The sequence below is a fragment of the Desulfovibrio intestinivivus genome, from assembly GCF_053570665.1.
Genome location: NZ_JBRBQT010000001.1, coordinates 1,479,074 through 1,535,403 on the forward strand (window position 1 = coordinate 1,479,074; position 56,330 = coordinate 1,535,403).

Consider the following 56,330-nt stretch of genomic DNA (forward strand, 5'->3'; position numbering starts at 1 on the left):
CTTGAGGTCCTGCATCATTTCGCGCACTTCCATCACGTGCATGAACAGCGACTTGAAGCCGATGATATGCGCCTGAATGGCGGTGTTGAAGAGATGCGAGGCAATACGCTTGATTTCTTCGGCCACCACGCGCAGGTAGCAGGCGCGCTCGGGAATGGTGATGCCGAGCACGTTTTCCACCACCATGCTGTAGGTGAAGGAGTGGCTGTTGGAGCACAACGAGCACACGCGTTCTGTAAGGGTGACGTTCTTGACGAGGTTGCGCTGGGTAGCCATGGCTTCCATGCCGCGGTGCACGTGACCGGAGGTCAGCTCCACGTGGCGAACCGTTTCACCCTCCACCGTGAGGTGGAAATATACCGGTTCCTCGAGGGCCACGTGTACGGGGCCCAGAGGCATGGTGAAGGTGTTACTCATGGTTGCGCTCCTTGTCATTGAGAATGCGTTCCCAGAGGTCGGTGGTGCAGGCCCCGTTCATCATGATGGACAGGGGCACGGCCTCGTTGAGAATGCCTGCGTCAAGCTCTTCATCCAGAAACAGGCGCGTGGGATTGGGGTGGCCTGTAACCTGAATGCCGTAAAGTTCCATCATTTCCCGTTCGTGCCAGTCGGCATTGGCAAATAGGGGGGTAATGGAGGGCACGGTGGGCCATTCGCCGTTAAGGGTCACAGTCATGTTGTAGACCACGCCGTCCAGCTCAAAGTGGTAGCAAACTTCCTGCATGGGTTCGCTGAGCTGGCGGCGGTTGTAAGCGGTGGTCATGCACAGGCGCGCCTTGGCTTCGCTCATGATGGCGGCGGCATCCTGCAACATGCGGGGCGTACCCAGCCTGAACCAGTGAAAAGCGTTGCCGAAGCTATCCGTGCTGTGGTGTACGGCGTCGTCTTCGGTGCACAGGGCTGAAAGCCCCTCGATGACTTTGGCGTTGCCGTTAATTGTCTCTTGCATATGTTCTCCGCGGGTATGAACCGCTAATCCTTGGTGGGAGCGGCAGAAGTGACGCTGGTCGCCGCTGCCTCGCCGCTTGCGGCAGGCAGAACGCAGGCATTGCGTTTGGCGTCCTCAAGCTGGCGGCATTTGGGGCAGAGCCTGCGCGTCAGATCCCTGTCGATTTCATCATTATAGGCATAGAGCTTTTCGGCCAGCTTTTTGGGCAGGGGGCGCATAAGCTCGCCGCAACCGGCGCAGGGTTCGTAGCGAATCGTCTGCTGTTCGATGCGGTTGAATTTTTCCGATTCCGGATGCGCGGTGTGCCAGTCTGTCGTGATGCTCATGGCCCCGGTGGGGCAGTAATGGCGGCACGAGGCGCACAGGCAGCAGGAGTTTTGCCATATGGTGATGGTAAAACCCTTGCGGTCAGGCAGCGGCGAGATGTTGATGGCCCCTGCCGCGCACGAGTGACGGCAGATGCCGCAGCCCATGCACAGATCGGGATCAACAACAGCCTTGCCGCGCAACCTTTCCGGGGTGAAGGTTTCGCCCAAGGGGAAGGGGTCGGTGCTTGGACCTTCCAGCAAATTGCGGAACAGAACTTTTAGAAAGCCCGCCATATCACTCCTCCACGCCCAGTTTTTTCAGCCAGATGGAACGCGCCAGCACTACAGCCTCAAGAATGGCCTGCGGGCGAGGCGGGCAACCGGGCACGTTGACGTCTACCGGGATGTAACGGTCCAGCGGGCCTTCAATGGAATAGCCTTCGCGGAACACGCCACCCGAGATGGGGCAGATGCCCACCGCCACAGTGACCTTGGGTTCGGGAATTTCGTTCCACACTTTAAGCACGCGGTCGCGCACCCTGGTGGTCAGAGGGCCTGTTACAAGCACAATGTCGGCATGGCGGGGGCTGCCGCAATAGCGGCAACCCAGGCGTTCCACGTCATAGCGCGGAATACAGGCCGTGGTTGCCAGTTCCACGTCGCAACCGTTGCACGAGCCAGCGTTGATGCGGAAAAGCCACGGCGACCGCACGGAGAGTTTTTTAAGCATGTTATCCAGCGACACGTCGGCCTCCTTACATCACCCAGACCAGTATAAGGCTGCACAGCGCAAGCGCCGTGGGCACAGTTATGTAGAAACGGAAGGCCTGGTCAATGCGGAAGCGCCCTGTGGCCGACTTGACCAGCGTGAGCGAAACCAGCATGAGGCCAAGGCACTTGAGCAGAAACCAGACCAGATTCACCAGCCATATGTCAGATATGGTGCCGGGGAAGAAAAGCGCAACCCCCAGACCCAAAACTACAAAGGTCTTGAGCGCGGACGTGATCTGGAACAGGGCCAGCAGGGGACCGCCGTATTCCAGCAGCGGGCCTTCAATCAGTTCAGTTTCCGCCTCGGGGATATCAAAGGGCACAACGCCCATGGTGCCGGGCAGGAAGATCAGATAGGCCAGCAATGCGGGGATCATGGTCGGGTTGAACCCGAAGGAACCCACCTGCTGCTGCATGGCGACGATCTTGAGCAGCGAGAATTCCGCGCCCCAGGCACCGCCGCTCAGCACCTTGCCCGTAAGCATGGCGACAGAGAGCAGAATCATGAGCAGCGGCGTTTCATAGGCCAGCATCAGCATCATTTCGCGCGAGAAGCCCACAGCGCCGTATGGCGAACTGGAGGCGGAGCCGCCCAGCATGATGGCCATGGCCGGGATGGGCAGCAGGTAGAAGATCACCAGCAGGTCGCCCATGTTGAACAGGCCGTTGAACACGCCGGGGATCGGTATGAAGGCCGCGCACACGGCCATACCCGTGAAACCGAACACCGGGGCCATCAAAAAGGCCGAGCGGCAGGCGGTTTTGGGGATAAGGGTTTCCTTGGTCAGCAGCTTGGCTATGTCGAGCCAGGGCTGGATCAGCGGGGGGCCGACGCGGCGTTGCAGCCGCGCTTCGACCCGGCGGTCAAGCCCTTTGAAGAACATGGCCACCAGCAGGGCAAAGGCCCCGCCGGGGAAGATGCACATGTGCAGTATGGCAAGCAGGGTGTCGCTCATCAGCGGTTCTCCTTGGCGGGCTTATTGCCGCCCATAAGGCCGAGGATTTCCCCGAAAATGCTGGAGGGCTTCATGCGGCTGGTGGACGTTTCGACCGGCAGACCGCAGGTATGGACGTCAATTTCGCGCAGGCGGGTAAAGCGCAGCACGAACCAGCGTCCGCCAGCAAATGCAAGAACCATCATGACGAACATGCCTGTGGCGTTCCATGCGCCGGGGCCGGAAAGCACGCCGGACAGGCCCACATTGAGCGGCATAAAGCCGTATTCAGCCAACACGTTGTTGATGGGCCCAAGAGCCAGGCCGGGGAACACGCCCGTGAGCACGCAACCGGCAGCCAGAATGCCCATGGGCACGCGCATGATCAGCGGGGCCTCATGCACATCGTGCAGGTTGGGCGAGGGCTGGCCCAGGAATGCCGCATGCATGAACTTGGCGATGTAGGCCATGGTCAGCACGCTGCCGATCAGGGAGAGCAGCGCCAGGAAGGGCTGGCCCGCTTCCATGAGGGCATGGTAGATAAGCCATTTGGACGAGAATCCGCTGGTGGGCGGCACGCCCACAACCGAAAGCCCGGCAATGGCGAACATGGCAAGGGTAAAGGGCATCTGGCGGCCAATGCCGCCAAGGTCTTCCAGCGTTTCCCTGTGGGTGGCAAACATGACTGCGCCGCACACAAGGAACAGCAGGTCTTTGAAGAACACGTGGTTGATCACGTGCAGCATGCCGCCCGCGTAACCCAGCGCGCCGCCAGCGGCAACCGCCAGCACCATGTACCCAAGCTGGCTCACCGTGGAATAGATGAACACAAGCTTGATGACGTTGGTTCGCAGGGCCTGCACGGCAGCCATGATGATGGTGATGCCGCCGATCCACATGGCAACGGTGCTGATGATGTTCTGCTCCATGCCGCCCAGCACGCCAGCCAGCATAAAGCCGCCGCCCATGAGCATGAACAGCTTGATGAGGCCGAGGATGGCACTCTTAAGCAGCACGGACGAGATGTAGCCGGAAACAGGCGTGGGGGCCAGGGCCGGGTGCATCTGCCAGTCAATGCGGAAGGGCAGCTGGGCCGCCTTCATCAGAAAACCGGCAGCCAGCAGTGCCATGCCGAGCCATGCCGCGCCGTGGGGAATGTAGGGTGCGGCACCCGTGAGCAGTGTGGCGTTGAAAGGCGTTAACGGCCCCACAACGCACAGGCCCAGGAAGATGAAGCCCGCGCCGAACACGTTGAAGATAAAGTACTTGAAGGCCTCGCGGAGCGAGTCTTTGTCGCCCTCATGGGCAATGGCCAGATACAGCGTCCACGAGCTCATGATTTCCCAGAACAGGAAGAAGCTCAGCATGTACTGGCTGGCGGCCATGCCGACCAGGCCGCCGCACATGGCGGTAAAGGCGCAGTAGAAGCGCCACTGGCGGTGGCTGTGTTCCATGTAGCCGAGGGCGTAGGCCATGTTGACCGCGCCAAGCACAGGAACCAGCAGGGCAAAGCAGAAGGAAAGCGTATCCAGATCGCGGCCAAACAGGATGACCAGCAGCGCGGTAAACAGCATCACGCCCACGCTGGCCCATCCGGCCTTTTTGCGGTCACGGTAGAACAGGGCGGGCAGCACGGCGCCAAACACGGGAACAACCACGAAGATGGGCCAGGACACATTCATGGCCAGGAGCACATCGGGGTCGTTGAGGTTGGGCGTAAAGCACATGGAGGCCACCGGCACCACAAGGTTCATGGCGAGCTGCGGGGCAAGACCCATGATGACGCAAATGCCCGCCAGAATGATCAGGCCGATCTGCATGCTGCGCGGCGCTTCGGTCACGGCGGGCAGGTCGGCGGGGCGTTCTTCGAACACAAGGGTTTTCAGAATGCGCGTGTAGTAGATCAGGCCCACCAGCGAGCCGCCCAGAATCAGGGCCGCCAGCCAGATGTGCCCGGCGGTGGTGGCCGCCTGAATCATCAGGAACTTGCTGTAGAAAGCGCCAAAAGGCGGCAGGCCCATGATGCTCACAAGGCCGATGCCCATGCAGGCAACGGTCACGGGCATCTGGCGGCCAAGGCCGCGCAGATCTGCAAGCTTGCGGCTGCCCGCGCGCATGATGAGAGCGCCGGCTCCAAGGAAGAGCAGGTCTTTCATGATGGCGTGGTTGAGCATGTGCCACAGCGCGCCAGTGGTCGAAAGCCACGTGCCTACGCCGAGCACCAGAGCGATTTCACCAATCTGCCCGAGGGTCGAATAGGCCAGCATGCGTTTGATGTCGTCCTGGCGCAGAGCCATGATCTCGCCAAAGATCAGGGTTGCCGCGCCCATGGCCACAAGGCCGGTGCCCAGCCAGGAAAGGCCGAACAGGCCGGGCATGCCCATGATCATGGGCCGCATGAGCAGCACTGCCACTATGCCGAACACGCCCATCTTGGTGATGATACCCGAAAGGGGACCAGACACCGAGGAAGGCGCGGCGGGGTGGGCGTCAGGCAGCCAGGAGTGCAGGGGCACAAGACCCATCTTCACGCCAAAGCCAGCCAGGCAGAGCACAAACGCGCCCTGCATCAGCCCGAACGAAAGCGAAGGATCGCCCAGCAGCAGAAGGCCGGGCAGCATGAACAGCGCACCGCCCGCGCACATCACATAATATTTGAGGCCAGCATTGTAGGCGCTACGGTTGTTCTCATGTACCACCAGAAAGTAGGAGGCGAAGGTCATGAGTTCCCAGTAGCCGTACATGCTCGCCGAGTCGGCGGCGGAAACAATGCCCGCCAGCGATGCGAATGTCAGCAGCAGGAAGAACCAGTAGCGGCCCTGGCGTTCGTGGATGTAGCTCAGCGAGTATATGCTGACCACCAGACCCACAACGGCGATCATAACCAGGAAGAGTTTGGCCGTGGGGCCCGCCGGGGTGGCGATGGTGGTCGCCAGCGCTAGGGCGGAAAAGGCCACGCCCACCAGGGGCGCGCGGTCGAACTTTGCCAGGAATGCGATGCCGGTCAGGAACGCACCGGCGTAATAACACCAATATGCCGGGTGCGTTGCCGAATGCGGAACTGCCACATTGTAGGAAGAAGCGAACAGTTCGGTGATGGGGCCTCTGAACAGGCCCAGCAGCGCCACAACTACCGCGAGGCCCAGCATCACAACGACATTGCCGGAAGGCGCTGCCCATGAAGCCGGGGTTTCTTCGCCTGTGGTGTCCAGCACGGCAATGCGTACTGCTTCCACATGCAGCCAGATTAGAACTGTGGTGGCGAGGGCCATGCACAGGAGCGCCGCCATGGCGCCGGGCATGCTGTCCAGAATGCCAGAACTGATGAACATGCGGGCTTCAGGCACCAGGAAGGGCGAACCGCCCACCGCAGCCAGCATGCCAAGGCCGAAGCAGGCTGCTGTCCAGGGTTGACGTTTGCCCGTGGCGCGCAAATCCTGCAGCTGCACCGGTGCGTTGAGCGCCGGGGGGGTCAGCCGTGAAAGGGCGGTCCAGGCTAGCAGCCGTGCGGCTGCCTGGAACAGCACAAAAAGCCACAGGCCCGTACTGTTGATGCCGCCGCTTGCTCCAAGACCCAGGCAGAAAATGCCTGCATCATGCAGCGAACCCCATAGGATCAGGCTGCGGGGATTGTTGCGCTGTCGCACGGACTGCGCCGCGCCATACAGCATAAGGGCCATGCCCACGAGAAGCGGCACAAGAAAGCCGCCTGCCGAAAACAGTGATTCCGTCATAGTTTGCCCCGTGGTTTGCGGGTCTCTCGGATGTACCCGGCGGATCAACCCGGTCAAGTCCGGGCCGCACTTCCTAAATGGCATCGTGGTATCACCACAATACCATGTCGTGAAAAAATGATCTTAAAAAGTTTTTTTGGCTTAGCCCACTTTGCAAACCGTTGCAAGCAACAACTCTTCCAAGAAGAACAGGTAGATTGCAAAAAATGGTATCAAAATGGGTAATGTGAGGGTGGGAGCAATAAACGGTTTGCTATTTGCGCGATTTTGAGAGGCTGTGAAATCGGTATGTTAGTCTTGATTTAATTGGTTACACAAACAAATTGTGCAAAAAAGCGCTAATGCATTGTGCAACGTTGTGAAATTCAATGACAACGCCACGTTAAAATGTGATTTTTTGAACTATCGTTAAAAGGGGGTGATCGCGCAAAAAATGAAGTAATACAAATTTTAAAAACGTGTTAAAATTGCGCCGAAATTGATAACAATTCCATTGCGCGCAGTCACCTTTTTTGTGATTTATTTTACCAGTGTGTGCGCAGCACAAGAAATGTGAAATAAAATTTTGAACCCGTGAAAAAAAAGAAAAAAATTTTCTGAAGAGGAAAAAAGGGGGGGGTAGAGCGGGCAAAAGCAGCGCTCTTCGGGCCGGGCTTGCGGCTGCCGAAAAGCTCCAGAACTTGCTGCATCAGAGAAAAGGAAAACAGCATTTTGCACTGCAAAATGCATGTTATATGGAATGGTGCAATGCTGATGTGGAGTGTACTGCGCTATTCGTCACGCAGGCGGCGGGACATAAGATTATGCAGCACCTCTTGAGGGTCGCTGTCTTCATACAGGATGCTGTACACAGCGTCTGTAAGAGGCGCGTCAACTTCAAGCCTGCGGGCAAGCTCGTGAATGGCGGCTGTGGTTTTAACACCTTCGGCCACCATGCCAAGGCTGGTCGTGATATGTTCAAGCTTTTCACCGCGCCCAAGCCGCAGGCCTACCTGACGATTACGCGAAAGGTCGCCAGTGCAGGTGAGGGTGAGGTCGCCAAGGCCGGAAAGCCCCATGAAGGTATGCGGCTGCGCCCCGCGGGCAACACCCAGCCGGCTCATTTCTGCAAGCCCACGGGTAATGAGCGCCGCGCGGCTGTTGTGCCCAAGGCCGAGGCCGTCGCAAACGCCAGCAGCTATGGCCATGACATTTTTGACCGCGCCGCCCATTTCAACGCCCATCACATCGGTGCTGGAGTAGCAGCGAAAGGAGTTGCCGGAAAATATCTGTCGCAGCAGGTGCCCCAGGGCTTCGTCCGACGTAGCCAGAACCACAGCCGTGGGCAGACCGCGCAGAACGTCCGCCGCAAATGACGGCCCGGAAAGCGCCGCGTAGCGGGGTGCAAGATGCCCAAGGCTCTGCTCCGTCACCTCCGCGCACGTGGCGAGGTTTGCGGTTTCAATGCCCTTGGCGGCGTTTACCAGCACCACGTTTTTGCGAAAAAAGGAGGCGTTGGCGGCAAGCCAGCCCCGCAACTGTTGGCAGGGAACTGCCAGCACAACGATTTCCCGGCCCATGACAGCAGGGTCAGTGGTTGCGCCAAGGTTGGGATGCAGGGCAAAGCCCGGCAGGTAGCGCGGGTTTTCGTGGCGCTTGCACACAGCCTCGGCCACTGCGGCATCGCGCAGCCAGAGGCTGGTCTTGTAGCCGTTTGTTGCCAGCAGGTGGGCCAGGGCTGTGCCCCAGCTTCCGCCGCCAGCAACGCAGATTTCAGGATTGGACATGGTCGGTTCAGAACCCCAGATTTGATTCCTGCCCCGGTTTGTCGGGCAGTCTGTCCTTTGGAATGGACGGAGCGTCGTTGCTTGTCAGTCGGTTGCTGCCTGAACCAAAACGCACCAGAAACATGCCACTGAAGCGCTGATCTTTGTACACTTCAACGCGATACAGCCTGCCCTGGCGGTCAACGGAAAAGCGTGTTTGAAAATCCTTGAGGGTCATGACCTCGCCGCTTTCGTCCTTGCGGCCGCTGTCATAACCAATGGCGTTGACGCGGTAGCCTTCCGCTGGCTGTACGAGCAGGCTTTTTGTCACTTCCAGCACCTGCCCGAAGGGGGCCTCGGTCTCCCGCCCGTCCACCAGCACCCGCATGCCCGTTATGCTGTGATCCATTTCGCGCCAGTCAGGGCGGATAAGCGTGATCATGCGGTTGCCATAGTGCACGCAGTACTGGCCTTCCTCGCCCTTGGCGCAGGGCAGCACTGCCATGATGGGCTTGGATGTGACGGCCTGCGCGGGAGCATCCTTGGAAAGCGGCAGCAGATTGATGGCCGGGCGCACGTCTTCCAGCGGCAAAAAGACTTTGTTTTCTGCAAAAGTAACGTCCAGCTTGTCCAGCAGGGCGTCGCGCACTCCCTCGGGCGTAAGCGCAAAGCCGCGCGTAAATTCCACTCCAGCCTGCGCAAGGAACGATTCCACCATCAGCAGATGGTAATATGCCCGTACTTCAACAGGAAATTCCTTGCTGGCTTCCAGCCCAAAGGCTGCCTTTCCCTGCCGCACGGCGTAATAGGAAAGGCTTCTGTCCATCTCGTGATCGCCTTCGGCGGTTTTGGTATTATGCACGTGCAGGGCATGTTGCGGGGAGAGCAGCTTGCTGTTGGCTGATTCTGCGGCCTGCCGGGCCTCGGCGCCCAAATCCCCCATGAACACGCCGTCAAGCGCTTCCTGGTCAATGATCACAGACTGCCCCCAGCGGTTGGGGTTGCGCAGCTTGTCCTCAAAGGAGGGGCGGTAATACCCGCTGCCATCGTGCAGGTTGAGCACCAGCGCCACGCGGGGGTGGCTTATGAGCTCCTGAATGCGGCGTACAGTGCCAAATTCGGGGTCGCGGTCGTCAAGTTTGGCAAACTTGCGGTTCATGTCGCCGTGCAGCCCGCGCGACCTCTTGATAATGCTGGGAAAATTGAGATTCGGCACCACCCACAATACGCCCTTGCGGATGGTGTAGTGCGTGGTCAGCAGGGTCGCGGCAGAAAATCCGCCCGGTTCGTCACCCTGAATGCCGCCAACCACCAGCACCACTGCCGAAGCCGGAGCCGCCATTTGCGCGGTGGCATTAGTATCGGCGTTTGCAGCACCACTGTCGTCAGTGCGCACAATTGCGGGGATGGCCTGCGTCAGTTCCGGCGCTTCGTCGCCCAATCGGACGGTTGTAAAGTCCAGCGTAAAGTTGCCGGGTGCCGCCACTGACGGAGCAGCCACAAAAAAACAGCACAGGAAAAAGAACAGAAGGGTTTGAAAACGGCTCTTTCCGCCGCAAAATATGCTGATGATGCGTGTGGTTTGTGTTTGCATGCCTGTGGTGTTTCGCGCTGAAGGTGCAGAGGATCAGTGACCGTATTTGCCTGCCAAGAAGTACGCTATTCGGCAGAAAACGGCAAGATGAACGGGGTCTGAACGGGCAAGGCTGAGGCAACTGGCAACGTGATGTCATAAGGAATTTTGTGCGGCCGTGCCTGCGCGGCGTCTGCACAAAATGTCATAGGCGGCAGCATGAAGCAAAGGCGCGCTGCCGTGCCTGGTCTGAAAACCAGCAATCGGGCAGCGCGCCGCGAAAGGTGCAGCTCTGTGATGGCTATCACAGATTCATACGCTTATTCCGGGTCAAAACCAATGTTGCTGATGGCGGTTTTTAGGGCCTGCATATCTACTGGCCCTGTTTCTTCAAAGCGCAGCTCTTTATCCTCAAGGTTGACCTGGGGATTGGCAACGCCAGATATTTTTGTCGCAGCTTCTTCTACAGCGGCCTTGCAGTGGCCGCAACGCATGCCATTGACTTTCAGGGTTTTCATCATATCCTCCATGCAGGAAAGAGTTTTCATTTTCATCTACAGCTTACTCGCCGCCATACGGAATGACAAGTGGAGAACCCATGAGCATAACTACGGATAAAGCCTGCCCTTTGCGTTTTGACATCAGCGGCATGCACTGCGCTGCCTGCTCCTCGCGCATTGAGCGGGTAGTGGGACGTATGGAAGGGGTGGAAAAAATCAGCGTGAACCTTGCTGCCGCCAGTGCGGAAGTGTGGCCCGGCGATGGGCAGGACAGCGACTTGCAGCAAAGGATAATGGAGCGCGTGGCCACCCTTGGGTTCAGCGCGGCTCCCGCTGCGGATGATGACGCCCCCCGCCAATTTGAAGAAGGCAAAGCCAGAGCTGCGGCAGACATTCAGGCCCGTTTGCGCCGTCTGCTGCCCATGGTTGCGTTTGCCGCACCTCTGCTGGTTATCTCCATGGGCCACATGCTCGGCCTGCCATTGCCGCAGGCGCTTGATCCGCACCTTTCGCCACGCGCCTTCATGCTGGCGCAGCTTGTACTCACCTTGCCCGTGGTGTGGCTGGGCCGCCACTTCTATGTGGACGGCATCAAGGCCCTCCTGCGCAAGGCCCCGGCCATGGATAGCCTTGTGGCCGTGGGCACGGGCGCGGCCTTTTTGTTCAGCCTTGGCAACACCCTGCTGGGGCTTGCCGGCAGCGAACCTATGACACGCGCCATGAACCTGTATTATGAATCCTGCGCCGTACTGCTGACCATGATTGAATTCGGGCAGTATCTGGAGGCCGTTGCCAAGCGGCGCGCCGGTGACGCCATGGGCGCGCTCATGAGCCTGACGCCGGAAACCGCTTTGCGGCTCAACCCTGCCGATGCCGCCGCAGCGCCGGAAGAAATGCCTTTGGCCCAGGTGCGAGTGGGAGATCATCTGCTGCTGCGTCCTGGGGGGCGCGTGCCCGTTGACGGCACCGTGCTGACCGGCAAAAGCGCTGTTGATCTGTCGCTGCTCACAGGCGAATCCATCCCGGTGCCCATCGGGCCGGGGGACAAGCTGGCGGCGGGCAGTGTAAACGGCGAAGGTTCGCTGACTTTTGTGGCTGACGCTGTGGGCGGCAACACCCGCCTTGCCCGCATCATAAAACTGGTGCGCGAGGCTCAGGGAAGCAAGGCTCCCATCGCCCGGCTGGCCGACAGGGTAAGTTTTTATTTTGTGCCCGCCGTTATGGTCATTGCCCTTGTGGCGGCCCTTGCATGGCTTGTGTTCAGCTCTGAACCCATTACAACGCCGCTGACGATTTTTGTGGCTGTGCTGGTCATGGCCTGCCCCTGCGCCATGGGCCTTGCCACGCCCATGTCCATCATGGTGGGCACGGGGCGGGGCGCGCAGCTTGGCGTGCTGATCAAGAACGGCGCTGCTCTGGAGCAGGCCGGGCACATCAGCGTGCTGGCCGTGGACAAAACAGGCACCCTCACCACGGGCAAACCCGTGCTGACAGGCGTGACCCTGCTGAGTGCTCCTGCGGGTATGGACGAAAATAGGCTGCTGAGCATGGCCGCCTCGCTGGAGGCGCGTTCCGAGCATCCTCTGGCTTTGGCCCTTGTGGGGGCGGCCAGGGAGCGCAATCTGGCATCCCTCCCGGTGGATGATGTGCAGGTAGCGCCCGGCATGGGTATTTCGGGCCGGGTGAAGCTGGATGGCGTGGACTACGGCCTTGCCGTGGGCAACAGAACATTCATGACTGAGCGTGGGCTCTCCGTGTCGGAACAAGCGCAGCAAAGGCTGGCTCTGTTGGCCGAGGCCGGGCAGACGCCCTTGCTGCTGGCTCTTGAAAACAATGGCAGCACAAGCCTTGCGGGTATTCTGGCCCTTGCGGACGCCTTGCGCCCCGAATCCGCCTCTGTGGTGGCGGCCCTGCGCGGCATGGGCGTGCGCGTGGTCATGTTGACGGGCGACAATGAGCGCACAGCAAAAGCCGTGGCGGCGCTGGCTGGCGTGGAGGAAATTGCCGCTGGGCTGTTGCCCGCGGACAAGGCCGCCTATGTGCGGCGGATGCAGGATGAAGGTCACGTGGTGGGCATGGTAGGCGACGGCATCAATGATGCCCCTGCCCTGGCTGCCGCCAATGTGGGCATGGCAGTGGGAACTGGCGTGGACGTGAGCGCCGAGGCGGGCGATATCGTGCTCATGCGGGACGGTATGGAGGCCGTGCTCACGGCTCTGGCGCTCTCGCGCGCGACCATGCGCAACATCCGCCAGAATCTTTTTTGGGCCTTTGGCTACAACGTGCTCGGCCTGCCTGTGGCGGCAGGGCTGCTGCATGCTTTTGGAGGCCCCATGCTTTCGCCCATGCTGGCGGGCACGGCCATGGCGCTGTCTTCCGTTTCTGTAGTTACCAACGCCCTGAGGTTGCGTTTTTTCAAAATCATACGCTAGCCGGGTGCCTGTTTCAGACATTGCGGATCAGCGTCCAGAAGTATACATCCACACGGTTGCGTTCCATTGGGGCGCAACCTTTTTTTTAGAACTGTTACCGCCTGAAATAGCTGTTTGACTGCGGGCAAAACCCGCCTGCACCTGTTTCGCGGCAAGGACGCTGCATGGTTCCCGTTTATTACTGGCTTCCTGCTCTGGGCTGCCTGGGCATGGGCTTTATGTTTCTGAACGTATCTGCCGTGGCGGAGCAGTTCAGGAGTCTTTTCAGCCTCAATTACGCAGGGCTTGGTGTTTTTCTCAGCGCGCCCTTTTGGGCGCACACGCTGGTGCAGGTCCCTGCGGGCCTTGTGGTGGACAGGCTCGGCACACTGCGCACACTGGCTCTCTCAGCTCTTTTGTGCGCCGTTGGCGGCTTTGTGCCATTGCTCCTGCCGCATAGCATGGTTCTGGCCGTGTGTATGCGCATGCTCATCGGGCTGGCTACGGGCTTGCTGTTTCTTTCAATGGTTTCCGCCGTCAAGACCCTGTGCCCCCCGGCCTTCATGAGCCGGGCGCAAGGCTTGCAGGGCGCGGCATTCAGCCTGGGAACAATGGTTCCCTTTATCGTGCTCCCATATTTTGGCGAAAACGGCTGGGCGGCGGCCTATATTCTGGGTGGCCTTATGTCCGTGGCCTTGCTGGCTTCGCTCCTGTGCCCGCCCCTTGCGCCGCTGCGCCGCGAAACCGGAACAAAACCAAGCTCTGCGGGCAATGTGCTGCGCGTGCTGGGGCAGGTGGCGCGCAACAGGCGGCTGTGGTTTATCGGCTGCTGCCACGGATTTTCTTTCGGCACCATCACGGCTCTGGGCAACTGGCTTTCCATGATGCTGGCAGACAGTGCCAGTTCTGGGGCCGTTGCAGGCAGCAGTGGCGCAGAAGCCTGGGCATTGCCTACAAGCCTTGTGCTGTTGGCGGGTACAATGGCGCGGATTGCTGGCGGCGAACTTGGCCGCGCCTTGCCCAAGCAGAAACTGCTTGTGGGTCTTGTGCTCGGCATCGGGCTTTTTTATCTGCTTCTGGCTCTGGCGGGCAGCACATGGATGCTGCTGGCCTGCGCCTTTGCACTGGCCGTGTGCTGCGGCGGCACCTATGCCTCGGTTTTTACCCTGACCATTGAGGCCGCTGGGGCCAGCCATACGGCAACAGGCATTGGCTTCATGTCCATGCTTGCCAACTGCGTGAATGTGGGCCTGATTCTGCTGCTGGGCGTGGTGCGCGAATACTTGGGCGGCTTTGCTCCGGCTCTGGCGCTTTGCAGCGTGTGCGTGCTGCTCCTGCTTTTGTGGGGGCGCTCCATCAAGTGGCAATGCCGGGAAGAGTAAAAACGAAGGCCCGCCAATTGGCGGGCCTTCATTATATGCACTACGTGCGGGATCAGGGCGTCATTGCTTTCAGCACAACAACGCCGCCGATAATCATGGCAACGCCCAGTGCGTGCCTGAAGAAAATGGTCGACTCTTGCCCGGAGGGTGTTAGGTGTGCTGCCCTGAGTCCGAGGGGCCAGCCGATCTCGCACAAGCCCGCTGCAATGAGCGCTACCCAGGGATTCATTCCATATCGCCTTCAAGAGCTTCAGGGGCTTCGTCAGTCAGGCCAAGGCGGGCCTGACGGGCGGCTTCCTGCTTGCGCTCACGCGTGCCCATGGGCTTGCGCGAATCAAAATCCGCGCTGCGATTCTGCTGGCGGGCAAAAACCAGAAAACCCGTGTGGGCTGTCATGCGGTCTTCGGGGCGCAGGCGGTCAGCCACGGGCTTCCAGCGGCGAATAAGAATCTCGCACACTTCCACATCGGCAAAGGGGCCACGCTCAAGGCCCAGCAGCAGCTTGCTCACCTGATCCACCGTGGGCAGCAAAAAGCCGAAGCTTGCACCGGGGCGCACAGCGGCCAGGGCGTGGTCGAGGTATTCCCAGGGAGTGCGCACATCAAGGAACAGCGCGTCCGCGCCAGTTACGGCAAAGCCTTCGGCCACATCGCGGTTGTGCAGCTCCACATTTTCGCCTACGCCCGCCCACTCAAGGTTGCGGCGCGCCAGCTTCATGAATTCCTCGCGGGCCTCGTGGCTCACCACGTGTCCGGTAGGGCCGCAAAACCACGAAAGCCCCGTGGTCAGGCCGCCGGAACCGCAGCCCGCCTCAATGATGGTACGGCCAGGCCCGGCACCGAGGCGCAGGCAGATATAGGCGATATCCTTGGGGTAGATAATCTGCGTCTGACGCTTGAGGCCCTTGAGTCGGTCATACAGGGTGGCTTCCATCACCTGAATGGGCACATTCTGGTTGGTGTAGACCACAGAGCCAAGATCGGCCTGCGCCACATCGGCGGAAACAAGGGTGCCATCGTTGCTGTGCCAGTCCTGGCCTTCAACGAGGCGTTTGACATAGCGGCGGCCCTTGGGGGTTACATAGACGACAAGCGTACCGAAGGGAATCATGAGGTTCCTTTATTAGCTGCTTCAGGGCCGCGCAAGGGGCGCTTCCCTCAGGTGTCAGAAAAAAATGCCTCAGTGCCGCGCTGCCGCGTCTACCGAAACAAAGCGCCAGTCGGCAACGGAAAAAAGACCGCGCGCGGTCAGCTTGAGTGAGGGAATCACGGGCAGGGCCATGAAGCTCAGAGCCATGAGCGGAGCCACATTGGCCGGAATTCCGTGCCCGTGCAGCAGACCGTGGATGGCATCCAGCGCGCGTACAACGGTTTCCGGGGCTTCGTGGGTCATCAGCCCGGCCACGGGCAGGGGCAGCTCCTCCAGAATCCGGCCCTCGCTTGCAACGGCGATGCCGCCGCCCATGGCAGCCACGCGGCGCACGGCGGCCAGCATGTCTGCATCGTTATCGCCGCAGACCACAATATTGTGCGAGTCGTGGCTGACAGAGGTTGCCACTGCCGCGTTGCGCAGGCCGTATCCAGCCAGGATGCCCACGCCCACCTTGCCCGTGGCCTTGTGGCGTTCCACAACGGCCAGCTTGCACAGGCCATCGGTCTGGCGGGCGTCAAAAAGTCCATTGGTGCAGGAGACATCGTGCTCTTCGGCATCCGTCACCAGCGAGCCGGGGTGCAGACGGATTACCCGCGCACGGCCCGATGGCAGGGGCAGCGCAAACACATCATCCGGCAGGGGAGCAAGCCGCACCGTATTGGTCAGGTCGTTCAGTGGCGGATCTGCCAGCAAGGTGAGTATGCGGCCTTCAGCGGCGATCTGCCTCCCGCCCGCAAAGGTCATGCGCACATTGAAGGACGCCAGATCGTCAACCAGCACACAGTCGGCGTCATAGCCGGGGGCAATGGCGCCCTTGCCTTGCAGCCCCTCGGCCTCGGCGGCGTTGAGGGTGCACAGGCGTACGGCGGTGACGGGATCCATGCCCAGAGCCACGGCCTTGCGCAGCACTTCATCCATATGGCCCGCCGTCAGCAGCTCGGAGGCGTGGCGGTCGTCGCAGCAGAAGGCGCAGCGGTGGCAGTTGCCGGGCGTGACCAGCGGGGCCAGCGCAGGCAGGTTGCGCGCTGCGGAGCCGTCACGCAAAAAGATGCGGCAACCGCGCATGAGGTTCTGGTGAAATTCTTCAGCCGTAGTGCATTCGTGCGTATTGGCAATGCCCGTGCACAGGTAGGCGTCGAGTTCCCTGCCCAGCAGGGCCGGGGCATGTCCGTCAACGGGCTTGCGCCGCGAACGGCTCAGGGCCAGTTTTTCCAGCACTTCCGGGTCGCCGCTGAGCACGCCGGGGTAGTTCATCATCTCGCCCAGCGAGGCAACGTGCGGGTCGTCCATGAAGGGTGCCAGGTCTTTGGCTTGCAGCACAGCGCCGCTGTCTTCAAAAGGCGTGGCCGGAACGCATGAAGGCAGGGCCAGAAAGATGCTCAGGGGCAGGGTTTGGGCGCTGGCAAGCAAGAAGCGCAAGGCCGCGGCGCCGCATACGTTTGCCAGTTCGTGCGGGTCGGCCACCACGGATGTGGTGCCGTGGGGCAGGGCCATTTCGGCAAAGCGCGCCGGAGTGACCATGCTGGATTCCAGATGAATGTGGGCATCGATGAAACCGGGCAGCAGATAGGCCCCCTGGGCATCCACCACTTCGCGGGCTTCGCGCTGGCCGAACCCCAGAAAAACGCCGTCTCCGATGGCTACGGAATCCTGCCGCACCAGACCGGAAAAAACATCAACAACTCTGGCGTTTGTGATGAGTATATCCGCCGGTTCGCTTCCGGCGGCCATGTTGATGCGGTGCTTCATGGCGGTCTCCGCCCAGCAGGGCAGGCTGCACCACGCCGGGGCGTTTGCAGGATGGAAATTTCGGCTTTTGCCGGGTTGTTTTGTCTGCGCCGCGTCACACACGGGAATTGCATCGCCTTTCTAGCTGATGCAATTCCCGTGTGTGACGGTGGCTTTAAATGTCTGGCTTCTGAGTTCTGCGCTTAGAACATCTGGCGCATCAGGTCTTCGCCGCCTTCCGAGGTATCCACTGCCGTCCCATCGGCTGTGGTGGGGGAGGTGGCTGATGCGCCCTGCATGGGCTGGTCGGCCTTGAAGGCCAGGCCATCGGCCATCACAATGCCCTCGGGCATTACAAAGTCGTCCTTGGGATACCGGTCTTCTACTTCACTGCGGTAGTAGCGGAAGATGGGGGCGGCAGTGCGCCCGCCCTGCTCAAGACGGCCAAGGCTTTGCACCTGATCGTAGCCCACGTAGACGCCGGTCACGAGATAGGGCGAAAAACCCATGAACCACGCATCGCGTTCATCGTTGGTGGTGCCGGTTTTACCCGCTATGATGCGCCCTTCGATCTTGGCGCGTCCGCCCGTGCCGGAATTGACAACTTCCTTGAGCAGGGTGTCCATAATATAGGCGTTCTGTGGGCTGACGGCCTGCCAGTGTTCCACTTCCTGCCTGTAGAGCACCCGGCCCTGCGGGTCGCTGATGGAGGTGATGATGCGCGGGCGCACCCCCAACCCCTGGTTGGCAAAGGCTGCGTAGGCCTGGGTAAGGTTAAGCGGCGACACGGCCACAGCGCCGAGGCTGATGGCCAGCTCCTGCGGAAAGTGCGGTTCAAGCCCCAGAGCCTTGGCGCGCTGCACCACATTGGCTATGCCGACCTGCTGTGCCACGCGCACGGTGCAGGTATTGCGCGAAAGGGCCAGAGCCGTGTGCAGGGGCAATTCGCCCTTGTAGTTATGCTCGTAGTTTGAGGGCCGCCACACTTCATTGGTGTAAGGGTTCACATACACAAAGGGGGCGTCCAGCACCGTGGAGGCGGGCGTAAAGCCAAAGTCCATGGCCGTGGAATAGACCACGGGCTTGAAGCTGGAGCCGGGCTGACGGCGTGCCTGGGTTGCGCGGTTAAAGTGGCTGTCGCCAAACTGGTAGCCGCCGATAAGGGCCACAACGTCGCCGCTCTGCGGTTCCACGGAGGCAATGGCCCCCTGCACCAGCGGGTCTTGCTGCAAGCGCAGATGGATGGGGGTATTCTTTTTGACCGCAGAGGAATCAAAAGGAATGGTTTTCTGCTCTTTACGACCCTTGGCATTGGTTTCCGTAACCGTGATTTCTTCGGCGGAAACCCATATCACATCGCCAACCGCCACCACCTGTCGGGGGTCTTTGATGGCTGGCGCGTTGGCAGCCGCAACCTTGGGGTTGGGCTTGCGCGCCCAGGACATGGCCGAAACCGGCACAATACCCGTATAGCCCTGGCCCAGAGCCACTTTGACTTCCTTGGTGTCCACGGCGGTCACAAGGGCTTTCACCCAGTCGCCGCCAGCGAGATCAAGGGGAGAAAACTGGTTCTTCGCCAGAAATTCTTTTTGTTTGGCAGAATCAAGCTGCTCCACAGGGCCGCGCCAGCCCTGGCGTTTATCCAGATCTTCCAGCCCACGGCGCAAGGCCGCGCCAGCCGCGGTCTGATGTGCAGGATCCATGGCGGTTTGCACGGTCAGGCCCGCTTCATACACGTAATCCGCACCGTACTTGGTGGTTTCCACCCCCAGAGCGCGGAGGTTGGATTCCGTAAAAAATTCCACCAGCAGGCGGCGGGCTTCTTCAAGATACCACTGCGCCGCACCGCCCATGCCCTCGGGCATGCTCCAGTAGACCAGCGGTTCAGCCACGGCCTGATCATACTCGGCCTGGGTGATCCATTTGAGGTCGCGCAGACGGCCCAGCACGTACATCTGCCGGTTCTTGGCTTCTTCCGGCCTGCGGAAGGGATTGTAAGAACTGGGGGCCTTGGGCAGGCCGGCGATGACGGCGCTTTCGGCCAGGGTGATGTCAGAGGCGTGCTTGCCAAAATAGGTACGTGCAGCCGACTCCACGCCAAAGGCGTGTTCACCGAGGTATATCTGGTTCAGATATATGGTAAGGATCTGATCCTTGGTGAAGTTTCTTTCAAGCTGATAGGCCAGAATGGCCTCTTTCATCTTGCGGGTATAGCTGCGCTCGGATGTGAGCAGCAATTGCTTGATGAGCTGCTGTGTAATGGTGCTGCCGCCCTCGCCCTGACGCCCCTTGCGGAAGTTGTTGATGGCGGCGCGCGCGATGGCTACGGGGTCAATACCCATGTGCCTGTAGAACGCGTCGTCTTCCGCAGCCAGAAAAGACATGGGCAGATAGCGCGACATGTCCTTGAGTCCAATGACAAAGCGCTTTTCGTGATAGAGGGTACCAAGGGTTGAACCGTCGCGCGCCAGAACGACAGTAGCCTGCGGCTGCTTGTACTCGGCGATACGGTTCAGGTCGGGCAGGTCGCGCGAGGCCCAGTAAAAAAGCATGGTCACCGCACCGCCGCCCAGAAGGCCGCAGACTATAACGATGCCCATAAACCAGAGGGCGCATTTTTTCAGGGACAGACGAATTTTCATGGCAGGGCGATACCGTTTTTTTGGCCCGGCGTAAAGGGAGGGGAGAGTAGCGCGGGCTGATGAGAAGATATGAAATGTTGCCAGAAAGGCAAGCCCCGGCGGGCGCGCCGCACGGTATGGGCGGCGCATGCCCGTGCAGGGCGGTGTGGGCAAAAAAAAGCGGAAGGTTTCCCTTCCGCTTTTTTCCAAAATGTTGCGGCTGGACTACACGCAGCCAGTGGGCTTGGGCAGGCCGGCCATTTTGCAGGCGCCTTTGCCGGGGCCGGAGGGGAAGAGTTCGTACACTTCCTTCAGCTTGTAGCCGGTGTTCTTGGAAAGAATACGGACCATGGGGGCGATGCCGTTCTTCTTGTAGTAGTCCTGCAGGAAGTCAAGGATCTTCTGGTGATCAGCATTGATCTCAGAGATGCCTTCGGATTCCTTCACATAGTCCATCCATTCGGGGCACCAGTCGTCAAAACGCAGAAGGAAACCGTCTTCGTCAACTTCAAAGCTTTTACCTTTATAGGTGATCTCAGCCATGCGTGTGTCCTCCTTGGACAGCTATTGCTCAACCTCGCCGGGGCGGACGCCCAGGCGTTGCACAACCGGATATTTCCGGCCGAATTCCTCCGTTGGGCGCGAAAGCATACCGCAATCACAACGAGAGTCCTTATGACACAAATAATTTTTGATGGCAAGTCCTGTGCATCTTTTTTGCTCTTGCCCCACTTTTTTTGTTGCGGCTTTTGTTGAGTAATTCAGATGTCATAGGATAAATATGATTAAATTGTAGGGATTTAGTGCTGGCAATAGAGCACTTTGCCGAGCTTGCCTACTCCGTCCATAAGCTCCTGCTCGGCCTTGGAATTTTCAAGGTCGCGCACACGGATGAACAGGTGGCGATTGCCATCGGCATTGGAGACGGTCAGCACCGAGAGCAAACGGGCATTGTGCGCGCGCAGCAGGTCAAACAGGGGGCGCGCCGTGCCGGGCTGGTCGGGCAATTCTATGGCAAATTGCAAGCCGCCCATGCGTGCGCCGGTGATGTCGACCAGAGCCTTGAAAACATCGTGGTCGGAAATGATGCCCACAAGCTTGCTGCTGTCGTCCACCACGGGCAAGCCGCCAACCTTGTTGTCCAGCATGATCAGGGCTGCCTGCTCGACAGTGTCGGTCGGTTTGACGGTGATGGGCTTGGCCGTCATAATGTTTTTGGCCTTCAGCTCGGCCAGCAGATAGTGCATTTCGTACATGTCGAGCGTGGTGGCCTTGGAGGGGGAGGCGTCGCGCACGTCGCGGTCAGAAATAATGCCAACGACCTGACCGTTTTCATCAACAACCGGGATGCGGCGGATGTGGTGATCCTTCATGAGCTTGCCCACTTTGAGCAGCGATGTATCGGGGCCAACGCTGACAACATCGGTGGTCATCCAATTCTGTACAGGCATGCTTCCCTCCGGGGGGATATGTTTCAGGTTATAACGGCGTGGTCGCAGCGACCCGCACGATCCTTTTATACACCAATGTGCCGAGGCTGCACAAGTGCGCGTGCTCAGTTTGCGCGCGCAGACACATTTGGAAGGGGCCGATATGCTTTTATATCTTGATTGCTCTGGCGGCATCAGCGGGGATATGACCCTTGCGGCCCTTGCGCACCTTGGGGTGGATTATGCCCCGCTGGCTGCTGTTCTGGCCCGCGCTGGCGTGGATTGCCGCATTGACGCCAGGGGCGAAACACGGACCGGCGGGCCGGGGCAAATGGTTGCCGTAAGCTGGAATGCCGAGGGGCAGCCACTGCGGCATCCGGCGGATATCGCCGCCATATTTGAAAGGGTTGACGTTTCGCCCGGTGTGCGCAGCCGCGCGCTGGCAGCCCTGAACGCGCTGACCGAGGCCGAGGCGCACGCGCACCAGATTGCCCCGGCTGAGGTGCACTTTCACGAGGTGGGGGCCATCGATACCCTTGTGGATATTCTGGGCGCGGCCTATGCCGTGGAGGCCTTGGGCGTGAGCCGGATATGCGCCTCGCCGCTGCCGTGGTTTACCGGAATCGTTGAGTGCGCCCACGGGCGCATCCCGCTGCCAGCGCCCGCAACGGCCCACCTTATGCGCGGTAAGCCGGTTTTTGCCACAGATGCGCGCGAGGAGCTTGTTACGCCCACGGGCGCAGCCCTGGTGCACACCCTGGTAGACCAGTTTGTTCCCGGCCCGGAGGGTGTGCCCCTTGCGCTTGGCACAGGCTACGGCTCCCGCCCCGCGCCCATGGGCCTGCGGGCGTGGCTTGTGGAAGACGGCGCAGGCGGCGCTGACCATGTGCTTGGCGGGCGCGAGAAGGTTATGCAGTTCGAGAGCCATATTGATCACCTCAACGGCGAAGACCTGGGTATGGCGCTGGAGGCGCTCTCCGCCATGCCGGAGGTTCTTGACGTGCTGTGGCTGCCGGGTGTGGGCAAGAAGAACCGCCCAGCCGGATTGCTGCGTGTGCTGTGCCTGCCCGGGCAGAGAGATTGTGTGGAAAATGCCGTGTTGCGCCACACCCATACGCTGGGTCTGCGCGAACAGACGCTTGATCGCGTGGTTGCGCCGCGTCGCGCCGTTTCAGTGGACATGGCGGGGCAATCTTTTGCCGCCAAGGAGTATTCTATTGAAGGGCAAACGTATGTGCGCCCCGAGGCAGACGCGCTCAAGGCCGCAGCCCGGCTTAGCGGCGTGGGCGTCCCGGCCCTGCGCAATGCGTGCGCCAAAAATTGATGGGCCTTTTTGCGGTGCAAGTTCTGCTCCTTGTATCCTGCGGGTTGGCGCGCTAACGGCTTTTTAACATAAAGTTCCATAACATGGCTGCCATCTTGCGCACAGGCTCGAGCTGGCGTAAGGAGGCAATGGGCGAAATGCCCACCCAAGGAGGAACTTTATGCGTATGAAATATGTGTTGAAACCGTTGGCGCTGAGCGCCCTTGCCGTGGGCCTGCTTTTTGTGGGCACCCCTGCCGTGCAGGCGGGCCAGAATGGAGATGCCCCGCAAGGCTACAAACAGAAGGGCGACCGTGACGGGCGTCAGGACGCTGATCGTGGCGGGCGACATGATGACCGCAAGGACAGCAAGAACCACCCCAATGGGCGCATGGACGGACGCCACGACAACCGCAGCGCACAGGGCGAAAAAATGGGCAAGCCCCGCTACGACAACGACAAGGGCGACCGCCGCAGCTCCCGTGGCGACGAGATGGGCCGCCCGCGCGATGACCGCCGTCCCCCGCGCGACATGCAGCAGCGCGACTCCCAGAAGGGGCAGCGCCCCGCTGCGCGCCCTGCCGACAATGACGACGACGTGCGCAATTAGTTCCGGGGTGCTCCCCCGCTGATAAGGGGCCGTGCGCTCTGCACGCCGCCCGATTATGATAAAAGCCTTCCGCTTCGGAGGGCTTTTTTGTTTGGTTTGCGCTCCCGTCTTCTGGTGCGCGTCCGACACTCCTTTTCCGCATGGACATGCATGCTGTTAGCGTTGGCAGAAAGATCATTTTTATTGTCATTGTTGCCAGCCGCTGCCATGCCCTAGGATGCGTGCATAACTTCAACGCCGGGGTGTTCCATTACCCGGAAAACAAGGAGATGTGTATGCACCAGAATATTCAGCGCCGTCTGCAACTTTTGGCCCTTTTGCTGGCGCTGCTTGCAACGTTCTGGCCCATTGGAGTACAGGCGCAAGCCGGGCAAACATCCGTTCAGGTGGAAAATGGCGATATGTATGATGCCGTTCCCAAGCCTGCCTCAAGACATCTGACACTTGGCGTTTTGCTCTTCCCCGGATTTGAAATGCTGGATGCCTACGGCCCCATGGAAATGTGGGGCAGCCTCAAAAACGCCCCTACCAGGTTTTGGGGAGAAGAATCAGACCGTGTGGACATCAGGCTCGTGACTGTGGCAGCGCAGAAGGGGGCGGTGGCTTCCAATCAGGGGCCAAAAACACTGGCGGAGTACAGCTATGCTGACGCCCCTGCGCTGGACTATCTGCTTGTCCCTGGCGGCATAGGCGTCATCCCCTTGTTGCAGGACAAAGCAACCCTGAGCTGGATACGGGCGCAGGCCAAAAACACCAAGCTCGTCATGTCTGTGTGCAACGGGGCTTCGCTGCTTGCCGCCGCAGGGCTGTTGGACGGCAGACTCGCCACCACCAACAAGATGGCGTTCAAGGCTTCCATTGCCCCGGGGCCCAAGGTGCGATGGGTCGCCAAAGCCCGTTGGGTTGACGGCGGTTCTGTTGTGACGTCGTCGGGAGTTTCTGCCGGTATGGACATGACCATTGCGGTCATAGCCCGCCTGTTCGGTCAGCCGCTGAGCGACTGGGTGGCGCTTGTGACGGAGTACGAGCCCCACCGTGACCCTTCCTGGGATCCTTTTGCCGCAAAGGCTGGGCTAGCAGAGTAATATGGCCTGATTGGAGCGTGCCGCAGGCAGGGCTTGTGGCAGCCTGATTGCACAACACGCCGCTACAGGTGTGCACATCATAAAAAAACAGCAGCGCCCGCATATGCGGGCGCTGCTGTTTTCAGTCAGGGGCAGTCTGGGCTTAACCCTGGCATTTCTTTTTGAGGGCCTCGGCAATGGTGACGCCCATCTGGTGGCAGGCCTTGAGGGCCTCGTGATCAGGCCGCCAGGTGCACTTCACGGGTTCAGCGGGCATTTCCATGTTCATGGAGGCAAGCTGTTCGTGCAGATACTTGGGGCCTTCGCCCGACCAGCCGTAGGAGCCGAACGCCCCGCCAATGCGGTTCAGGGGGCGCAGGCCCTTCATGTAGGTAAGCTGGGCGGCTACGAGAGGCAGCACGGTGTTGTTGTGGGTGGGCGAACCGGCAATGACCGCGCCGCAGTCGGCCAGTTCGGTCATGACGGCGCTGTGGTGGTTCTGCTTCACGCTCATGATGCGCGTGGGAACGCCGTTTTCTTCCAGGCCGCTGCAAATGGCGTAGGCCATGGTTTCTGTGGACTGCCACATGGTGTCGTAAAAAACGAGCGCGCGCTGCTGGGGCTTCTGCTCGGCCATGGCGCGGTACATGTCGATGATGCCGCGCACGGCCTTTTCACCCCTGTGGATGAGGCCGTGGTCAGGGGCGATCATGTCGATATCAAGTTTTTCCACCACGGGCAGGGTCTTGAGAACCATGGGGGAATAGGGCAGCACGATGTTGAAGTAGTATTCCTTGACGCGGCGCGTGTACTCGCCGTCGTCGCCGAATTCGTCAACAAAGCGGGCGGAGCTGGCGATGTTCTGGCCAAAAATGTCGTTGCTGACCAGCAGCTTGTCTTCAGGAATGTAAGAAACCATGCTGTCGGGCCAGTGCAGCATGCGGGTTTCCTGAAATACGATGGTGCGCTTGCCGATGTTGATGCTGTCGCCGCTTTTCACGGCCTGCACGGGCCAGTTTTTGCAGTCAAAGTAGCCAGCCATGGATTTGAGGCCGGTCTGCGACACAAAAATCTTTTCCGGCTTGCAGCGCTCAATAATGGCTTCCAGCGCGCCTGCGTGGTCCAGTTCCATGTGGTTGCAGATGATGTAGTCGACTTTTTCCGGCTCAAGCACCTGGGCCATGCGGCACAGCAGGGTGCCCTCGCAGCCCGAGGCGACGGTATCAAGCAGGACGTTTTTTTCGTCCTTGATCAGGTAGGCGTTGTAGGTCGAACCGTCAGGCGAACGGGAATAACCGTGAAAATCCCTGTGATCGTAGTCGACAAAGCCGACCCAGAAAATATCTTTTTTTATTTCTACTGGCTGCATGATGTGTCTCCGCAGTGTTGGGGAATCCCCTTCTATAAAAATCCCCGCCCTGCCTTAGGGCAAGGCAAAGCGGGGGAAAGAACGGGGAAAGGAAAAAATTAGGCAGGGGTGAACTGGTCTTTACCCACGCCGCAAACGGGGCAGGTCCAGTCATCGGGCAGATCTTCAAAAGGCACGTTGTCGTTTTCAGCGGGGTCGTATTCGTAGCCGCAAACGCCGCAAACATACTTTTGCATGGCATGTCTCCTGAATATATAATTGTGGCTTGATGCCGTTGTAACAAATGGGAACCGCTCGGCTCCTGCATCAGAAAGAACTAGTTTTCCGCCTTCCAGTGACCGTGCAGATTGCAGTATTCACGGGCGGTAACCTTGGCAGCGTCAATGGCAAAGAAGGCTTCGGGCGCATCGCCGGGCTTCAGGAACTTGGTGTAGCTCCTGCCGTCGGCCAGCAGCTCGATCCATTCAATGTAGTGCTTTTCTTCCATGGGGTGGGCAACGCTGCCGACCTTGACCATGTAGCCGCCTTCAACCTTTTCGATAACAGGCACGTGCTTTTCAAGCGCGCCGTCTGTTGCGCCTTCGACCATCAGCTTCATGGGATCGCCACAGCAGACGATGTCTGCGCCGCCGCCGTGGAGAACTTCAACGATATTGCCGCAGTGGGTACACTTATACACTTCGAGTTGCGTGGGCATGAGTCCCTCACTTGTTTTGACAGGTTAGCCTGGGGGGAGGCGGCTGAGCATGCCGCAATCAGCGCGTTCAGCCCCTTACCAAGAAATATTGTGAAAGAAGTGGCCCCCGATGTAAAGTCTTTTTTTTAGCATTGATAATTATTATCAACAAGAAGGCGGGAGCGGTGAGTCCGTGAAAAGCGCATGAAAGGCCACTTTTCTGGAGTCGAAACTGATCGAAAAACTACTTGTTCTGCCCTTTGGGCAAGCTTGCGCCTTCCGGGCCGGATGCCGGAGGGGCAAGGGACGTTCCCGGTACTGTGAGCGGGGCATCAGGGGGAGCCGATTCTAGCGGGGAAACCTTGGGTGCTTCAGGCGCGGCAGGGGCGCTTGTTGCTGCGCCCTGGGCTTGCGCAGGCTGTGTTGCGTTTGCCGGAGCAGCCACCGCATCAGAGGCGGCTTCTGGCTTGGTGGGTGCAGCCACATCGGGTGTTGTGTCTGAAGGAGCTTGCCCGGAGGGATTGGTCTGTGACGGTTGCGCAGGCGTGTCAGTTGCGGGCTGGGCCTGATCCGCATTTGCTGCGGGTGCAGGAGTAGAGGCTGATGGCGCTGGCGTTTCCACAGATGCTGCGGGCTTTGTGTCCGCGCCGCCGGAATTTCCCTCAGCATTTTTGCGGCGCGCTCCAAGCACATTGGGCAGCACCGCCCGCAGATCGCCAGTCACCAGTAGGCCGCTGGGGCTCAGGCCCACAAGCTCGCGGGTCAGCGCTGCGGAACGGACCAGCAGGCCAGCCTGACCCCCGCCTTCCACATACATGACGGTGCGCACGTTGAGGGGCAGGTGCAAGACCTGCTGCGCAAAGGAATAGGCCTCCACGGGCTGGCGGCAGTGCATGAAGAGAATCTGCCCGTCTCCGTCCTGCGCCACTGCGGAAATGGAGTAGTGCGGACCGCCGGGCGACCAGAGGATGCGCCTGTCGGCATTGATCATGCGGTAGTTTTGAATCACAAGATCATAATGATCCATCTGCTGCCGCCACAAGGGGCTATCGCGGTCAAGAATGGCTGCCTTGGGCAGCGTAGGTTCGTCCGGCCCGGCCACAAAAAAAGCGCCGAAACGCTGCACCACGCGCCCGTTGTTCACATGCGAACCCTGACGCATGTAGCCTGTGCTGGTGGCAGCGTCGGGCAGGTACATGCTGGCATTGATGGCCGCAACAAGGTTGTACTGTTCTCCCCACTGGTTCAGCTGGCGGGAGGGGCCGCCATCCTGCGAGCGGGAGCAGAGGGTAAAGTCAAATGCGGCAGGGTCAATACGCAGGACGGTGAGGCGGGCATCGCCTTCGTCGAGCTGAAATTCGCCAAACAGAAGGCCCGGTTCAAGCTCCCGCCAGTCAGCCCGGCCCTGAGCGTCCACGCCGCCTTTGGCGGCTGCGGCGTCAGCGGGCTGCATGGCGTGGGAGTCAGCGGCAAGCAATGCCGGGGCGGCAGGCAGCACAGACGCGTGCCCCTCGGCGGGCAATACTGCGCCGGGGGACTGATTGCCCTGCTGGTCTGGCGCGGCAAGGCCGGGCCGGGGCATGGCTACTGTGCAACAGACAATCAGGGCCGCCAGCCATGTGGTCGGCAGACTGCGGATTACCCGCCATGCGGGCCGGATTGCGTCCGTTGCTATAAAGAAAAACTGCCGGGTATTCATGTCTTGCCGTCTATTTTTATTGTCCGTAACCTGCATTACGACCGCTTTTGCCATTTGGCAAGGTGCGATGGCACATTTTTATTGACATATCAACTTATCTTGATATAAACATAAATAGTCACGCCGCAGTAATTTATCAGGCTGCGGGCATATCGCGCCAAGGAGTCTTTCCATGCATATCGGCAAAATGATCAGGGAACTTTCGGTCCCTTTTTACTCTTTGGAGTTTTTTCCTCCTTCTGACACGGCCCAGTTGCCTGATTTTTATGCCACGGTGGACCGCCTGCGCGCACTCAACCCCCTGTTTGCGTCAGTAACCTACGGTGCGGGCGGCGCGCGGCAGCAGAATACACTTGCCGTCACGGCGGAGCTGGCGCGGCGGGGCATTACTGCCATGGCGCATCTCACATGCGTGGGCGCGGATCCCCAGTCCATCGCCACATTTTTGCACGATCTGCATGCTTCTGGCGTCAACAATGTGCTGGCCCTGCGCGGCGATCCGCCCGCCGACAAACCGTGGGACTGGAACAAAGCCCACTTTCACAATGCCTCTGACCTGGTGGCCTTTGCCCGCGAGCAGCAGCCCGGCCTGGGCATAGGCGTAGCTGCCTATCCCGCCCCGCACCCCGAATCGCCCACCTTTGCGGAAGACAGGCGCTGCACGGCCGAAAAAATGCGCGCCGGGGCGGATTTTGCCCTGACCCAGTTGTTTTTTGACGCCCGCGAATATGAAGACCTGGTGAGTCATTTGCGCGGGAAGGGCATTACCACGCCGATCATCCCCGGTATTCTGCCCATTCAGAGTTTTGACTCGCTGCGGCGGGTGCTCTCGCTGTGCGGGGCCAATATTCCGGGCAAGCTCTACCTTGCCCTTGAGAAGGCCAATAACGATGGCGGGGCGGAAGCCGTGCGGCAGGTGGGCCTTGATTACGCGGTGCGGCAGATACGCAGCCTGCTTGATGCTGGCGCGCCGGGCATCCACCTGTATACATTGAACAAGGCTGATATGTGCCTGCGGCTGGCCGAAGCCGTTGGTACGCTTTAGACCTGTTGCCTTTGAGAATGTGCGTTTTCAAAGGTTCAGGGTGTCCGCTCTGGTTCTGAAAAGTTCAAATTGACCGGGCATGCGGGGCGTATTGACCACCCCGCGTGCTCAAGGCTACTCTGCCGCCATGAGTTCATCCATCGAAAAAGGACACGGCTGGCTGCTTGTGGCAGTGTGTACCTCCCTGTTTTTTATGCCGTTCATGATGGCCGGAGTGAACGCCGTGCTGCCGCCGCTGGGGCAAAGCCTCCATGCCAGCGCGCGCGAACTGGGTCTCATGGGGGCCTTTTATTCCATGGGGCTGGCTGTGTTTCAGCTGGCCAGCGGCAGCATGGGCGACATCTGGGGGTATCGGCGCATATTCTTGTGGGGCATCGCCCTGTTTGCGCTGGCCGGAGCCTTGCTGGGTTTTGTCAATTCTGTGCCGCTGTTTCTGCTGCTGCGTTTTGTGCAGGGGGTGGGCGGGGCCATGTTCAACGCCTGCGGTCTGGCCCTGCTGGCCTCGGCGGCTCCTGAGGGACGGCGCGCTTCCTATCTTGGCTACAGCGGATCGTCAGTTTACGCAGGCATTGCCTGCGGGCCGCCTGTTGCGGGCTTTGTGGCCGGGTGGCTTGGCTGGCAATGGCTGTTCTGGGGTAGCGCTCTGGCGTCCGTGGGTGTGCTGCTGCTGATGAAATACCGCGTCAAGCTTGAATGGCGCATGGCCAAGGGCAAGCCTTTTGACTGGAAGGGCTGCTGCATCTATGCGGGAGCAATGACGGCCCTGACTTTTGGCTCGTCCGAGCTGGCCGATGCTCCGGCCCTGGCTGGCGGCCTGCTGGTGGCTTTTGTGGGGCTTATGGCGGCTTTCTGCGTCAAGGAACTCAAGAGCGACTATCCCCTGCTTGATCTCCGGTTGCTTGCCCGCAACAGGGTTTTTGCCCTGTCGTCATTGGCTGCCTTCATCAACTACAGTTCGTTTTTCGGCATCGTGTTTTTTTTCAGCCTGTATCTCCAGTTCGGGCGCGGTATGACCGTGCAGCAGGCCGGGCTTTTTCTTGCGCTCCAGTCTGTAATGCAGGTCATGACCACCCCTGTTGCCGCGCGGTTGTGCGGCAGGTTTGAGCCGGGCAAGGTCAGTGCGGCGGGCATTGCCCTGTGCGGGCTGGGCCTTGTTGTGTGCGGGCTTTTGCGGGTGGATTCGCCCATGTACGTGCTTGTTCTGGCCCAATGTCTGCTCGGCGTTGGCATCAGCCTGTTTGCGCTGCCCAATACCACCATTATTCTTGAGAGCGCGGGGCGCGATCGGGTGGGGCAGGCCGCAGGGCTCACGGGCGCTGTGCGTACGGGCGGCCAGTTATTCAATATGGCGCTCATAACCCTGACCCTCGGGCTTTTTCTTGGCAGCGAACCAGCTGGAACGCATAATATTGATGCCTTTATGGGGGCCATGCGCGTTGACCTGATAATCTTTGGCGTGCTCAACCTCCTGGCTGTGGGCTGCGCATTGGCCCGCAACCGCCGTTGATCGCCATTTTTATCGCCCGTTGATATCGCTGATCACCTGCCCCCTCGCGGACAGTCATGCCGCACCTTTTACAAAATGAGGCAGGTCCGCAGAGAAAAATGCCTCGGGGGAAATCTAAAGTTTTTATCGGTTCCGCCGAAAAAGGTTGAAGGACGGATAACGCAATGGCCGACGCAACCTCCGCACAACTGCGCATGATGCTACAGGGGTATGAACAGCAGCTGCTGGCAGCCCGGCGTCTTGCAAGGCTCAGAATGCGGCGCAGAGTTGCCGAAGGCGATGACCCCAGCGACCCTGATCCTTCTGCCAGCCGTCACATGATGGTTGAGAAGGTCGCCCGCGAGCTCTACGAAACCCTGCTCTATACCGGAAGCGACAATCCTGTGGTGGAGGAAATCCGCCAGGAACTTGGCCGTGAAGTGGGGCAAGAAGTGCAGTTTACCTATCCGCCTGGCGGCAGACTGCGTATAGTGGGGCAGGGGCCGGAAGGCCTGGAACCTTTATCGGATGAAAAACTGCGTGCGACCCGTAACGCCCTGTGGCGCGTCACACGAAAAAAAGTTGACGAAAGCATGCTTGACGAACCGCCTGCCATTTAGGTCGGCAGCAGGTTGAGCAAGCGGAGAGAACTATGGAAATTCAGGGAAAGATCAATACGTTTCTCGACCCCTACAGCAACACGGCCAACCTTGAAAAAAGCGGCGAAGCCAGACTGAAGGGCAGAGCCAGCGCCACACCTTCTGAAAGCCCGCAAGGGGACACCGTCAGCGTATCGCAGGAAGCCCAGCTGCTGACGGAAGCACGGCGCACAGCTCAGAATACGCCCGATGTGCGCGCCGAAAAGGTGGAAGCATTGCGCATTCAGGTCTCCAACGGCACCTACAAGCCTGACAGCAAGCTTATTGCCGCCAATCTTGTGCGTGAGGAGCCGGGTTTGTTCAGGTAGGGCAGCAGCCGAAAATAATCACTAAAAAATACTCGAAAAGAGCGGTCAGGGAGCAGAATCCCTGACCGCTCTTTTCTGTTGGGCGGAGGGGCAGGCGGAAAACTGTTTTACGGGGCAGGCAAGAGGGAGGGGGCTGGGCTGGCGCTCAGGATCAGGCCGCCCGGTGTGCCCAGCAGTACGTCGGCATGTTCGGCATGGTTTCTGCAATTCCCTGTGTGCCGGTATTCCGGCAAGGAGTCAGCGCCATGAAATTGACAATACTGCGCCATCCGGCCTTCTGGATAACCACCGCTGCCCTGCTTGTGTGCTGGGCCTTGCCTGCGCATGCCGTGCGCATCAAGGACATCGCCACGTTTTCGGGCGTGCGCGACAACCAGCTCATCGGTTACGGGCTGGTGGTTGGTCTGGCCGGAACCGGCGATAAGAAGGACTCCGTCTTTACGCTCAGTTCCATGAAAAACATGATGGACAGAATGGGCGTGGGCGTGGACGCCTCCGCACTTAAAATCAAAAACGTGGCCTCGGTCATGGTTACTGCGCGCATGCCGGTGTCGGCCAAGCCCGGTACCCGTCTGGACGTGACGGTGTCCTCCGTGGGTGACGCTACCTCCCTCATGGGTGGGGTGTTGCTGCAAACGGCCCTCAAGGGCGTGGACGGCAAGATATACACCCTGGCTCAGGGCGCGTTGACCGTGGGCGGTTTTTCGGCTTCGGGCAAAGCCGCCAGCACCACAAAGAATATCGCCACCGTGGGCATCATCCCCGGCGGCGGCATTGTGGAACGGGGCATTCCCTTTGAGTTCAACCAGCAGGACAAACTCACGCTCAATCTGCGCGTGGGTGATTTCTCTACAGCGCAGCAGATTGCGGAACGCCTCAATGGAGCCATGGGCGGGCACTATGCCCGCGCTGTGGACGCCACCAGCGTGACCATGGACGTACCTCCCCAGTACCGCAACAACCTTGTGCCGCTCATGGCCTCGGTGGAAAATCTGGATGTCAGCCCCGACACCTCCGCCAAGGTGGTGGTGGACGAAAAGACAGGCACGGTTGTGCTTGGGCGTGATGTGCGCATCTCCCGCGCTGCTGTGGCCCACGGCAACCTGCAAATCACTGTGCAGGAAAGCGAACAGGTTTCGCAGCCCGGCCCCTTCTCGCAAGGGCAGACCGTGGTGACGCCGCAGACGGAAACCAACGTGCGCGAAGAAAACCGACATCTTATGATGGTGGAAGGCGCGACCCTTCAGGAATTAGTAGACGGCCTCAATGCCATTGGCGCAACCCCCCGCGACCTCATCTCCATTTTACGGACAATGCAGGCCTCGGGCTCCTTGCACGCGGATCTGGAGGTAATTTAAATGACCACGCCCATGTCAACCGCTCTCATTCCTCCTGATGCCGGAGCGGGCGAAATTGCCCGCAAGGAAGTTCAGTCGCGCCTGGCGGGCATTGGCAATCTGGGCGGAAAAAATATTGACCCTGCGCAAAAGGAAAAGAAGCTGCGCGAATCCTGCGAGGGCTTCGAGTCCATCTTCATCCAGAAAATGTGGGAAGAAATGCGCAAAACCCTGCCCAAGTCCACCTTGCTGCACGGCAAGGAGGAGCAGTTCTGGCAGGGCATGTACGATCAGGAACTGGCCAAAAAAATGACATCGGCTGGCGGCATAGGTCTGGCCGATATGATGTACGCCCAGCTTTCGCGCAGCCTGACATCCGCAAGCCGCGCCACGGCAACGGATGCTTCCGCCATTCAGCGACCCTTTACGCCTGAGGCCGCCCCCATGCTTCCACCAACGCCGGATGCAGATAGCCCGCACAACGAGAGTGACAAGGACGCAGCTAAGGGCAAGTCTGCAACATCAAGCGCTGCTGCGTCCGTGTACGGAGGGGTTGCTCCCATGCAGGACGCCGGACATGCGGAAAATGGTTCCGCTGCAGCGCGCACGCTGACCGGAGCTCAGGCCGCAGCAGGCGGGCAGGATCCTGAAGAAGCAGCGCGTCTTGCCGAGCAGGCCATGCAGGCCTCGGCCCAACCGGAGCGGCACAGGGTTGTGCGCACCACCAATGTTGTCGGCAATATGAATTCTGGCCTCAATCTTGCCCGCAAGGCGCAGTTTGAAGCGGGCAGCAAACTGGGGCCCAATGCGGTGCGCCCGCCCATGCAGCAGATGCTGGGCCTTGCCCAGCCGCAGAGCAGAACCGCACAGGCGGACGGACAGAACTGGGATCAGGGCGGCATGCAGATGGATATGTCCGGCATGGGTATTCCGCCGCTTACGGGGAATGTGCTGGATGCTCAGTCCCTGAATTCTGCTGGAGGCATGCAGTCAGCCATGCAGGCGGCCATGCATCAGCAGGCTATGCAGGGGCAGGCTATGCAGGGGCAGAATATGCAGCCAGGCTCAAACGCTCCGGTGGGCCAGGCAGCGCCTCCGCAGCCGCAAAAGGTTCGCTATACCACCAATATTCCGCCCACAGGGCGAGGCGGCAAGCAGGGCTTGATCCGTACGCTCAATGTTGACGGCGCAGGCCCCAACAGCAATGCGGGTGCCGGCATTGCCGCCTACCATGCCCAGCAGGTGCAGGGCGCAGGCATGCAGCAACAGGCTCCTGCACAGGGGGCACAGCCCGCAGCGCAGGTAAGCACCCTGCCCATGGGCCCGGCGGGTCAGCCCGCAGTTCTGGCAGCAAGTCAGCCCGCAAGCCCCGGCGTCCAGGCCCCCAATCAGCCTGTGAACCCCGGTGTTGCCCCGGTGGCTTCGCCCGCATCTGCTCAAGGCGTGACCAGCCCTGTGCCGCTGACGGGCGGGCAGATATTCGTGCGTCAGGGCGGCCAGGGCGGAGTAGCCAAGAGCGCGGCAGCCTCGGGTATACCGCCGCTGACAGCTACAGACGTGTACGGCAAACCCTAACTAATATCTGTTGCGAGATTGCTCCGGCGGGGCTGAGCTGGTGCTGCAGCACGCTTCTGCGGCGAGTGCGGCCCCCCATGATCAATCTCTCGTTCAACCGCTCGGAAGCCTGCGCCGGAAGGATTTTCAGGCACGAATTTTGCTTTAATTGTGCCGGGGCGGCAGTTTCTGCCTTTTCCTGTCGGGCAATATCCTGACTACGGCTGAAAACAAAGGCCCTCGGGAGGTTCACATGCACAACGCCATTTACGAATCGCTTTCGCGTCAGGATAAGGCCCTTTGCCTGCTGCGCGACCTTCTTGAAGAAGAATATACTTGCCTTCTCAAGCGCGATACTGATGCCGTGGTGTCTCTTGAGTTCTCCATACAGGAGCTGATCCGCCAGCTGGCCGTGGAAAAAACTTCTGTCATCAGAGGGCTGGGCGGCATGCGGGCCATGGAATACGCCACTGCGCTGCCTGAAGATATGGGCGCTGCCCTGCGGGAAACCCTGCTCCAGATAGATGCGAGCGAACAGTCAGTTGCGCGCCAGGCCGCACGCAATACCAATCTTTCTCTGGCACTGCTTGACCAGAGCAGCCGTACGCTTCAGGCGCTCACAAGTCAGGCCATGCCGCCGAAGGCGGAAACCTATGGCCGCCGTGGTGGCATGAGTGTGCAGCGGCAGACGCAGGCCGCGTTGATCTCCGGGAGGCTGTAGCCATGCTCAGCGGTCTTATGAATGTGGGCAGGACAGCCCTCAACGCCGCGCAAGCCTGGATTTCGGTCACGGGCGGCAATATCGCCAATGCCGATACCGAAGGCTACACCCGTCGCTATGTGGACCAGCGCGATGCCGGCACCATCACCGCCAAACCGGGCGGCGAGGGCCTTGGCGTCAATGCGCAGCAGGTGCTGCGGTACTTCAACTCCTTTCTTGAAAGCTCCTACGTGCGTCAGTCCACCAACTCCGCCCGCTGGGGAGAGCAGGAAAACATCATGGGGACGTTGGAAAGCCTTTTCAACGAATCCAACCGGGCGGGCGTAAGTTCGTCCATGAACGCATTTTTTACGGCATGGCAGAAGCTTGCGCAGCGCCCTGGCGATACTGCCTCGCGCGAAGATCTGCTTTCGTACGCAGACAACCTTTGCGACATGCTCGGCAATACTTCTGCATCAGTCAAGGCGCTGCAAAGCCAGATGGATGTTTCCATCAATCAGGGTGTTAGCCGCGTCAATGAGCTTGCCAAGAGCATTGCTTCTCTTAATAAACAGATCAATGCCACGACCATCGATGGAGTAAGCAATCCCAATGCATTGCTTGACCAGCGCGATCAGCTCGTGCGCGAAATGTCCACGTATGTTAATGTTCAGACCGTAGACGCAGGAAACGGTGATTTTACGGTTTCGCTCTCCACCGGGCAGCCTCTGGTGCAGGGTATTACAACCAATGACTTGCAGGTTCTTGCGCCTCGCGCGGAAAACCGGCTTGCCATAGGCTCTTCCTACGCTGGAAACATCAAGTATGACGGATCCGACAGTCATGAATATACGGTAGAAGTCATTTCAGGCGGCAATGCTGGCGCTGCAGGCAGCACGGGTAACCCCTCGTTCCGCGTTTCGCTGGACGGCGGCAAAACATGGCTGCGTGATGAGAACGGCAAGGAGCAGCACTACGAAATAAGCTCCAATGGCGCAAGCACCGACCCCGTGCAAGTGAAGAATCTGAAGATATCCTTCGATTCCATCAGCAATTTTAATGCTGGCGACAAGTTCGACATAACGCCCAAGACCGGGCTTTACTGGATTGAGCCCACGCGCGGCCCGCAAAATGTGACGCCTCAGGTGGGCTTTGACGGCACGGACAACCCCAGCCGCGTGTCTGGCGGCAAGCTGACCACCTACTTCAATATCCGCGATGACAACTGTGGTCGGTATATTGACGAGCTGGATGCCACCGCCAAGTCGCTTATCTGGGAAGTGAACCGTATCCACAGCCAGGGTGCGGGCACCTCGTTGTTTGATTATGCGCAGGGGCAGCAGGGTATTTCTAATACTGCGGTGCCCCTGGGTTCGGCGCAGGCTGTGCTGCCGGAGTCCAGCAGGCTCCAGGCCGGCAACGTCAATTTCTTTTTTTACAACAAAACTTCGGGCGACTATGTTTCGTCGGGGCAGATCGACTTCAGCAGCATTACCCCTGGAACGCCGAATTTTGATCCCAGCAAGCACTCGCTGGATGATGTTGTTTCAGCCATCAATTCTTCGTTCCCCGGCAAGCTTACGGCCAGCATTCAGGATGGCAAGCTTGTGCTCAACACTGCGGCTGGCAGCAACCTGCAATTTGCGCTGGGCACCGACAGCACTGGCATGATGGCAGCCCTCGGCGTGAATACGTTTTTTACCGGCACAGATGCCAGCAACATCGCCACGAGCAGCCAGTTGCACGACAATGTGAACTACATTGCCGCAGGGCAGGTCAACGGCCAGCAACAGATCAACAAGGGCGATAATGCCACGGCCACAGCCATTGGCAAACTGTCCAGCACCAACGTGACCATTTCAACCGCGTGGAAGACAACGAGCAACCAGACCATCGGCCAGTACTATGCCAGCCTGGTTACAACCGTGGGTGCGGATACCCGCCTTGCCAAAACAAATTCGGAATACCACAAGGCGCTCACCAGCGACCTCTCCGAGCAGGTAAGTTCTGCATCTGGCGTCAACCTTGACGAAGAAATGGCCAACCTTATCAAATACCAACACTCCTACACGGCAGCGGCAAAATTGATAACCACCGCCGACCAGATGCTGCAAACCCTTCTTGGGCTTAAGCAATAGGAGCCTGACATGGCTATACGCGTTACGCAAAACACCATGTATGACAAAATGACGAGCCAGATGCAGAAAAGTCTGGCTGCCTACATGGAAAGCAACGAGCAAGGCTCTTCGCAAAAAAAGATCAACAGGCCATCTGATGATCCTGCGGGTGCATACCGTGTGCTGGTGACCCGTAACGACATCAGCACCACCGCCCAGTATCAGAGCAATGTGGATACGGCCAAGGGCTGGCTGTCGCTTGCCGACAACGTGCTTGGCACACAGTTGAGCAACTCGCTGACAAGCCTTAAAGCGCTCGCTGAGCAAGCCTCTACTGGTACCTATTCGGCAGAGAACCGCAAACAGATCGCGGATCAGGCCCGTCAGATATTTGGTCAGATGCTCAATCTTTCCAACACCCAGTATGAGGGCAACAGTATTTTTGGCGGTCAGCGCTATGACCGCAACGCCTTTGAAGAGGGGTTGGCCCTGACCAGTGCCGATACCAACTGGGATACGGCCATTCAGGCTGGGGGCTATACGATTCAGGGCGCGTCCAGCAAATCCATGATGATCCAGTTTACCACTACTGGAACTCTGGATGGCGGCTCGCAGAGCTTTCGCTGGTCAAATGATGGCGGCACCACCTGGACCCCTGGCACTACCACTGGCAGAACACTGACGGCCAACGGTGTAACCGTCACCATGAAGAACGATATGGCTGTTACCGCAGCCAATATAAGCGCCGGGGCAGGTTCAAAGAACGGTACGTTGGTGTATATCCGGCCTACAGCCGTCTATCAGGGCGACGACAATGACCCGCCGCCGAAGACAACTGCCATGGGCGGGCCGTCAGGTCTTCTCACGTCTGCTGCCGGTGCATTTGGCAACAACGTTCTTGTGCGCATGGACAGCAACGCCAACCTTGCCTCGTCTGGCAGCACGGTCAACTATTCGTACAGCACCGACAGTGGCTCAACCTGGGTAGCGGCAACTGCCTCCACTGATGGTTCAAGCAAGATTCGACTGCTCGTGCCAAGCGGATATGTGGATATGGATGCCACAACGGTAGCTGGCAAGACCGTAAACGCTGGCACGCAGATTCTTGTGCACCCTGACCGCGCAGATCTGAATCTTGAAATAATGAAGGGTTCGTATATTTCGGTAAACAACGTCGGCAAGGATATCTTTGGCGGATACTACGAAGGCAAGCCAGCCCTGCCGGGTTCGACAAACCTGTTTGACATGGTGGGCGAATTCGTCAGTTATTGCGAAAATAACAATCAGGAAGGCTGCCAGCAGACGCTCGCAAAGATTGCCACTGTGCAGCAGAATGTGCTCACCCAGACAGCCCGCATCGGCGGGCTTGAAAACCGGGTGTCAACTGCCAGCGATGTGCTCAGCTTTCAAAAGCTAGACCAGCAGGAACGATTGAGCTATACTGAAGACATAGACCTGACCGAGTTGCTGACAAAGCTGACCCGGCAACAGTTGACGTATCAGACAGTGCTTCAGTCTTCTTCAAAGATAATGCAGATGAGCCTGGCCAGTTATCTCTGATGCCGAGTAGCGGCGGGTTTTGCCGCCTGATGCCGGGTAGACATAAACGCTGCCCGGGAGCGGTTCATGCAACGATATAATTAACGGAAGCACCTATGCTCATATTGACGCGACGCCCAGGAGAAAGCCTATATCTGGGCGAGAATATACGCATAACTATCCTGGGCATGCAGGGTAAACAGGTCAAACTGGGCCTGGAAGTACCCGATGACACCACGGTATACCGCGAAGAAGTTTACAAGCGGGTTGTTGAGGAAAACCGGCGCGCCCTTGAAACCAGTAATAACGACCTCATGGTGGCTGCTGAACTATGGCACGAAACAAAGAAATAGAAATCGACACCCGTCTTGGACGCCGTTGTATCGATACGGATAAGGTTGTGCACTTTCCCCGCGGGCTGGCCGGGTTTGAAAACGAGCGGGATTTTATCCTGCTTCAGATCCGACCTGAAGCGCCCTTGCTTATTTTGCAGAGCGTGAATACCCCGGTAGTGGGCCTGCTGGTTGCCGATCCATACAGTTTTTTTGACAAATCCTATGCCCCTCTGGTGGGAGATGCCGAAAGGCAGTTGCTCCATATCGAGAGCCTTGAGCAGGCAGCCGTGCTGGTGACGGTTTCCATTCCTGCGGGCGCGCCCGAGCAGGCCGCGCTTAATCTCACCGGCCCCATTGTCATCAACTATGAGGCCCGCGTGGGTTTGCAGGTGCCACAGTGCGGCGAAGGGTTGCAGCAGGTGAACCTGCACTCGCTCAAACCTGTGGAAGAAACACAGGATGCAGAAACTACAGCTGCTGATGGTGCCAACCCTCAGGAATGTTGCTGCGCCAAGGCCACACCCACGAAATAAGACGTTACTTTTTTATGTCACATTGACCCGGCTGTTGAGAAACAGCCGGGTTTTTTTGTCTGGCAACTTCGCCTGGGGGGCGTACTTGTGCATTGTTCACAGGCTTTGCCTGCTGCCAAACGAAATAATTTGTAACATTTTGTATTTAATGAGTTTGGTGTTGCACTGTTGCGCTGAAATTGTTAGTGGAAAAAACAGCGGTGGTGAAATTAATAACTTGCATGCTGTTTGACAAGGTGCTAGATTGAGCGCACAAACAGTCCAGGGAAGGCCCAGTCTGCTTTGGAAACGTTAATTGATCGGCCTCATAACAGGCTGTAAAAATTACAGATGGCAACCCTCGGCAAAATCCGCAGACCCCTTCTGCGAATCCGTACCCCTTAACGGAACAGTTTTGCCTGCCTCTGCGTCCGTGCCGCTCTCTCCTCGCCTGGCGGAGCGGTAAACAGGACAATGTTGGCCCGGCAGCATACCACAGATGCCGCCGGGCCAAAATGTTTTTCCCGCCAAAGCAAAAGGTTGTCCACACCAGAAAAGTTTGCCGCACGATTGCATGAGCGTATTGCTCAGCTTTGCTTCTGTGCTGTTGCACATATATCAGTCGCATGTATAGGGTGCGGATCTTTGCTATTTTGCACCGCAGAAGGTACTTGCCAAGTATACGGTAGATGTCCGGTTGTCGGCAGATTGAACGTGACACACAAAATCGCACTGCGGCGCAATCCACTGCGCGCCACTACAGGGATAGTACATTGATGATCAAGACGTTCGCGCTTTTTGTGGTCACGGCCCTGGCAGAGATAACAGGGTGCTACCTGCCCTGGCTGTGGCTGCGCAAAGGCGGCTCTGTCTGGCTGTTGGTGCCCGCCTGCCTGAGTCTTGCGGTGTTTGCCTGGTTGCTGACCCTGCACCCCGCAGCCAGTGGCAGGGTCTATGCCGCCTATGGCTGCGTATATGTGGTTACAGCCCTCTTGTGGCTGCGCCTGGTTGACGGTGTACCGCTGGCCAGCACAGATATCTTGGGCGGTGCGGTGGCTCTGTTGGGCATGGGCATTATTGTTTCCGGCTGGAGAACCGCCGCTTGAATGCTCGAACTCTCCGCCACAAATGCAAAAAGCCGGGTGCAAACCCGGCTTTTTTACGCTCAATACTGAGTGGAATGTTTAGTCGATGCCCATGGCCTTGCTGATTTTTTTTGCGGCCTTTTTGACCTTTTCCAGCGGGCTTTTTTCCGCCGCTGACTCAAATTCGCGCAGCAGTTCTTCCTGCTTGGCAGAAAGGCGGGTGGGGGTAAGCACTTTCACCTCCACCAGCAGATCGCCGCGCGAACGGCGTCCGGGGTAGGGCATCCCCTCTCCGGAAACGCGCAGCAGGGTGCCGCTCTGAATACCCTTGGGGATTTCCAGCGGCAGATTGCCGTCAAGGCCGGGAACTTCCGCCCGATGGCCCAGAGCCGCCTGCACAAAGCTGATCTCGAGGGCGTAAATAAGGTCTTGTCCCTGACGCTGCCAGCGCTTGTCCTGCTCAACGGTGAGCACAACATAGAGATCGCCAGCCGGGCCGCCGTGGACACCAGGCTCACCCTCGCCGCGAACGCGCAGGCGGGTGCCGCTGTCCACACCCGCAGGCACACGCACCACAAGTTCGCGGGTGTCTGTGGTGATGCCTTCGCCCTTGCACTTGGGGCAGGGCTTGGTGATGACTCGGCCCGAACCCTGACAGGAGGGACAGGGCATGGATATCTGGAAAAATCCTTGCGACCGACGCACCTGACCGCTGCCGCCGCACTGGCGGCATGTTTCCGCCTTGCTGCCGGGGGCCGCGCCGCTGCCGTTGCATTCGGAGCAGGTAACGTGCTTGGGCAGGGAGATGCTGATCTCGTCGCCCTTGGCGGCCTGTGCAAAGGTGATGGTCAGATTGTAGCGCAGGTCAGCCCCGGCCATGGGCCTGGGGCCGCGCGTTGCGGTAGAAAAGCCAAAAAGATCGCCGAAGATATCGCTGAAATGCGCAAAAATATCATCGTTGCTGCCAAAACCGCCCGCGCCGCCCTGAACGCCAGCGCGTCCAAAACGGTCGTAGCGCGCGCGTTTTTCAGGGTCGCGCAGTACGTCATACGCTTCGGCGGCTTCCTTGAACTTTTGTTCGGCCTCGGCATTGTCGGGGTTGTGGTCAGGGTGATACTTCAAGGCCAGCTTACGGTAGGCCCGTTTTATTTCGTCATCTTCGGCGCTGCGGCTTACGCCCAGCACTTCGTAGTAATCGAGCTCCATCGTAGTTCCGGTCACTGTGCGGCTTGTGCGCCTGTGCTAAAGGTTGTACATAAACGCGGCGGCTCCCCTGGGGAAGCCGCCGCGCGGACAATTTGTCCCCAAAAGGCTATTCCTCTGCGGCGGCCGCGTTATGGCCGGGCAGGGGGTTGTAAAGACTGTCGTCATCAGGCAGAACCTTTCCGGCGGCAATTTCGCGCAGGGCGGTTACGGCCTCTTTGTTGCGGGATTCTACCAGCGGTTCATAGCCTTCGCGGTACTGGTGCACACGCTTGATAGCCATCTGCACCAACAGAAAACGGTTGTCTACGCGCTGCTGACAATCTTCCACGGTAATGCGGGCCATGCTGCCTCCGTAAGTGCGCGGCTGAAACGCCGCATTCCGGGCCGCCACGGGCAACCCGGTTGATAAATAATACCGCCCGACCATTTGTAAAGGCCGGGCGTGTGCAAACGCCTTGGTGCAGGATTCCCCTGCTGAAATAAGAATTGATATATGTCGTCCGCTGTGCTGTCAATAGGGCTGCTGAAGCGGCAGCCAGTGCGGAACAACAAGCATCCTGAAAGTTGACGGGTTTGCCGGAAACAAGTTTACGGAAAAAATTATGAGCAGAGAAAAAAGATCATTCGCACAGGAAACCTGTGTTAAAAGCGCGGGCAAGGCCATGCAGAAAACAGGCATGCTGTGGCCTGGATGCCGTGTTGCCGTTGCCGTTTCTGGCGGTGTGGACAGTTTTGTGCTGCTGCAAAGCCTTAAAATTCGCCAAGGAATCGTACCTTTTCACTTTGAAATCATGGCGATCCACCTCAACCCCGGCTTTGACGAGCAGAGCCACGCGGCTCTTTTGCCCTGGCTGGCCAAGCGGGGCATACCCGGCCACATTGAAATGACAACCTACGGCCCGGACGCGCATTCAGAAAAAAATCTGCGCAGATCGGCCTGTTTCCGCTGCTCCTGGCTGCGTCGCAAGCGCCTTTTTGAGTTGTGCGCCCAGTATGGCGTGACTCACCTCGCGCTTGGGCACAATGCGGACGATCTGGTGCAGACGTTCTTTATGAATCTGAGCCGCAATGGGCGCGTGGACGGCATGAGCATGAATGAGTCGTTTTTTGGCGGCGGCCTGCAACTGATACGCCCACTGCTGCTGGTGGAAAAAAAGTTTATCCTCAAGGCCGCCAAGCAATGGGAACTGCCCATATGGGCCAATGCCTGCCCCTCGGCGGGCAATACCGCCCGCAGTTCCATGGGGGAAACCCTGCAACACCTGTATGGGGTATCCAAAGACTCGCGCCGGTGCATTTTTAATGGTTTGACCCGCTGGCAGCTTGAAAAGAACAGCGCGGCTGCGGGCTTGGGCGATGAGCCGCCCCTGCCGGACGCCGGTGCACATGACGGCGTTGCGGATTGACACAGGCCGTATCCCGGCTCTAGAGTGTTAGCCCAATGCTGTTCGGCAAATATCACATAGTCATCTTCACTGAAGGTCGTAGCGGCAGCCGCAACCTGCGCATGCGCGGCTGGTTTGGCTTTATTGCCTGTGTGCTGGTGCTGGCCCTTGTGGCCTGCAATGTCTGGCTGCTGCGCAGTTGGCTTGAAACCCGGCATCTGGGCGACGACCTGCGCAATGCAGACAAAACCATTGAAGAACAGCGCCGCCAGCTTGTGAATCTGGTTGAGCGCATTTCTGTTGTGGGGCGTGATCTGGAGCGGGTGCAGAGCTTCGACTCCAAGCTGCGCATCATGATGAATATGGAGAAAGATCCCACGGAGGCCGGTTCCATCGGCGACAGGCCGGGGGATTTTTCGCGTACCTATCTGCCCTTGCATCGGCAGGAACTTGCCGCCCGCAAGATGCTCGAGTTCCTTACCCGACTCTCTGAGTCCGTGCGGCTTGAAGAAGTGCGCCAGCAGGACTTGCTGCTGGCACTGCGCGAAAACCGCGATGCCCTTTCTTCCATGCCGACCATCTGGCCTGTGGTGGGTTTTGTTTCTTCCAGTTTTGGCTGGCGCTCGGCACCATTTGGCGGGCGCGGGCAGTTCCACAAGGGCCTGGACATCACCAACCGTATAGGCACGCCCATCATGGCTCCAGCCCAGGGCATGGTGACCCTCTCGGGGCGCGATGGCGCGTATGGTTTCAGTGTTGAAATCAACCACGGCAGCGGCATTGTCACCAAATACGGGCACATGCAGCGTTGCGCCGTGCAGGAAGGCCAGTGGGTCAAGCGTGGCGAAATTGTGGGCTATGTGGGCATGAGTGGCCGCACCACCGGGCCGCATCTGCACTACGAGGTGCGCCTTAACGGTGTACCGGTTGACCCAATGCGCTATATTCTGGAGTAGGCCCGACCATTTCCGATTGTTCGTTTTTGCATCATGAACCCGGCGCGCGCATCCATAAACGGTTTGCGGCGGCGGGCGCAAGCAATGGGGAAGATACGGCACCATGCGCAAGCACCACAAAATTTCTGGCAGGCCTACTAGCTGCGCGCACCGCATGCCCCGGTATGCTGGCCTGCGTGGCGGTTTCTGCCAATATCTGTCGGATGCTTGCGCGGCATTTTCTCGGCTGCAGATGTTGACTGCTGGCATGCTTGCAGCCACGGGCGCGGGCATGACCTGACGTGCGGACTCTGTGGGGCAGGTTGTCTCGCTACGTGCCGCTGGTCGGGCTTTCCGCTGATTCCCACTCTCCCGATCAATTAAGCTCAGGCGCTCCCCCTCCACAATCCAGGTTTCGCATCCCGAATGCGGAACCGTTTTTTATTTTTAAGGGTTGAATGCGCGCTTTGCGCTTATGCAGGATCACTATTTTTTGTGGAGAGGCATATGGAAACTACCGAAAAAGGACGGCGCAATTTTCTCAAATCCCTGGCGCTGGGGGCCGCGGGCGCTGCCATGCTGTCGCCGCAAACCGCCAATGCGGCGGAGGGCGGCACCTTGCAGGTATGGTCGTGCGGCGGCCTTGCCGAAGCCATGATGCCTGCGCATGAGGCCTATCAGCAGCAATCGGGCGTCAAGGTTGTCTACACAGGTGCCTTTGCCGCGGCCTTGGGCAAATCCCTGCTGACTGGCGGCGGGCAGACGGAGGTCTTTGCCGGGCGCGTCCTGGCTCTGGCCCAGAATCTGCGCAAGGCTGGCAAGATGGTCAATTTCAGGCCCTTGTGTTTTACCAGCTACGTCATCGCGGTTCCCAAGGGCAATCCCGCCAAGATCAACGATATTGAAGACCTGACGCGCCCCGGAGTGCGGGTTTCCATGGCGCGGGATGCTTCCGCTCCTGGTGGACAAGCTGTTATGGGCATCCTCAAGGCTGCGGACATCACGCCCAAGGTACTTGCCAACGTGCCCGAGCAGGGCAGTTGTGTGCAGCGTTCTGTGGAAAGCGTTGCCGAGGGCAAGGCTGACGCCATGATTGTGGAGCGGCGCATCACCCGCATGACGCGGTTTGCCGATCGGTTGGACTTGGTGGAAATTCCCGAACGGTTTTTCCCCGCCGGGCCGCTGACCTTTACCGTGGGCATGATGACCAACGCGGCTGATCCGGCAAAGGCCGCAGCCTATATGGATTGGATTACCAGCGCGCAGGGACAGGCTTACTTTGAAAAGGCGGGATTTATCCCCGCCATTTCGCCCAAGGGCATGGAACTTGTGGAAAAGCTGGGGGTAAAGGATGTTGCATGAAATTGTCGCCCGTCCCAGCCTGCGCTTGAGAGCGCTCCAGTGGTTTAATCGCGCGGTGCTGTTCGCCTCCACGCTGTTTTTGGGCGAGTGGGCCTTATTTGGCGTGTTCCGCTGCCCCTTTGTTGTGCCCTTTGTGAGCTGCCAGAACTGCCCGGTCATTACCTGTCCCGGTCAGGCCACGCGGATGTTCTGGGGATTCTGGGGCGTGTGGCTGGCTGTGGCGGCCTTGTTTGGCAAGGCTTTTTGCGGCTGGCTGTGCCCTGGGCAGCTGGCGAACCGGGTACTTGCGCTCAATCCTTTTCGTTTTGGCCCTAATCCCGTGGGCGTGGCAAATTTTCGCTGGGCCCGGTATCTGATGCTGGCGGCGGGGTTGACGGCATGGTTTGTTTTGGGGCAGCCGCGCGTGGACGTGCCTATCCGAGTGGGGGAATTTTGGCCCTCGGCCTGGCTTACGTGGAAGCATGCTTTCCCCATGTGGGATTTGCGTCTGCTTATCACCTTGGGCGGGCTGGCGTTGGGGCTGGTTGTGCTGATGTGCTGGTGCCGGTTTGTCTGTCCTTTTGGCGCGGCGCTGGAAGTGGCGCGCAAGTTTGCGCCGTTCCGTTTTTACAGGACTGAGCAGTGCAACGATTGCGACAAGTGCAGGCGGGTTTGCGTTATGCGGACGAGGCCGGGTGAGGAGAATTGCACCAATTGCGGTGATTGTGCGGAGAGTTGTCCCACGGATTGCATCCGTTTTGGCGTGAAGCGGCACGGTGGCAAGGAAAAGTAAAGCAGAAAGGCAGGGCGAGTTTGTGGGGTGGGTGAGCCTGTCGAGCGCATTTACGCAAACCCGGCTTTTGCACCCTGAATGCGTCAGCGCCGGGATTTTGATGCTCACGTACTTGAGTACGCTGCGCTCAAAATCCCGGTGTTTCCTTTTCAGGCCGCAAAACGCGTATTTTGCAAATTCACTCAACACCAGCCATCGCCTTCGCCTTGCTCCGGCGAGTTTAAGGAAGGCAACGCCACGACCAGCTTCTGATGACGGCTGGGGGGGGAAGGCAGAAAAGGCAAAAGCAGAGGGTTGGCGGCGGGGTAGAGCCTGTCAGGCTGATTTACGCAAACCCGACTTTTTTGGCCTGACTGCGTTAAACTCCTGTTTTTGATGCTCACGTACTTGAGTACGCTGCGCTCAAAAACAGGAGTTTTCCTTGTCAGTCCAGAAAAATGCGTATTTTGCAAATTCGCCCAACACCAGCCATCGCCTTCGCGCTGCTTCGGCGAGTTTAAGGAAGGCGACTCCACGACCAGCTTTTAATGGCGAGTGGACTATTCTGACTCGCAATTTCTCTGCCTGCTTGCGGTCGACTTGAGAGCGGAATGCTCGCAGGTGAGAGTGACCCCGAAGTCTCATCCATTGCGACCTGGATCGGTCAAGCCGGTGATGATTGAAATTTTAGAGATGCCCTGAAAACGGTGCAAAGCCATGTCCTTTTCAGGCAACGTATCGGCGGTATTTGGCTGAAACAGATTCACATCCAGAGCGAAAGCGAACGCTGGCATTTACGCGGCGCGGAGGGAGATCACCTGAGCGAGCGTAGCGAGGGAAGGAAGCTCCCGCAGCTATAGTCGCGTTGCCCTCGCCGCATGAAGAATGCTGAAAGCCCTTCTTAGGGGTGCTTCGGGGGGGATGCAAGGGGGGGGAGAGGGGCATCGCCCCGATGGAGTGTTGGCACCGTCAACACGACCGAAAATCAGGAGTAGGTCGCGGCTTTGCCGCGCCGTATGCGACTGATTTCCGTGGCTTACCGCCCGGCGGCGCAGACGCCGATGGCGGCCCAAAGCCCGTAAAACGGGATTTGGCATCAGGATGAAGGGGCGCAGCCCCTAACAGGTCCCCCTGCCCCACGCCGGGGAGGCGTCCCAAACGCCGCCGGAGGGCGGAATACCGTGCCCGAAGGGCAGAAAAGAAAAAGAGTACTGATGGAGTATGTGAGCCTGTCAGGCTAACAAAAAAGGGAGCAAACCCTTAGGCCTGCTCCCCAGCAAATCCTTGCAAAAAACAAATCTACAACTTCGCCGCTCCAACCCCCGGCACAACCTGCTCCAAGGCATGCCCAAGAGAAAGCAACTCACCCTCGGCAAAGGCCTTGCCAAAAAGCTGCATACCCACGGGCAGCCCGCTCTCGGCGCCAACACCCACAGGCATGGAAAGCCCGGGCAAACCCGCCAGATTGAGCGAAAGCGTGTAGGCGTCCATGAGGTACATTTGAAGCGGATCGGCGGTCAGACTGCCCACATTCCACGCAGGAACGGGCGAAACCGGGGCCAACAGGGCATCGCATTTATCAAGGGCGGCGAGGTATTCATCGCGGATGAGGCGGCGCACCTGCGCGGCCTTGCGGTAATACGCATCGTAATAGCCGGAGGAAAGCACATAGGCTCCCAGCATGATGCGGCGTTTGACTTCCTGCCCGAAGCCCTCGGTGCGAGAGCGCACGTACAGGTCTTCAAGATTCTTGATATCCGTAGCGCGGCGACCGTAGCGAACGCCGTCAAAGCGGGCGAGGTTGGAACTGGCCTCGGCCATGGCGATGATATAGTAGGTGGCGATGGCCGCATCGGTGTGGGGCAGACTCACTTCCACCAGTTCCGCGCCTTGGGCCTGAGCAATGTTCATGGCGTTCTGGCATACGGCGCGTACTTCAGGGGCCAGCCCTTCGCCAAAAAATTCCTTGGGTATACCCAGCCGCGCGCCCTTGAGGGGCTTGCTGTTCAGTGCGGCCACATAGTCGTCCACCGGGCGCGGAGCGCAGGTGCCGTCACGTTGGTCATGCCCGGCAATAACGCCGAGCACGCGGGCGCAGTCTTCCACGCTGCGGGTCAGCGGGCCCACCTGATCCAGTGACGAGCCATAGGCGATAACGCCGTAGCGCGACACGCGCCCATAGGTGGGCTTGAGGCCAACGCAACCGCACAGGGAGGCGGGCTGACGGATGGAGCCGCCGGTATCCGTACCCAGCGAAGCAAAGCATTGCCCAGCGGTGACGGACGCGGCAGAGCCGCCGCTGGAGCCGCCGGGAACGCGGTTTATATCGCGCGGATTGCGGGTTGTCTGGTAGGAGGAGTTTTCCGTGGTGGAACCCATGGCGAACTCGTCCATGTTGTTCTTGCCCAGAATGACGGCCCCGGCCTCGCGCAGTTGCTGCACGGCAAAGGCGTCATAAAAGGGCGTGTAATTTTCGAGAATACGCGAACCGGCAGTGGTGCGCAGCCCCTTGGTGGAAAGGGCGTCCTTGACCGTTACCGGCACGCCCCACAGGGGTTTGGCCGGATTGGGGCCTTCCTTGTCCAGGGCGGCGGCAGCGGCAAGCGCCCCTTCCCTGTCCACGGTCAGCAGGGCCGCGATGCGCGGCTCGGTGGCGTCCATGCGCGCAAGGCAGGCCGTAACGGCGTCAACTGCGCTCAGTTCCTTTTTTTGCAGGGCCTGAGCCGCTTGTGTGAGCGAGAGGGAACAAATTTCGGTCATGGCGTTCTCAAATATGTTCTGCACTGCGTTTTGCGCAATGCTGTGCGTTTTTGTGCGAGTTGCTTCGGCGCTGGTGATTCGCCGGGCTGCTGCACTGGGCCGGGCCAGAGCAATATTGCTCTGGAGCTGCGCTAGACGATACGGGGCACGATGAAATATTCGCCATCGGCCTCGGGCGCGTTGGCGAGCACTTCGCTGCGCTCACGCCGCCGGGCCGACACATCGTCCCGCAGGGGGCCAGGATGCTGGGCCGTGCTGTACAGAGGCTCCACATCCTTGGTGTCAACGCGCGCGAGCACGTCCATATAGGCCAGAATATCGCCCATCTGGCGGGCAAACAGGGTCTGTTCTTCTTCGCTGACGCTCAACCGGGAAAGTGTAGCCATGTGGGCCACTTCTTCCAGGCTGATGTTTTTGTTGTCTGCCATGTGTAGTCCTTTAAAGGCAATGCCTGCGGGCGCGATCAGCGCGCAGCGGGCAGGCTGAGTTTATACGAGGGGCGCGGCGTGTTGCTCATGATGGGCGCAGACGGCGTCTGACCCGTCTGCACCGCCGGGGCGGCTTCCGCACCTGCGGCAGGGGCCGCGAGGGGTGCGCCGGTAGCGTCCACGGGGGGCAGACCCTGCATGCGCAGAGCAGCCTGCTGCAATACGCGAGCGCGAGTTTGCTGGAAGGTTTCCACATCCACGGGCGTCATGCCAGTGGGCGAAACGCCGAACAAGAAGAGCTTCTGATGGGCAACGCCCGCGTTGTCCCACGTAATGGGGGCCATGCCCCAGATCATCTTGGAGGCGCGCTGCGCGCGGGCCGTAATCTGCGGTGTTGTCAGGCGCGAATCAAGCCCCATGGACACGGCAAAGCGCACGAAGTCGTAGCCCAGGGCGTTCCAGAAGTCCGTGCCGGGTGCTTGAAGGGCGCGGGGGGCCTGCGGCTGGTTCCATGCGCCGGGAAAGACCGCCAGCGCGAATTTGTCGGCATTGGCGATGGTTTTGCCGGAGAGGCTCTGCTCCCAAAGCGTGGTTCCCAGGAGCACCAGCCGATCCTCGCCGTTATAGAGCAGGCTTGTGGTCAGCATTTCCATGCTTTTCCAAGAGTCAGGCAGCAACAGGGCTTCAAAGGAGGTCTGCGGCACAGGGGTTTTGCTGCCCTGCGGCGTCTGGGCGTTGATGAGCGGAGCCACGGCATTGCTCCACGATGTGGAGTCGGCGGGGTTATACGAGGCCTTTTGCAACAGCATGTTGTGGCTGGCAAGGCTCTGCTCCATGAGGCCGGTCATACGCACACCGTAGGCATCGGTAGGATAAAAAGCCCCGTAAGTGCGGATGTTCAGGCCCGTGCTGGCAAAGTTGATGAGCGTGTCGATCTGGTCTTGCGGGCTGGGGAAAAAGCGCCAGGCGCGCGCACCTTCGTCACCCTGTTCAAGCGAAGGCACAAAGGTGAAGAAGGCTCTTTTTTCGAGCTGACCGTGCTCGCGGGCCTGAGCGTAGTTGCGCGCCTGCAGGGGGCCGCCCACAACAGCACAGGCCGGGGGCAGCGCGTCCAGACGCTGCAACCAGTCGGCTGCTTCTGTGTTGACCGTTTCAATGCGCATCTTGACGCCGTTGGCGGCAAGCTCGGTCTGGGCCATCTGCGCGCCGTGGCGCACCTTGCTCGCAATGGGAGCATACGTGCCGGAAGACGGCAGGGCCAGCACCACGCAGGGGCCGGAGGCGGGCGCGGAGGCAACCGGTTGGGGTTTGGGCTCGGGCGCTCTTTGACCAAGGCCAAAGGGCATCTGACACGCGGCAAGACAGCCAAGAAGCGCCAGCAGCGAAACGTTGCGAGCCAGCGCGGCGAAAGAGCGGCAAAAATTCATGACGGTATCCTGGTTGTAGTACCGGCAGGCCCGCCGTACGCGAGCCGCAAAAAAAGGTCTGGTTCAGGGAACCAGACCTTTTTAGTACAGGGTAGGCGTGGTTGCAAGTTCGGGGCGTGTGCCGCCGAGCTGCCCTTGCCCTTATTTCTTCACTTCAGTGTAGTCTGCGTCCACAACATCATCGCCGGCATTGCCATGCTGCTGGCCTGCGCCCGCGGCTCCGGCCTCTGCGCCGGGCTGGCCGCCAGTCTGCTGGGCCTGCTGCTGATAGAGCTGCTCGGCAAGCTTGTGCGAAGTCTTGGCGAGGTCATCGGTGGCAGCCTTGATAGCTGCGGCGTCTTCGCCTTCCATGAGCTTGCGCAGAGCGGCGATTTTGCCGTCAATGTCGCTCTTGAGCGCGGCATCGGCCTTGTCGCCCAGATCGGTCAGGGATTTCTCCGTGCCATAGATCAGGCTGTCGGCGTGGTTGCGCGCTTCAATCAGTTCCTGCTTCTTCTTGTCGTCAGTGGCGTGGGTTTCAGCCTCGCGCACCAGGCGCTGGATGTCGTCTTCCGACAGGCCGGAAGAAGCCGTGATCTTGATGGACTGTTCCTTGCCGGTGCCCATGTCCTTGGCAGACACGTTCACGATGCCGTTGGCGTCAATGTCAAAAGACACCTCAACCTGCGGCACGCCACGGGGCGCCGGGGGAATGCCAGCCAGGTCAAAACGGGCCAGGGTCATGTTGTCGGGCGCCATGGGACGCTCGCCCTGAAGCACGTGGATGGACACCGAGGGCTGGTTGTCGGACGCAGTGGTGAACACCTGGCTTTTGCGCGTGGGGATGGTGGTGTTGCGGTCGATCAGCTTGGTGAACACGCCGCCCATGGTTTCAATACCAAGGGAGAGCGGGGTCACGTCGAGCAGCAGCACGTCCTTGACGTCGCCGGTGAGGATGCCGCCCTGAATGGCAGCGCCCATGGCCACAACTTCGTCGGGGTTCACGGAGCGGTTGGGCTCCTTGCCAAAGAACTTGCCCACAACCGTCTGCACCAGAGGCATACGGGTCATGCCACCCACAAGAATGACTTCGTCAATCTGCGAGGCATCCATGCCAGCGTCGGCCAGAGCCTTTTTGCAGGGCTCAATGGTGCGGTCAACAAGATCGCTGACCAGCGATTCAAGCTTGGCGCGGCCAATCTTGACGAGCATATGCTTGGGGCCGTTTTGGTCGGCAGTGATAAAGGGCAGATTGACCTCGGCCTCCATGGAGGTGGAAAGGTCTTTCTTCGCCTTTTCAGCGGCTTCTTTCAGGCGCTGGAGGGCCATGCTGTCCTTGGAAAGGTCAATGCCGTTTTCACGCTTGAATTCTTCCACCAGGAAGTTGATGACGCGCTGGTCAAAGTCTTCGCCGCCAAGGAAGGTGTCGCCATTGGTGGCGCGCACTTCCACGACGTTGTCGCCAACTTCGAGAATGGAAATATCAAAGGTGCCGCCGCCGAGGTCGAACACAGCGATCTTTTCGTTGGCCTTTTTGTCCGCGCCATACGCCAGCGAGGCCGCAGTGGGCTCGTTGATGATACGCTTGACGTCAAGACCGGCGATGCGGCCCGCGTCCTTGGTGGCCTGGCGCTGGGCATCGTTAAAGTAGGCGGGCACGGTGATGACCGCTTCGGTAACGGTTTCGCCGAGGTAGGCTTCCGCATCGGCCTTCAGCTTGGCCAGAATCATGGCCGAAACTTCAGGTGCGCTGTAGGTGCGACCATCAACTTCCACGCCAGCATCTTCATTGGCGGCCTTGACGATGGCGTAGGGCGAATGCTCTTTCCAGCGGCCGACTTCGGGGCTTTCAAATTTACGGCCCATGAGGCGCTTGATGGCGAAAACCGTGCGCTTGGGGTTGGTGACAGCCTGGCGCTTGGCAATATCGCCCACCAGACGTTCCTTATCTGTAAAGGCGACCACGGAAGGAGTGGTACGGCCACCTTCGGGATTGGTGATGCACTTGGGGTCCTTGCCCTCCATTACGTAGACGCAGGAGTTAGTGGTACCCAGGTCGATGCCTATGATCTTGGACATATCTGAATCCTCCTCAGGAAAACTTCTCTGTACGCTTCGCGCTACCACCTCCGAGGGGCCTCAGGGAGTGCGCAAACGGCGGCGAGCGCGGGAAAATCAGCGCCATTGGTTGGGCGCGAACAATATGTAAGTCCTTCTCCGTTATCGTCTAGTCTTGTTGTGGAAAAAAAACAAAAAATTCCTTTTGTGCCCTGCGTCCTCATTGACGGTCAGGTTAAAAGAGCTGTAGCGTTTTTTTTCACATACCCTTTCTCTGGTATGTCAAATAACATCAGGAGGAGACCTATGGAATTTGGCAGAAGAACACTATTGACAGGGCTGGGCGGGCTTGTACTTGCGGGCGGGATGACATCTGTCGTCGGCAACAGCCTTGCTGCGGGGCAGACGCAGCCGGGTGGCCGGTTTGAGCAGGTCGGTGGAGATCATGGCTGGAAACCGCACAAGCTCGATCCCAAGGAGTGTGCAGAAGTGGCCTACCTTGGCTACTGGCACAAAGACTACGGCTGTGGTTATGGCGCATTTTATGCCATCATTGGCCTTATGGCAGAAAAGTACGGTGCGCCCTACAACCAGTTTCCCTTCGCCATGCTCGAGGCCAACAAGGGCGGCATCTCGGATTGGGGCACAATTTGCGGGGCGCTTTACGGCGGCGTATCAACCTTTTCCCTGTTCTGGGGCAGAAAGGAAGTGCGGCCGATGGCCAACGATCTGTTCCGCTGGTACGAAACCGCAAAACTCCCCGTATTTGATCCTGGTGAAAAGGCACTGGGTTTCAAGGGGAGCCTGCCGCAGAGTGAATCGGATTCGGTACTGTGCCACATTTCTGTTTCTAGATGGTGTTACGTCAATAAAATTGAAGCCGAAAGCAAGCAACGCAGCGAGCGTTGCGGCAGGCTGACGGCTGACGTGGCTGCAAAAACTGCAGAAATTCTCAACGCCAAAATCGATGCGGGCAAAGATTACAAAGGGATATTCCCTGTGCAGAAGTCAGTGTCATATTGCGGCGAATGTCATCAAACCAAGGGCAATGAGGCCAACTGGGCCAAGGGAACCATGGATTGCACCCCCTGCCATAGCGGCGCAAAGGGGACAATGAACAAATTCAAGGATCATCCCTAGCCTTTTTGTCTAACGCCTGACATCTGTGCCTGATAGCCTTGCGGGGCAGGCATCAAACATAAATGAAACAGCGCCGAAACCTGGGTTCCGGCGCTGTTTGTTGCTTGTGCCGCCATGAGGCAGCGCATCCTTATATATTGGGTTTACTCTGCCTGGCGTCGCTTTTGCGGATGTCGTCAAGGATGTCCGTTACAATATTGACCTGAGCGGCAAGATCACGCACCTGACCAGCGGCGGCATTGGTGGCCTCGGCAATGCGGGCGCTCAGCGTGTTGACCTCGGCAATATTGCGGTTGATTTCTTCCGAGGCTGCCGACTGTTGGGTGGCTGCCGCGGCAATGGCGGAAACCCGGCTGCTGGAATCGCCTGCAAGATTTGAGATAAGGTCAAGCGAGTGCCCCGATTCCTGCGCCATATGACTCACTTCTTCAATGGAATTGACAGTGAGATCCACTGTGCTGCCGCTTTTGCTGGTGCCTTCCTGAATGGCGGCAATGGCTTTTTCCACCTCGCTGGTGGCACTCATGGTTTTTTCGGCCAGCTTGCGCACTTCGTCCGCCACCACGGCAAAACCGCGACCGGCATCGCCAGCGCGGGCGGCCTCAATGGCGGCGTTAAGGGCAAGCAGGTTGGTCTGGTCGGCAATGTCGCGGATAAGCGTCAGCACGGCACCAATATCCCTTGCCTGTTTGTCCAGCGTGCTCATTTCGCCCTTGAGGCCAGAGGCCTTGCCTTGCACTTCCTGCATATTCTTGATGGTGCGCAGCACAATGTCCGCGCCTTCCTGGGCGTGTCCCTGCACGGAATTGGCCGCATCGGCAGCGCCATCTGCATTGTGGGCCACTTCAAGCACGGTGGAGTTCATTTCGTCCATGGCAGTGGCGGTTTCGGCCATGCGGTCGGCCACCGTGCCGGACTTGTCGCGCACATCGTTGAGTGATTTGTCGAGAGTATTGGCGGCATGCTGCAATGTTTCCACAACGCCCTCAAGCTGGTTCACAGTTTCCATGCGGGCCTTGTGCGCGGCTTGATCAGCTTTCTTTTCAAGGGCAATGCGTTCGGTGATGTCCTCGCCAATTTCTACATGGCCCACCACGTTGCCGCGCCGATCCTGCAAAAAGTCGAGCATGATCTGCATGGTTTTGCCATTGGGCATTTCATTGATGACCTGCTTGTTGCCCCGGCGTAGTTGCTCAATGCCGCACTGCGGCGTGTTGCATATGTTGCCCTGCTTTTCCGAGCAGTGCTTGCCCACCACATCGCCCTGACAGGACTTATTCATGCTCTCAAGCGCGATCTTGTTGCAGAAGGTCCAGACCATTTCGTTGTCTGTCACCGAAATGGAGAGGGGCAGGGTATTGAGTATGCTCTCGTACCAGTGAGCCTGGCCTTCGAGCTTGGCAACCATTTCCTGCAGGGCAGTGGCCATGTGGCCCAGGCAGTCGGAGCGGTCTATTTCCAGCTTTGCTTTTTCATCGCCAGCGGCAATGGCCTTGGCGTAGAGCACAATTTTACGGATGGGGCAAAGTCTGTTGCATATAAAAAAAGAGCCAGCAACGGCTAGCAGGAGTGTAAGGCCGCCGCCAATCAGCAGGGCTTTCAGGGCGGCAGCGCCGGACAGGGCATCGCCCAGAACCATGGTAAACCCGATGAGCATGGCCATACAGGCCAGTACGAGACCCGCAACAAAAACAAAAATAATGCGATAAGCCAAAGTCATGTTCATGGAATGGAACCTCATCCTGCGCCTTTGATTTGCTGGCAAACGCCATTTGGCCCGGGCGCTGTCAGTTGGCCAGTGCAAAGAAATGCAACGCGCAAACAGAAACCATCCCACTGAGATTCCTGAAAGCTTTTACGATGCATGTGTCTTTGGCAAAACACGTAGCATATATTATGTAATCAATAGTATATGCTAGGAGGCAGAAAAACAAGGAGATTGCGCAAATGTGCACAAATCACAAACGCATTGCAGGGCAACGCAGACAATCTCGGTGTTGCCCTTCTTACGGCAGAATCATCGAAAAATTTATACCGGAGTGAAAAAAAAGACGAGTCGCTGAGTTGGATATGCGGGATGTCAGGAGAGATCCTGCCGGAATTGCAGGGATTGTCGCAGTGTTTCTTTGTCCATAAATTTTACTTCGGCCCCAAGGGGGATACCCTGAGCAAGACGCGAAACGCGCACGGCAGGGAACTGCCTGCGCACCATCTGCCGAATGAAGGAAGCCGTATTCTCTGCCTCAAGCGTTGCGCCCAGGG

At 59.0% G+C, this 56,330-nt stretch carries 49 protein-coding genes (2 of these 49 running past the window's edge); 22 read left to right on the forward strand and 27 right to left on the reverse strand.

Features of this window, described 5'->3' with window-relative positions; genetic code table 11:
• From ACUZ9P_RS06340 to ACUZ9P_RS06380, 9 genes are all read right to left on the reverse strand, one after another.
• Positions 1-417, reverse strand: partial view of a hydrogenase large subunit gene (locus ACUZ9P_RS06340; RefSeq protein ID WP_449249079.1) — the beginning only. 666 nt of this gene lie to the left of the window's left edge; the window shows 417 of its 1,083 coding nt (coding positions 1-417); it begins with the start codon at positions 415-417; its stop codon lies off the left edge, out of view.
• On the reverse strand, positions 410-949 hold the full coding sequence (locus ACUZ9P_RS06345) for an NADH-quinone oxidoreductase subunit C (RefSeq protein WP_022657683.1): 540 nt from the start codon (positions 947-949) through the stop codon (positions 410-412). Before ACUZ9P_RS06345 ends, ACUZ9P_RS06340 begins: the two co-directional genes overlap by 8 nt.
• A gap of 23 nt (positions 950-972) precedes the next feature.
• A complete protein-coding gene (locus ACUZ9P_RS06350) occupies positions 973-1,551 on the reverse strand; it encodes a 4Fe-4S dicluster domain-containing protein (RefSeq protein WP_022657684.1) in 579 nt (192 codons plus the stop codon).
• Position 1,552: 1 nt separating this feature from the next.
• On the reverse strand, positions 1,553-1,987 hold the full coding sequence (locus ACUZ9P_RS06355) for an NADH-quinone oxidoreductase subunit B family protein (protein WP_034604940.1): 435 nt from the start codon (positions 1,985-1,987) through the stop codon (positions 1,553-1,555).
• 25 nt (positions 1,988-2,012) lie between these two features.
• Entirely contained in the window at positions 2,013-2,984 is a 972-nt protein-coding gene (locus ACUZ9P_RS06360) for a respiratory chain complex I subunit 1 family protein (RefSeq protein WP_192112241.1), read from the reverse strand.
• Entirely contained in the window at positions 2,984-6,697 is a 3,714-nt protein-coding gene (locus ACUZ9P_RS06365) for a complex I subunit 5 family protein (RefSeq protein WP_449249080.1), read from the reverse strand. Before ACUZ9P_RS06365 ends, ACUZ9P_RS06360 begins: the two co-directional genes overlap by 1 nt.
• Before the next feature lie 770 nt (positions 6,698-7,467).
• Positions 7,468-8,463 (reverse strand): NAD(P)H-dependent glycerol-3-phosphate dehydrogenase, encoded by a 996-nt coding sequence (locus tag ACUZ9P_RS06370; protein WP_449249081.1) that lies wholly within the window; start codon positions 8,461-8,463, stop codon positions 7,468-7,470.
• Between the two features lie 7 nt (positions 8,464-8,470).
• On the reverse strand, positions 8,471-10,036 hold the full coding sequence (locus ACUZ9P_RS06375) for a M99 family carboxypeptidase catalytic domain-containing protein (RefSeq protein ID WP_449249082.1): 1,566 nt from the start codon (positions 10,034-10,036) through the stop codon (positions 8,471-8,473).
• Positions 10,037-10,335: 299 nt separating this feature from the next.
• The gene (locus ACUZ9P_RS06380) at positions 10,336-10,533 is read right to left on the reverse strand and encodes a heavy-metal-associated domain-containing protein (protein WP_449249083.1); all 198 of its coding nucleotides are present in this window, start codon (positions 10,531-10,533) and stop codon (positions 10,336-10,338) included.
• Positions 10,534-10,613: 80 nt separating this feature from the next.
• Between ACUZ9P_RS06380 and ACUZ9P_RS06385 the strand changes: the two genes are divergently transcribed.
• Together ACUZ9P_RS06385 and ACUZ9P_RS06390 are read left to right on the forward strand one after the other, a co-directional pair.
• Positions 10,614-12,947: a heavy metal translocating P-type ATPase gene (locus ACUZ9P_RS06385; RefSeq protein ID WP_449249084.1), complete on the forward strand. Its 2,334-nt coding sequence runs from the start codon at positions 10,614-10,616 to the stop codon at positions 12,945-12,947.
• A 164-nt stretch (positions 12,948-13,111) separates the two neighbouring features.
• Positions 13,112-14,308 carry an MFS transporter gene (locus ACUZ9P_RS06390; protein WP_449249085.1) on the forward strand — a complete coding sequence of 399 codons (1,197 nt, stop codon included), beginning with the start codon at positions 13,112-13,114 and terminating at the stop codon, positions 14,306-14,308.
• A gap of 52 nt (positions 14,309-14,360) precedes the next feature.
• Here the strand turns inward: ACUZ9P_RS06390 and ACUZ9P_RS06395 are convergent, their stop codons facing one another.
• From ACUZ9P_RS06395 to ACUZ9P_RS06420, 6 genes are all read right to left on the reverse strand, one after another.
• Entirely contained in the window at positions 14,361-14,537 is a 177-nt protein-coding gene (locus ACUZ9P_RS06395; protein WP_449249086.1) for a hypothetical protein, read from the reverse strand.
• Entirely contained in the window at positions 14,534-15,418 is an 885-nt protein-coding gene (locus ACUZ9P_RS06400; RefSeq protein ID WP_240823654.1) for a tRNA (adenine-N1)-methyltransferase, read from the reverse strand. Before ACUZ9P_RS06400 ends, ACUZ9P_RS06395 begins: the two co-directional genes overlap by 4 nt.
• 69 nt (positions 15,419-15,487) lie before the next feature.
• The gene (gene ade / locus ACUZ9P_RS06405; protein ID WP_449249087.1) at positions 15,488-17,209 is read right to left on the reverse strand and encodes an adenine deaminase; all 1,722 of its coding nucleotides are present in this window, start codon (positions 17,207-17,209) and stop codon (positions 15,488-15,490) included.
• A gap of 182 nt (positions 17,210-17,391) precedes the next feature.
• Entirely contained in the window at positions 17,392-19,830 is a 2,439-nt protein-coding gene (locus tag ACUZ9P_RS06410) for a penicillin-binding protein 1A (protein WP_298995001.1), read from the reverse strand.
• A 204-nt stretch (positions 19,831-20,034) separates the two neighbouring features.
• Positions 20,035-20,352 (reverse strand): TusE/DsrC/DsvC family sulfur relay protein, encoded by a 318-nt coding sequence (locus tag ACUZ9P_RS06415; protein ID WP_022657697.1) that lies wholly within the window; start codon positions 20,350-20,352, stop codon positions 20,035-20,037.
• A 257-nt stretch (positions 20,353-20,609) separates the two neighbouring features.
• Entirely contained in the window at positions 20,610-21,260 is a 651-nt protein-coding gene (locus ACUZ9P_RS06420; RefSeq protein ID WP_449249088.1) for a CBS and ACT domain-containing protein, read from the reverse strand.
• A gap of 142 nt (positions 21,261-21,402) precedes the next feature.
• Here ACUZ9P_RS06420 and ACUZ9P_RS06425 point away from each other — a divergent pair, with 142 nt between their 5' ends.
• The 3 genes from ACUZ9P_RS06425 to ACUZ9P_RS06435 all read left to right on the forward strand — a co-directional run bounded on the left by ACUZ9P_RS06425 (position 21,403) and on the right by ACUZ9P_RS06435 (position 24,237).
• A complete protein-coding gene (locus ACUZ9P_RS06425) occupies positions 21,403-22,563 on the forward strand; it encodes a LarC family nickel insertion protein (RefSeq protein WP_449249089.1) in 1,161 nt (386 codons plus the stop codon).
• Between the two features lie 160 nt (positions 22,564-22,723).
• Positions 22,724-23,152 carry a hypothetical protein gene (locus tag ACUZ9P_RS06430; RefSeq protein ID WP_449249090.1) on the forward strand — a complete coding sequence of 143 codons (429 nt, stop codon included), beginning with the start codon at positions 22,724-22,726 and terminating at the stop codon, positions 23,150-23,152.
• Positions 23,153-23,427: 275 nt separating this feature from the next.
• On the forward strand, positions 23,428-24,237 hold the full coding sequence (locus tag ACUZ9P_RS06435; protein WP_449249091.1) for a DJ-1/PfpI family protein: 810 nt from the start codon (positions 23,428-23,430) through the stop codon (positions 24,235-24,237).
• 142 nt (positions 24,238-24,379) lie between these two features.
• Here ACUZ9P_RS06435 and ACUZ9P_RS06440 read toward each other — a convergent pair whose 3' ends face one another.
• The 4 genes from ACUZ9P_RS06440 to ACUZ9P_RS06455 all read right to left on the reverse strand — a co-directional run bounded on the left by ACUZ9P_RS06440 (position 24,380) and on the right by ACUZ9P_RS06455 (position 27,960).
• Positions 24,380-25,585, reverse strand: coding sequence for an FprA family A-type flavoprotein (locus ACUZ9P_RS06440; protein WP_449249092.1), 1,206 nt, complete (start codon positions 25,583-25,585; stop codon positions 24,380-24,382).
• A gap of 98 nt (positions 25,586-25,683) precedes the next feature.
• A complete protein-coding gene (locus tag ACUZ9P_RS06445; RefSeq protein WP_022657703.1) occupies positions 25,684-25,821 on the reverse strand; it encodes a rubredoxin in 138 nt (45 codons plus the stop codon).
• Positions 25,822-25,901: 80 nt separating this feature from the next.
• Positions 25,902-26,282: a desulfoferrodoxin gene (locus ACUZ9P_RS06450; protein WP_192112255.1), complete on the reverse strand. Its 381-nt coding sequence runs from the start codon at positions 26,280-26,282 to the stop codon at positions 25,902-25,904.
• 223 nt (positions 26,283-26,505) lie between these two features.
• Positions 26,506-27,960: a phosphodiester glycosidase family protein gene (locus tag ACUZ9P_RS06455; protein ID WP_449249093.1), complete on the reverse strand. Its 1,455-nt coding sequence runs from the start codon at positions 27,958-27,960 to the stop codon at positions 26,506-26,508.
• Between the two features lie 172 nt (positions 27,961-28,132).
• Here ACUZ9P_RS06455 and ACUZ9P_RS06460 point away from each other — a divergent pair, with 172 nt between their 5' ends.
• From ACUZ9P_RS06460 to ACUZ9P_RS06515, 12 genes are all read left to right on the forward strand, one after another.
• Positions 28,133-29,005: a methylenetetrahydrofolate reductase gene (locus ACUZ9P_RS06460; protein ID WP_449249094.1), complete on the forward strand. Its 873-nt coding sequence runs from the start codon at positions 28,133-28,135 to the stop codon at positions 29,003-29,005.
• 127 nt (positions 29,006-29,132) lie between these two features.
• The gene (locus tag ACUZ9P_RS06465) at positions 29,133-30,512 is read left to right on the forward strand and encodes an MFS transporter (protein WP_449249095.1); all 1,380 of its coding nucleotides are present in this window, start codon (positions 29,133-29,135) and stop codon (positions 30,510-30,512) included.
• Between the two features lie 164 nt (positions 30,513-30,676).
• On the forward strand, positions 30,677-31,111 hold the full coding sequence (locus ACUZ9P_RS06470; RefSeq protein WP_298994974.1) for a DVU0524 family FlgM-associated protein: 435 nt from the start codon (positions 30,677-30,679) through the stop codon (positions 31,109-31,111).
• Positions 31,112-31,143: 32 nt separating this feature from the next.
• On the forward strand, positions 31,144-31,458 hold the full coding sequence (gene flgM / locus ACUZ9P_RS06475) for a flagellar biosynthesis anti-sigma factor FlgM (RefSeq protein WP_449249096.1): 315 nt from the start codon (positions 31,144-31,146) through the stop codon (positions 31,456-31,458).
• Positions 31,459-31,703: 245 nt separating this feature from the next.
• Positions 31,704-32,816 (forward strand): flagellar basal body P-ring protein FlgI, encoded by a 1,113-nt coding sequence (locus ACUZ9P_RS06480; RefSeq protein WP_449249097.1) that lies wholly within the window; start codon positions 31,704-31,706, stop codon positions 32,814-32,816.
• The gene (locus ACUZ9P_RS06485) at positions 32,817-34,370 is read left to right on the forward strand and encodes a rod-binding protein (RefSeq protein WP_449249098.1); all 1,554 of its coding nucleotides are present in this window, start codon (positions 32,817-32,819) and stop codon (positions 34,368-34,370) included.
• A gap of 232 nt (positions 34,371-34,602) precedes the next feature.
• Entirely contained in the window at positions 34,603-35,070 is a 468-nt protein-coding gene (gene flgN, locus ACUZ9P_RS06490; RefSeq protein WP_449249099.1) for a flagellar export chaperone FlgN, read from the forward strand.
• Between the two features lie 2 nt (positions 35,071-35,072).
• Complete coding sequence (gene flgK / locus ACUZ9P_RS06495) at positions 35,073-37,187, forward strand: flagellar hook-associated protein FlgK (protein WP_449249100.1); 2,115 nt, start codon at positions 35,073-35,075, stop codon at positions 37,185-37,187.
• 9 nt (positions 37,188-37,196) lie between these two features.
• Positions 37,197-38,726, forward strand: a complete 1,530-nt coding sequence (flgL, locus tag ACUZ9P_RS06500) for a flagellar hook-associated protein FlgL (protein ID WP_449249101.1) — start codon at positions 37,197-37,199, stop codon at positions 38,724-38,726.
• Positions 38,727-38,821: 95 nt separating this feature from the next.
• Positions 38,822-39,058, forward strand: a complete 237-nt coding sequence (gene csrA / locus ACUZ9P_RS06505; RefSeq protein ID WP_240823687.1) for a carbon storage regulator CsrA — start codon at positions 38,822-38,824, stop codon at positions 39,056-39,058.
• Complete coding sequence (fliW, locus tag ACUZ9P_RS06510) at positions 39,037-39,573, forward strand: flagellar assembly protein FliW (RefSeq protein ID WP_449249103.1); 537 nt, start codon at positions 39,037-39,039, stop codon at positions 39,571-39,573. Before csrA ends, fliW begins: the two co-directional genes overlap by 22 nt.
• A 755-nt stretch (positions 39,574-40,328) precedes the next feature.
• Positions 40,329-40,658 (forward strand): YnfA family protein, encoded by a 330-nt coding sequence (locus ACUZ9P_RS06515; RefSeq protein ID WP_449249104.1) that lies wholly within the window; start codon positions 40,329-40,331, stop codon positions 40,656-40,658.
• A 78-nt stretch (positions 40,659-40,736) separates the two neighbouring features.
• On the opposite strand, the gene dnaJ is transcribed toward ACUZ9P_RS06515, so the two are convergent.
• Together dnaJ and rpoZ are read right to left on the reverse strand one after the other, a co-directional pair.
• A complete protein-coding gene (gene dnaJ, locus ACUZ9P_RS06520) occupies positions 40,737-41,843 on the reverse strand; it encodes a molecular chaperone DnaJ (protein ID WP_449249105.1) in 1,107 nt (368 codons plus the stop codon).
• Positions 41,844-41,949: 106 nt separating this feature from the next.
• Positions 41,950-42,186 carry a DNA-directed RNA polymerase subunit omega gene (gene rpoZ, locus ACUZ9P_RS06525; RefSeq protein ID WP_022657721.1) on the reverse strand — a complete coding sequence of 79 codons (237 nt, stop codon included), beginning with the start codon at positions 42,184-42,186 and terminating at the stop codon, positions 41,950-41,952.
• A gap of 259 nt (positions 42,187-42,445) precedes the next feature.
• Here rpoZ and ACUZ9P_RS06530 point away from each other — a divergent pair, with 259 nt between their 5' ends.
• From ACUZ9P_RS06530 to ACUZ9P_RS06545, 4 genes are all read left to right on the forward strand, one after another.
• Positions 42,446-43,249, forward strand: coding sequence for a tRNA lysidine(34) synthetase (locus ACUZ9P_RS06530; RefSeq protein WP_449249106.1), 804 nt, complete (start codon positions 42,446-42,448; stop codon positions 43,247-43,249).
• A gap of 35 nt (positions 43,250-43,284) precedes the next feature.
• Positions 43,285-44,184, forward strand: coding sequence for a M23 family metallopeptidase (locus tag ACUZ9P_RS06535; RefSeq protein WP_022657723.1), 900 nt, complete (start codon positions 43,285-43,287; stop codon positions 44,182-44,184).
• 486 nt (positions 44,185-44,670) lie between these two features.
• Positions 44,671-45,525: a substrate-binding domain-containing protein gene (locus ACUZ9P_RS06540; protein ID WP_449249107.1), complete on the forward strand. Its 855-nt coding sequence runs from the start codon at positions 44,671-44,673 to the stop codon at positions 45,523-45,525.
• Positions 45,515-46,297: a 4Fe-4S binding protein gene (locus ACUZ9P_RS06545; protein ID WP_449249108.1), complete on the forward strand. Its 783-nt coding sequence runs from the start codon at positions 45,515-45,517 to the stop codon at positions 46,295-46,297. Before ACUZ9P_RS06540 ends, ACUZ9P_RS06545 begins: the two co-directional genes overlap by 11 nt.
• 1,278 nt (positions 46,298-47,575) lie before the next feature.
• Here the strand turns inward: ACUZ9P_RS06545 and gatA are convergent.
• From gatA to dnaK, 4 genes are all read right to left on the reverse strand, one after another.
• The gene (gatA, locus tag ACUZ9P_RS06550) at positions 47,576-49,036 is read right to left on the reverse strand and encodes an Asp-tRNA(Asn)/Glu-tRNA(Gln) amidotransferase subunit GatA (protein WP_449249109.1); all 1,461 of its coding nucleotides are present in this window, start codon (positions 49,034-49,036) and stop codon (positions 47,576-47,578) included.
• A gap of 131 nt (positions 49,037-49,167) precedes the next feature.
• Positions 49,168-49,464 (reverse strand): Asp-tRNA(Asn)/Glu-tRNA(Gln) amidotransferase subunit GatC, encoded by a 297-nt coding sequence (gatC, locus tag ACUZ9P_RS06555; RefSeq protein WP_449249110.1) that lies wholly within the window; start codon positions 49,462-49,464, stop codon positions 49,168-49,170.
• A 35-nt stretch (positions 49,465-49,499) separates the two neighbouring features.
• Positions 49,500-50,891, reverse strand: a complete 1,392-nt coding sequence (locus ACUZ9P_RS06560; protein ID WP_449249111.1) for a hypothetical protein — start codon at positions 50,889-50,891, stop codon at positions 49,500-49,502.
• Positions 50,892-51,032: 141 nt separating this feature from the next.
• On the reverse strand, positions 51,033-52,949 hold the full coding sequence (dnaK, locus tag ACUZ9P_RS06565; RefSeq protein ID WP_449249112.1) for a molecular chaperone DnaK: 1,917 nt from the start codon (positions 52,947-52,949) through the stop codon (positions 51,033-51,035).
• Between the two features lie 285 nt (positions 52,950-53,234).
• Here dnaK and ACUZ9P_RS06570 point away from each other — a divergent pair, with 285 nt between their 5' ends.
• Complete coding sequence (locus ACUZ9P_RS06570; protein WP_449250239.1) at positions 53,235-54,068, forward strand: split-Soret cytochrome c; 834 nt, start codon at positions 53,235-53,237, stop codon at positions 54,066-54,068.
• Positions 54,069-54,198: 130 nt separating this feature from the next.
• Here ACUZ9P_RS06570 and ACUZ9P_RS06575 read toward each other — a convergent pair whose 3' ends face one another.
• The gene (locus ACUZ9P_RS06575; protein ID WP_449249113.1) at positions 54,199-55,794 is read right to left on the reverse strand and encodes a methyl-accepting chemotaxis protein; all 1,596 of its coding nucleotides are present in this window, start codon (positions 55,792-55,794) and stop codon (positions 54,199-54,201) included.
• A gap of 354 nt (positions 55,795-56,148) precedes the next feature.
• Positions 56,149-56,330, reverse strand: partial view of a recombination mediator RecR gene (recR, locus tag ACUZ9P_RS06580; RefSeq protein ID WP_449249114.1) — the 3' end only. Its footprint extends 430 nt past the window's final position; only the last 182 of its 612 coding nucleotides appear in the window; the start codon falls outside the window, past its right edge; it ends in the stop codon at positions 56,149-56,151.

What these genes read in the sequence shown, in the direction of transcription:
- ACUZ9P_RS06345 (WP_022657683.1), bottom strand. Translation starts at nt 949, where the DNA reads ATGCAAGAGACAATTAACGGCAACGCCAAAGTCATCGAGGGGCTTTCA.
- ACUZ9P_RS06350 (WP_022657684.1), bottom strand. Translation starts at nt 1,551, where the DNA reads ATGGCGGGCTTTCTAAAAGTTCTGTTCCGCAATTTGCTGGAAGGTCCA.
- ACUZ9P_RS06355 (WP_034604940.1), bottom strand. Translation starts at nt 1,987, where the DNA reads ATGCTTAAAAAACTCTCCGTGCGGTCGCCGTGGCTTTTCCGCATCAAC.
- ACUZ9P_RS06360 (WP_192112241.1), bottom strand. Translation starts at nt 2,984, where the DNA reads ATGAGCGACACCCTGCTTGCCATACTGCACATGTGCATCTTCCCCGGC.
- ACUZ9P_RS06365 (WP_449249080.1), bottom strand. Translation starts at nt 6,697, where the DNA reads ATGACGGAATCACTGTTTTCGGCAGGCGGCTTTCTTGTGCCGCTTCTC.
- ACUZ9P_RS06370 (WP_449249081.1), bottom strand. Translation starts at nt 8,463, where the DNA reads ATGTCCAATCCTGAAATCTGCGTTGCTGGCGGCGGAAGCTGGGGCACA.
- ACUZ9P_RS06375 (WP_449249082.1), bottom strand. Translation starts at nt 10,036, where the DNA reads ATGCAAACACAAACCACACGCATCATCAGCATATTTTGCGGCGGAAAG.
- ACUZ9P_RS06380 (WP_449249083.1), bottom strand. Translation starts at nt 10,533, where the DNA reads ATGAAAACCCTGAAAGTCAATGGCATGCGTTGCGGCCACTGCAAGGCC.
- ACUZ9P_RS06385 (WP_449249084.1), top strand. Translation starts at nt 10,614, where the DNA reads ATGAGCATAACTACGGATAAAGCCTGCCCTTTGCGTTTTGACATCAGC.
- ACUZ9P_RS06390 (WP_449249085.1), top strand. Translation starts at nt 13,112, where the DNA reads ATGGTTCCCGTTTATTACTGGCTTCCTGCTCTGGGCTGCCTGGGCATG.
- ACUZ9P_RS06395 (WP_449249086.1), bottom strand. Translation starts at nt 14,537, where the DNA reads ATGAATCCCTGGGTAGCGCTCATTGCAGCGGGCTTGTGCGAGATCGGC.
- ACUZ9P_RS06400 (WP_240823654.1), bottom strand. Translation starts at nt 15,418, where the DNA reads ATGATTCCCTTCGGTACGCTTGTCGTCTATGTAACCCCCAAGGGCCGC.
- ade (WP_449249087.1), bottom strand. Translation starts at nt 17,209, where the DNA reads ATGAAGCACCGCATCAACATGGCCGCCGGAAGCGAACCGGCGGATATA.
- ACUZ9P_RS06410 (WP_298995001.1), bottom strand. Translation starts at nt 19,830, where the DNA reads ATGAAAATTCGTCTGTCCCTGAAAAAATGCGCCCTCTGGTTTATGGGC.
- ACUZ9P_RS06415 (WP_022657697.1), bottom strand. Translation starts at nt 20,352, where the DNA reads ATGGCTGAGATCACCTATAAAGGTAAAAGCTTTGAAGTTGACGAAGAC.
- ACUZ9P_RS06420 (WP_449249088.1), bottom strand. Translation starts at nt 21,260, where the DNA reads ATGCCTGTACAGAATTGGATGACCACCGATGTTGTCAGCGTTGGCCCC.
- ACUZ9P_RS06425 (WP_449249089.1), top strand. Translation starts at nt 21,403, where the DNA reads ATGCTTTTATATCTTGATTGCTCTGGCGGCATCAGCGGGGATATGACC.
- ACUZ9P_RS06430 (WP_449249090.1), top strand. Translation starts at nt 22,724, where the DNA reads ATGCGTATGAAATATGTGTTGAAACCGTTGGCGCTGAGCGCCCTTGCC.
- ACUZ9P_RS06435 (WP_449249091.1), top strand. Translation starts at nt 23,428, where the DNA reads ATGCACCAGAATATTCAGCGCCGTCTGCAACTTTTGGCCCTTTTGCTG.
- ACUZ9P_RS06440 (WP_449249092.1), bottom strand. Translation starts at nt 25,585, where the DNA reads ATGCAGCCAGTAGAAATAAAAAAAGATATTTTCTGGGTCGGCTTTGTC.
- ACUZ9P_RS06445 (WP_022657703.1), bottom strand. Translation starts at nt 25,821, where the DNA reads ATGCAAAAGTATGTTTGCGGCGTTTGCGGCTACGAATACGACCCCGCT.
- ACUZ9P_RS06450 (WP_192112255.1), bottom strand. Translation starts at nt 26,282, where the DNA reads ATGCCCACGCAACTCGAAGTGTATAAGTGTACCCACTGCGGCAATATC.
- ACUZ9P_RS06455 (WP_449249093.1), bottom strand. Translation starts at nt 27,960, where the DNA reads ATGAATACCCGGCAGTTTTTCTTTATAGCAACGGACGCAATCCGGCCC.
- ACUZ9P_RS06460 (WP_449249094.1), top strand. Translation starts at nt 28,133, where the DNA reads ATGCATATCGGCAAAATGATCAGGGAACTTTCGGTCCCTTTTTACTCT.
- ACUZ9P_RS06465 (WP_449249095.1), top strand. Translation starts at nt 29,133, where the DNA reads ATGAGTTCATCCATCGAAAAAGGACACGGCTGGCTGCTTGTGGCAGTG.
- ACUZ9P_RS06470 (WP_298994974.1), top strand. Translation starts at nt 30,677, where the DNA reads ATGGCCGACGCAACCTCCGCACAACTGCGCATGATGCTACAGGGGTAT.
- flgM (WP_449249096.1), top strand. Translation starts at nt 31,144, where the DNA reads ATGGAAATTCAGGGAAAGATCAATACGTTTCTCGACCCCTACAGCAAC.
- ACUZ9P_RS06480 (WP_449249097.1), top strand. Translation starts at nt 31,704, where the DNA reads ATGAAATTGACAATACTGCGCCATCCGGCCTTCTGGATAACCACCGCT.
- ACUZ9P_RS06485 (WP_449249098.1), top strand. Translation starts at nt 32,817, where the DNA reads ATGACCACGCCCATGTCAACCGCTCTCATTCCTCCTGATGCCGGAGCG.
- flgN (WP_449249099.1), top strand. Translation starts at nt 34,603, where the DNA reads ATGCACAACGCCATTTACGAATCGCTTTCGCGTCAGGATAAGGCCCTT.
- flgK (WP_449249100.1), top strand. Translation starts at nt 35,073, where the DNA reads ATGCTCAGCGGTCTTATGAATGTGGGCAGGACAGCCCTCAACGCCGCG.
- flgL (WP_449249101.1), top strand. Translation starts at nt 37,197, where the DNA reads ATGGCTATACGCGTTACGCAAAACACCATGTATGACAAAATGACGAGC.
- csrA (WP_240823687.1), top strand. Translation starts at nt 38,822, where the DNA reads ATGCTCATATTGACGCGACGCCCAGGAGAAAGCCTATATCTGGGCGAG.
- fliW (WP_449249103.1), top strand. Translation starts at nt 39,037, where the DNA reads ATGGCACGAAACAAAGAAATAGAAATCGACACCCGTCTTGGACGCCGT.
- ACUZ9P_RS06515 (WP_449249104.1), top strand. Translation starts at nt 40,329, where the DNA reads ATGATCAAGACGTTCGCGCTTTTTGTGGTCACGGCCCTGGCAGAGATA.
- dnaJ (WP_449249105.1), bottom strand. Translation starts at nt 41,843, where the DNA reads ATGGAGCTCGATTACTACGAAGTGCTGGGCGTAAGCCGCAGCGCCGAA.
- rpoZ (WP_022657721.1), bottom strand. Translation starts at nt 42,186, where the DNA reads ATGGCCCGCATTACCGTGGAAGATTGTCAGCAGCGCGTAGACAACCGT.
- ACUZ9P_RS06530 (WP_449249106.1), top strand. Translation starts at nt 42,446, where the DNA reads ATGAGCAGAGAAAAAAGATCATTCGCACAGGAAACCTGTGTTAAAAGC.
- ACUZ9P_RS06535 (WP_022657723.1), top strand. Translation starts at nt 43,285, where the DNA reads ATGCTGTTCGGCAAATATCACATAGTCATCTTCACTGAAGGTCGTAGC.
- ACUZ9P_RS06540 (WP_449249107.1), top strand. Translation starts at nt 44,671, where the DNA reads ATGGAAACTACCGAAAAAGGACGGCGCAATTTTCTCAAATCCCTGGCG.
- ACUZ9P_RS06545 (WP_449249108.1), top strand. Translation starts at nt 45,515, where the DNA reads ATGTTGCATGAAATTGTCGCCCGTCCCAGCCTGCGCTTGAGAGCGCTC.
- gatA (WP_449249109.1), bottom strand. Translation starts at nt 49,036, where the DNA reads ATGACCGAAATTTGTTCCCTCTCGCTCACACAAGCGGCTCAGGCCCTG.
- gatC (WP_449249110.1), bottom strand. Translation starts at nt 49,464, where the DNA reads ATGGCAGACAACAAAAACATCAGCCTGGAAGAAGTGGCCCACATGGCT.
- ACUZ9P_RS06560 (WP_449249111.1), bottom strand. Translation starts at nt 50,891, where the DNA reads ATGAATTTTTGCCGCTCTTTCGCCGCGCTGGCTCGCAACGTTTCGCTG.
- dnaK (WP_449249112.1), bottom strand. Translation starts at nt 52,949, where the DNA reads ATGTCCAAGATCATAGGCATCGACCTGGGTACCACTAACTCCTGCGTC.
- ACUZ9P_RS06570 (WP_449250239.1), top strand. Translation starts at nt 53,235, where the DNA reads ATGGAATTTGGCAGAAGAACACTATTGACAGGGCTGGGCGGGCTTGTA.
- ACUZ9P_RS06575 (WP_449249113.1), bottom strand. Translation starts at nt 55,794, where the DNA reads ATGAACATGACTTTGGCTTATCGCATTATTTTTGTTTTTGTTGCGGGT.